The 50,945-nt window shown below is 44.1% G+C and carries 47 protein-coding genes and 1 tRNA gene; 15 read left to right on the top strand and 33 right to left on the bottom strand.

Features of this window, described 5'->3' with window-relative positions; all coding sequences use genetic code 11:
• Positions 1–112: 112 nt before the first annotated feature.
• Both ACVBIO_RS14735 and orn read right to left on the bottom strand, forming a co-directional pair.
• Positions 113–188 (bottom strand) — tRNA-Gly (locus ACVBIO_RS14735).
• Positions 189–384: 196 nt separating this feature from the next.
• Positions 385–930: an oligoribonuclease gene (orn, locus tag ACVBIO_RS14730; protein WP_447159582.1), complete on the bottom strand. Its 546-nt coding sequence runs from the start codon at positions 928–930 to the stop codon at positions 385–387.
• Positions 931–1,042: 112 nt separating this feature from the next.
• On the opposite strand from orn, the gene rsgA reads away from it, so the two are divergent.
• From rsgA to ACVBIO_RS14705, 5 genes are all read left to right on the top strand, one after another.
• The gene (rsgA, locus tag ACVBIO_RS14725) at positions 1,043–2,107 is read left to right on the top strand and encodes a small ribosomal subunit biogenesis GTPase RsgA (RefSeq protein WP_447159583.1); all 1,065 of its coding nucleotides are present in this window, start codon (positions 1,043–1,045) and stop codon (positions 2,105–2,107) included.
• A 159-nt stretch (positions 2,108–2,266) separates the two neighbouring features.
• Positions 2,267–3,130 (top strand): archaetidylserine decarboxylase, encoded by an 864-nt coding sequence (gene asd, locus ACVBIO_RS14720; protein ID WP_447159584.1) that lies wholly within the window; start codon positions 2,267–2,269, stop codon positions 3,128–3,130.
• A 14-nt stretch (positions 3,131–3,144) separates the two neighbouring features.
• Positions 3,145–4,023, top strand: coding sequence for a DMT family transporter (locus tag ACVBIO_RS14715; RefSeq protein ID WP_447159585.1), 879 nt, complete (start codon positions 3,145–3,147; stop codon positions 4,021–4,023).
• A 69-nt stretch (positions 4,024–4,092) separates the two neighbouring features.
• A complete protein-coding gene (locus tag ACVBIO_RS14710; protein ID WP_447164493.1) occupies positions 4,093–7,281 on the top strand; it encodes a mechanosensitive ion channel domain-containing protein in 3,189 nt (1,062 codons plus the stop codon).
• Positions 7,282–7,305: 24 nt separating this feature from the next.
• Positions 7,306–8,001: a glycerophosphodiester phosphodiesterase gene (locus tag ACVBIO_RS14705; RefSeq protein ID WP_447159587.1), complete on the top strand. Its 696-nt coding sequence runs from the start codon at positions 7,306–7,308 to the stop codon at positions 7,999–8,001.
• A gap of 71 nt (positions 8,002–8,072) precedes the next feature.
• On the opposite strand, the gene ACVBIO_RS14700 is transcribed toward ACVBIO_RS14705, so the two are convergent.
• On the bottom strand, positions 8,073–8,417 hold the full coding sequence (locus ACVBIO_RS14700; RefSeq protein WP_447164494.1) for a DUF3392 domain-containing protein: 345 nt from the start codon (positions 8,415–8,417) through the stop codon (positions 8,073–8,075).
• 49 nt (positions 8,418–8,466) lie between these two features.
• Here ACVBIO_RS14700 and ACVBIO_RS14695 point away from each other — a divergent pair, with 49 nt between their 5' ends.
• Positions 8,467–9,393, top strand: coding sequence for a D-2-hydroxyacid dehydrogenase (locus ACVBIO_RS14695; RefSeq protein WP_447159589.1), 927 nt, complete (start codon positions 8,467–8,469; stop codon positions 9,391–9,393).
• Between the two features lie 181 nt (positions 9,394–9,574).
• Positions 9,575–9,766: a bacterioferritin-associated ferredoxin gene (locus ACVBIO_RS14690; protein ID WP_447172900.1), complete on the top strand. Its 192-nt coding sequence runs from the start codon at positions 9,575–9,577 to the stop codon at positions 9,764–9,766.
• Between the two features lie 65 nt (positions 9,767–9,831).
• Here ACVBIO_RS14690 and parC read toward each other — a convergent pair whose 3' ends face one another.
• From parC to nudF, 7 genes are all read right to left on the bottom strand, one after another.
• Positions 9,832–12,099, bottom strand: a complete 2,268-nt coding sequence (gene parC / locus ACVBIO_RS14685; RefSeq protein ID WP_447159591.1) for a DNA topoisomerase IV subunit A — start codon at positions 12,097–12,099, stop codon at positions 9,832–9,834.
• Positions 12,099–13,202, bottom strand: coding sequence for a PQQ-dependent sugar dehydrogenase (locus ACVBIO_RS14680; RefSeq protein WP_447172902.1), 1,104 nt, complete (start codon positions 13,200–13,202; stop codon positions 12,099–12,101). The genes parC and ACVBIO_RS14680 overlap by 1 nt, the downstream gene beginning before the upstream one ends.
• 77 nt (positions 13,203–13,279) lie before the next feature.
• Positions 13,280–15,166, bottom strand: coding sequence for a DNA topoisomerase IV subunit B (parE, locus tag ACVBIO_RS14675; protein ID WP_447159592.1), 1,887 nt, complete (start codon positions 15,164–15,166; stop codon positions 13,280–13,282).
• Between the two features lie 55 nt (positions 15,167–15,221).
• Positions 15,222–15,794 (bottom strand): YqiA/YcfP family alpha/beta fold hydrolase, encoded by a 573-nt coding sequence (locus ACVBIO_RS14670; protein WP_447159593.1) that lies wholly within the window; start codon positions 15,792–15,794, stop codon positions 15,222–15,224.
• 27 nt (positions 15,795–15,821) lie between these two features.
• Positions 15,822–16,661: a 3',5'-cyclic-AMP phosphodiesterase gene (gene cpdA, locus ACVBIO_RS14665; protein WP_447159594.1), complete on the bottom strand. Its 840-nt coding sequence runs from the start codon at positions 16,659–16,661 to the stop codon at positions 15,822–15,824.
• Positions 16,662–16,682: 21 nt separating this feature from the next.
• The gene (locus tag ACVBIO_RS14660) at positions 16,683–17,117 is read right to left on the bottom strand and encodes a DUF1249 domain-containing protein (RefSeq protein WP_447159595.1); all 435 of its coding nucleotides are present in this window, start codon (positions 17,115–17,117) and stop codon (positions 16,683–16,685) included.
• Positions 17,118–17,189: 72 nt separating this feature from the next.
• Positions 17,190–17,792 carry an ADP-ribose diphosphatase gene (nudF, locus tag ACVBIO_RS14655; RefSeq protein ID WP_447159596.1) on the bottom strand — a complete coding sequence of 201 codons (603 nt, stop codon included), beginning with the start codon at positions 17,790–17,792 and terminating at the stop codon, positions 17,190–17,192.
• A 291-nt stretch (positions 17,793–18,083) separates the two neighbouring features.
• Between nudF and tolC the strand changes: the two genes are divergently transcribed.
• Positions 18,084–19,403: an outer membrane channel protein TolC gene (gene tolC, locus ACVBIO_RS14650; protein ID WP_447159597.1), complete on the top strand. Its 1,320-nt coding sequence runs from the start codon at positions 18,084–18,086 to the stop codon at positions 19,401–19,403.
• 104 nt (positions 19,404–19,507) lie between these two features.
• Here the strand turns inward: tolC and ACVBIO_RS14645 are convergent, their stop codons facing one another.
• Genes ACVBIO_RS14645 through ACVBIO_RS14635 form a run of 3 tightly spaced genes read right to left on the bottom strand, consistent with a single transcriptional unit; the run spans position 19,508 to position 21,723 of the window.
• On the bottom strand, positions 19,508–20,257 hold the full coding sequence (locus tag ACVBIO_RS14645) for a TIGR04219 family outer membrane beta-barrel protein (RefSeq protein ID WP_447169938.1): 750 nt from the start codon (positions 20,255–20,257) through the stop codon (positions 19,508–19,510).
• A gap of 2 nt (positions 20,258–20,259) precedes the next feature.
• Positions 20,260–21,231: a DUF2333 family protein gene (locus ACVBIO_RS14640; protein WP_447172899.1), complete on the bottom strand. Its 972-nt coding sequence runs from the start codon at positions 21,229–21,231 to the stop codon at positions 20,260–20,262.
• 12 nt (positions 21,232–21,243) lie between these two features.
• Positions 21,244–21,723, bottom strand: a complete 480-nt coding sequence (locus tag ACVBIO_RS14635; RefSeq protein ID WP_447164496.1) for a copper chaperone PCu(A)C — start codon at positions 21,721–21,723, stop codon at positions 21,244–21,246.
• A gap of 33 nt (positions 21,724–21,756) precedes the next feature.
• On the opposite strand from ACVBIO_RS14635, the gene ACVBIO_RS14630 reads away from it, so the two are divergent.
• On the top strand, positions 21,757–22,494 hold the full coding sequence (locus ACVBIO_RS14630) for an enoyl-CoA hydratase-related protein (RefSeq protein WP_447159601.1): 738 nt from the start codon (positions 21,757–21,759) through the stop codon (positions 22,492–22,494).
• 228 nt (positions 22,495–22,722) lie between these two features.
• On the opposite strand, the gene ACVBIO_RS14625 is transcribed toward ACVBIO_RS14630, so the two are convergent.
• The 5 genes from ACVBIO_RS14625 to ACVBIO_RS14605 all read right to left on the bottom strand — a co-directional run bounded on the left by ACVBIO_RS14625 (position 22,723) and on the right by ACVBIO_RS14605 (position 26,745).
• Positions 22,723–22,923 (bottom strand): PspC domain-containing protein, encoded by a 201-nt coding sequence (locus tag ACVBIO_RS14625; RefSeq protein ID WP_447159602.1) that lies wholly within the window; start codon positions 22,921–22,923, stop codon positions 22,723–22,725.
• Between the two features lie 128 nt (positions 22,924–23,051).
• Positions 23,052–23,360 (bottom strand): hypothetical protein, encoded by a 309-nt coding sequence (locus tag ACVBIO_RS14620; RefSeq protein ID WP_447164497.1) that lies wholly within the window; start codon positions 23,358–23,360, stop codon positions 23,052–23,054.
• Between the two features lie 260 nt (positions 23,361–23,620).
• Entirely contained in the window at positions 23,621–24,607 is a 987-nt protein-coding gene (gene dusA, locus ACVBIO_RS14615; RefSeq protein ID WP_447159604.1) for a tRNA dihydrouridine(20/20a) synthase DusA, read from the bottom strand.
• A 226-nt stretch (positions 24,608–24,833) separates the two neighbouring features.
• Positions 24,834–25,784 carry a LysR family transcriptional regulator gene (locus tag ACVBIO_RS14610; RefSeq protein WP_447164498.1) on the bottom strand — a complete coding sequence of 317 codons (951 nt, stop codon included), beginning with the start codon at positions 25,782–25,784 and terminating at the stop codon, positions 24,834–24,836.
• Entirely contained in the window at positions 25,768–26,745 is a 978-nt protein-coding gene (locus tag ACVBIO_RS14605; RefSeq protein ID WP_447169936.1) for a LysR substrate-binding domain-containing protein, read from the bottom strand. Before ACVBIO_RS14605 ends, ACVBIO_RS14610 begins: the two co-directional genes overlap by 17 nt.
• A gap of 426 nt (positions 26,746–27,171) precedes the next feature.
• Between ACVBIO_RS14605 and ACVBIO_RS14600 the strand changes: the two genes are divergently transcribed.
• Positions 27,172–29,352, top strand: coding sequence for an OmcA/MtrC family decaheme c-type cytochrome (locus ACVBIO_RS14600; RefSeq protein WP_447172898.1), 2,181 nt, complete (start codon positions 27,172–27,174; stop codon positions 29,350–29,352).
• Between the two features lie 148 nt (positions 29,353–29,500).
• Here the strand turns inward: ACVBIO_RS14600 and ACVBIO_RS14595 are convergent, their stop codons facing one another.
• From ACVBIO_RS14595 to dnaB, 3 genes are all read right to left on the bottom strand, one after another.
• Entirely contained in the window at positions 29,501–30,826 is a 1,326-nt protein-coding gene (locus tag ACVBIO_RS14595) for a hypothetical protein (protein WP_447172897.1), read from the bottom strand.
• A gap of 69 nt (positions 30,827–30,895) precedes the next feature.
• Positions 30,896–31,972, bottom strand: a complete 1,077-nt coding sequence (gene alr / locus ACVBIO_RS14590) for an alanine racemase (protein ID WP_447172901.1) — start codon at positions 31,970–31,972, stop codon at positions 30,896–30,898.
• Positions 31,973–32,065: 93 nt separating this feature from the next.
• On the bottom strand, positions 32,066–33,472 hold the full coding sequence (gene dnaB / locus ACVBIO_RS14585; protein ID WP_447159609.1) for a replicative DNA helicase: 1,407 nt from the start codon (positions 33,470–33,472) through the stop codon (positions 32,066–32,068).
• 123 nt (positions 33,473–33,595) lie between these two features.
• Here dnaB and ACVBIO_RS14580 point away from each other — a divergent pair, with 123 nt between their 5' ends.
• The gene (locus ACVBIO_RS14580) at positions 33,596–35,815 is read left to right on the top strand and encodes a S46 family peptidase (RefSeq protein WP_447172896.1); all 2,220 of its coding nucleotides are present in this window, start codon (positions 33,596–33,598) and stop codon (positions 35,813–35,815) included.
• Positions 35,816–36,034: 219 nt separating this feature from the next.
• Here the strand turns inward: ACVBIO_RS14580 and rplI are convergent, their stop codons facing one another.
• Genes rplI through rpsF form a run of 4 tightly spaced genes read right to left on the bottom strand, consistent with a single transcriptional unit; the run spans position 36,035 to position 37,479 of the window.
• Entirely contained in the window at positions 36,035–36,487 is a 453-nt protein-coding gene (gene rplI / locus ACVBIO_RS14575; RefSeq protein ID WP_012278732.1) for a 50S ribosomal protein L9, read from the bottom strand.
• A 27-nt stretch (positions 36,488–36,514) separates the two neighbouring features.
• A complete protein-coding gene (gene rpsR, locus ACVBIO_RS14570; protein WP_005497284.1) occupies positions 36,515–36,742 on the bottom strand; it encodes a 30S ribosomal protein S18 in 228 nt (75 codons plus the stop codon).
• Between the two features lie 11 nt (positions 36,743–36,753).
• Positions 36,754–37,059: a primosomal replication protein N gene (gene priB / locus ACVBIO_RS14565; protein WP_447159611.1), complete on the bottom strand. Its 306-nt coding sequence runs from the start codon at positions 37,057–37,059 to the stop codon at positions 36,754–36,756.
• Between the two features lie 6 nt (positions 37,060–37,065).
• Positions 37,066–37,479, bottom strand: coding sequence for a 30S ribosomal protein S6 (rpsF, locus tag ACVBIO_RS14560; protein ID WP_447159612.1), 414 nt, complete (start codon positions 37,477–37,479; stop codon positions 37,066–37,068).
• Between the two features lie 345 nt (positions 37,480–37,824).
• Between rpsF and ACVBIO_RS14555 the strand changes: the two genes are divergently transcribed.
• Complete coding sequence (locus ACVBIO_RS14555; RefSeq protein WP_447159613.1) at positions 37,825–38,568, top strand: DUF481 domain-containing protein; 744 nt, start codon at positions 37,825–37,827, stop codon at positions 38,566–38,568.
• Between the two features lie 237 nt (positions 38,569–38,805).
• Here ACVBIO_RS14555 and rlmB read toward each other — a convergent pair whose 3' ends face one another.
• From rlmB to zapE, 8 genes are all read right to left on the bottom strand, one after another.
• Positions 38,806–39,546: a 23S rRNA (guanosine(2251)-2'-O)-methyltransferase RlmB gene (gene rlmB / locus ACVBIO_RS14550; protein ID WP_447159614.1), complete on the bottom strand. Its 741-nt coding sequence runs from the start codon at positions 39,544–39,546 to the stop codon at positions 38,806–38,808.
• On the bottom strand, positions 39,547–42,030 hold the full coding sequence (gene rnr, locus ACVBIO_RS14545; protein WP_447172895.1) for a ribonuclease R: 2,484 nt from the start codon (positions 42,028–42,030) through the stop codon (positions 39,547–39,549).
• A gap of 41 nt (positions 42,031–42,071) precedes the next feature.
• Entirely contained in the window at positions 42,072–42,695 is a 624-nt protein-coding gene (locus ACVBIO_RS14540; protein ID WP_447164504.1) for a tetratricopeptide repeat protein, read from the bottom strand.
• A 169-nt stretch (positions 42,696–42,864) separates the two neighbouring features.
• Positions 42,865–44,160, bottom strand: a complete 1,296-nt coding sequence (locus ACVBIO_RS14535; RefSeq protein WP_447159617.1) for an adenylosuccinate synthase — start codon at positions 44,158–44,160, stop codon at positions 42,865–42,867.
• A 66-nt stretch (positions 44,161–44,226) separates the two neighbouring features.
• On the bottom strand, positions 44,227–44,415 hold the full coding sequence (locus ACVBIO_RS14530) for a DUF2065 domain-containing protein (RefSeq protein ID WP_447172894.1): 189 nt from the start codon (positions 44,413–44,415) through the stop codon (positions 44,227–44,229).
• A gap of 665 nt (positions 44,416–45,080) precedes the next feature.
• Positions 45,081–45,473, bottom strand: a complete 393-nt coding sequence (gene rpsI / locus ACVBIO_RS14525; RefSeq protein ID WP_249000655.1) for a 30S ribosomal protein S9 — start codon at positions 45,471–45,473, stop codon at positions 45,081–45,083.
• Between the two features lie 14 nt (positions 45,474–45,487).
• Positions 45,488–45,919, bottom strand: coding sequence for a 50S ribosomal protein L13 (rplM, locus tag ACVBIO_RS14520; RefSeq protein WP_012278742.1), 432 nt, complete (start codon positions 45,917–45,919; stop codon positions 45,488–45,490).
• A 357-nt stretch (positions 45,920–46,276) separates the two neighbouring features.
• Positions 46,277–47,386, bottom strand: a complete 1,110-nt coding sequence (gene zapE / locus ACVBIO_RS14515) for a cell division protein ZapE (protein ID WP_447164505.1) — start codon at positions 47,384–47,386, stop codon at positions 46,277–46,279.
• A 295-nt stretch (positions 47,387–47,681) separates the two neighbouring features.
• Here zapE and ACVBIO_RS14510 point away from each other — a divergent pair, with 295 nt between their 5' ends.
• The 3 genes from ACVBIO_RS14510 (at position 47,682) to degS (ending at position 50,793) form a co-directional block, all read left to right on the top strand.
• Positions 47,682–48,047 carry a ZapG family protein gene (locus ACVBIO_RS14510; RefSeq protein WP_442529498.1) on the top strand — a complete coding sequence of 122 codons (366 nt, stop codon included), beginning with the start codon at positions 47,682–47,684 and terminating at the stop codon, positions 48,045–48,047.
• A 165-nt stretch (positions 48,048–48,212) separates the two neighbouring features.
• Positions 48,213–49,568 carry a DegQ family serine endoprotease gene (locus ACVBIO_RS14505; RefSeq protein WP_447172893.1) on the top strand — a complete coding sequence of 452 codons (1,356 nt, stop codon included), beginning with the start codon at positions 48,213–48,215 and terminating at the stop codon, positions 49,566–49,568.
• Between the two features lie 142 nt (positions 49,569–49,710).
• Positions 49,711–50,793 (top strand): outer membrane-stress sensor serine endopeptidase DegS, encoded by a 1,083-nt coding sequence (degS, locus tag ACVBIO_RS14500; protein WP_447172892.1) that lies wholly within the window; start codon positions 49,711–49,713, stop codon positions 50,791–50,793.
• The last annotated feature ends 152 nt before the right edge of the window (positions 50,794–50,945 follow it).

Genomic DNA, 50,945 nt, shown 5'->3' with positions numbered 1-50,945 from the left:
TCGGGTTCGAACCGATGACCTATACCTTGGCAAGGTATCGCTCTACCAACTGAGCTAATGTCGCGTAAATCTTTTTTACTTACCGAATGTAATCATCCCATAAGTTTTAATTTGGAGCGACATATCGGGTTCGAACCGATGACCTATACCTTGGCAAGGTATCGCTCTACCAACTGAGCTAATGTCGCATAAATCTTAATTTTGCATCTTAGCTTGTAACCACTCACTAAAGGTATCGTTCTTTCCTCTAGCAATTGAGCTAATGTCGCATTTCAACTTTTATCAGTAATCACTAAGTTTGGTGCTTAGCGAAAAGTTGAGGCCGCATTATATGAAAATATCCCTACGGTGCAACCCCTTCTTGCAAATAAACTGACTGATTGGTCAAATTCTAAATACTTTCGCTCGATAAAACTGCAATTCGGCGATAGATTCTTCGATATCTTGTAATGCTTGGTGAGTATTCTTTTTACTGAAACCTTCCATCGCGGTTGGTTCCCAGCGACGAACTAGCTCTTTAATTGTACTCACATCGATATTGCGATAGTGAAAGTAATCTTCTAAAGCTGGCATATAACGATTTAGGAAGCGGCGATCTTGACCAATACTGTTACCGCACATAGGTGAAACACCTGCGGGTACATATTGCGATAAGAAGGCAATAGTCTCTGCAATAGCCTGCTCTTCATTAACAGTACTCGCTTTTACGCGGTCCACAAGGCCAGACTCACCATGATGTTTCTGGTTCCAGTCATCCATCAAAGCAAGCTGTTCATCTGACTGATGGATAGCAAAAACAGGCCCTTGCGCGATAATGTTGAGCTCTTTATCTGTCACTATTGTGGCAATTTCAATAATTCTGTCAACGTCAGGCTCTAGCCCTGTCATTTCCAAATCGACCCAAATCAGATTGTTTTCATCTATAGCCATAAAGCGACCTGTTATTCCTGTTAGCCTAAATTCAGGCTTTTTTGTTTTAGACCGTGTATCATACTGCTTTTTTAAGCAACACAAAATCACCTTTATCATTGAAGACTAATACGTGAGCAAAAAGAAACCGCTAAGCCATGGTCAATTACGCAGAATGCGGACCAACCAAAAAAAGAAATTACAGAGCCACGACGCAGGCGAAACGACTGACTTACAAGACAGTACGTTAGGCCCTGAGCAGCAAGGCACCATTATTTCCCGTTTCGGTCAGCACGCTGACGTTGAGACCGACGGAGGACATCTTGCTCGCTGTAATATTCGACGCAATATTAAAAGTCTGGTCACTGGTGATAAAGTTATCGTTCGTTTAGCCTTGACCAGTGAGTCGGGCGCTAGCCGTATCGAAGGCATTGTAGAGGCAGTTCATCCAAGACATTCGCTGTTATCACGCCCGGATCTTTATGATGGCGTGAAAATCATTGCATCAAATATCGATCAGATTTTGATTGTCACCTCTACACAGCCGGCGTTTACTACCCAAATCATCGACCGTTATTTAGTTGCAGCTGAAGACACAGGCATCCAACCTGTCATCATCTTAAATAAAGTTGACTTAATTACGCCTGAAGAAGCGCCTGAAATCGATGCTGCACTTGAACGCTACAAAGCCATTGGATACCAGATTTACCGCGTAAGCAGCATAACCGGTGAAGGTGTAGAGCAGCTACACGCGTTAATGGATGGCAAAGTCAGTGTCTTTGTGGGGCAATCGGGTGTCGGTAAATCTTCAATGATTAATGCCATGATGCCGGATGCAGAACTAATCACCGGAGATATTTCTCAAAACTCTGGCTTAGGTCAACACACAACCACCACAGCTAAACTCCTGCATATTGCAACTGGCGGAGATTTAATTGACTCACCAGGTGTGCGAGAATTCGCGCTCTGGCACTTACCTGCAGACAGAGTGGGCTGGTGCTTTATTGAATTTAGAGACTATTTAGGCACTTGCAAATTTAGAGACTGCAAACACTTAAATGATCCTGGTTGCTCAATTACCGAAGCTTTTAAAGCCGGTGAGATCACCGAAGACAGATACAATAACTACCACCGTATTATTGCTAGCTTAGACGAGCAAAGACATGCCCGTCATTTTAGAGCGGGTCCAGACGAATAATAACGACTCGATAACTGTCAAATCAAAATAGATAAAGCGGTACGATGGCAAACTTGAGTGACGCTGCACTTAACGCAGCCCACTTGTGAAAATGGCCCACCCGCTTTATTAAAAACAGATAGCACCTCAAAATAGGTGAAAGATTAAAGGATATTGAAATTGGATAAAGTTAAAATTGCCCTGCAGTACATGATGCCAAAGCATTTGCTTTCTCGCCTTGTAGGCAAACTTGCCGCTGCAGAAATGGGGTCAGTGACGACAGCCGCTATTAACTGGTTTATCAAGCAGTATAAAATTGATATGAGTGAAGCCGCGCAGCCAGAAGCCACTGCTTATGCAAGTTTTAATGACTTCTTTACTCGCGCATTAAAACCAGGGATTCGTCCATTATGTGATGACAATGATTATATCGTTCACCCTGTAGATGGCGCAGTTAGCCAACTCGGCCCGATTAAAGAAGGACGTATTTTTCAGGCCAAAGGACATGATTATTCTTCACTTGCATTGCTAGGTGATCAGGCTGATGATGCTAAGCGTTTTGAAGGCGGCGACTTTGCCACAATTTACCTTGCACCAAAAGACTATCATCGCATTCACATGCCAATTAAAGGCACCTTGTCTAAGATGACTTATGTTCCTGGTGAACTCTTCTCTGTTAATCCATTAACAGCTGAAAACGTGCCCGGTTTATTTGCACGTAACGAGCGTGTTGTCGCTATTTTCGAAACTGAAATCGGCCCTATGGCCATGGTATTAGTTGGCGCTACAATTGTGGCAAGCATTGAAACAGTTTGGGCAGGTACAGTCACACCACCAACAGGCAAAAAAGTATTCACTTGGGATTACCCAACTGAAGGCCCTAATGCATTGACGCTTGATAAAGGCGCTGAAATGGGCCGCTTTAAGCTAGGTAGCACTGTAGTGATGTTATTCGCTAAAGATGCCCTCGATGAATTTGCTACTGGAGTAGAACCAAAAAGCGTAACACGTATGGGTCAAGCTTTTGCAAAAATCGAAGACTAATCTCTAAGGTATGAATGGACAATAAAAAAACAGGGCTGTTAGAACTTCACTTCGCGGTGCTACTTTTCGGCGGCACCGCGCTGTTTTCAAAGCTTATCCCTCTTAGCGCACTCGATATCACCCTGCTACGCTGCGTTGTCGCTGCCACCGTATTAGCCTTAATCGTAAAGCTCAGTAAACAACGCCTGTCACTCAATGCTGGTAAAGACTACTTTATTGCCATAGGTCTAGGCATTCTTGTTAGTTTGCACTGGGTCACCTATTTTGCCTCTATGCAGCTATCATCGGTTGCCATAGGCATGATTGCCTTTTTTACTTATCCGGTTATGACCGTACTGGTTGAGCCTATCGTTACCAAAACAAAGCTTAAACTGGCTGATGTTGTCAGTGGCGTGGTGGTATTAATTGGTGTGTCTTTACTGATCCCGGAGGCGAGTCTAGGTAACGAGGTGACTTTAGGTATTGCTATCGGTATTTTATCTGCGGCACTATTTACAGCCCGCAATCTATTACATAAGCGATACTTTACCGCCTATAGCGGCCAGCAAGCCATGTTCTATCAGACCTCAGTTGCTGTATTCTTTCTGGCTCCATGGTTAAGTGTCGAGCTTAATACCATAGAGCAAAATGTATGGTGGTTAATTATTTTATTAGGCGTAGTGTTTACCGCTGCCCCTCATGCGCTATTTACTTCAGCATTAAGATTACTCAGCGCTAAAACGGTAGGATTAGTCTCATGCCTGCAACCTTTTTACGGCGCCATGCTGGCTTTATTCGTGCTTGGTGAAGACTTAGCAATGAAAACGATTATTGGTGGAATGCTAGTCGTCGCGACGGCCTTATTTGAAACCCAACAAAGTCACAGATCAAACCGAGCAAAAAAGAGTACATAGAGCGATTTATTTATCACGATAACTTGGCTACTATGAGCAAGTCCTTTTTGCCTTGTTCGTACTCTTATCATGCATCGTTTTTTATTACTCTTTCTGTGCTTATTCGCCTTATCCGCTAATGCGAACTCCCCACTCCAAATAGAGAAACGCCTTGGCCTGTCTCCCTCTAGTAGCGAGTCGACGCCACAAGAACAATTGAGCCTATTACAGGATAAAATTAACGATCTTGTCTTCACTGAAAATAGTGCCCGTGAACTACTGCAAAATTTTGATAAGCATAAACAAAACCTGCTCAATCAAATAAAAGATGCACAGAAGCCACTCACATCATCAAATCAAAAAGATATTAACCAACAAGCATCACTCGCATACCTACGCTTGTCGGAATTGAAAGAAGTAGAAATAAGCCTTAGTCAAAAAATCAATGCACTGATTAAATCCCATAATGAACTCCCAGATGCATTGGTAAAAGCTAGAGCTGCGCTGCAAAAGCACAAAAAAATCCGCATAGCTAAAGAACAAACGATTAATAACCAAATTTTGACGGCTCAGGGCGAACTGTACCAACAACATGTTAAGACCTTAGAAGCATTACTCGCAAGCAGCCAAAAAGAGATAGACCTTAATCAGTTACAGTTAAAGTTGGTACGTGAGCAACTCGCTCAGCAAGAACTTTTGATCGAACGCTTGAATCAACAAATCGTGCTACAGAGGCAAGCTCGCACTGAAGCGACCATTGCTGGCAGTCTTTTACCCAGTGGTAAAGACCACGACCCCGTAGCCCAAGAGCTCAGTGACAGTAACTTGCTTTATGGCGAAAGTTTAAAAAAACTGAATCACAAGATAAGCCTAGCACTGAGTCAACAAGAACAAGCCGAAGCCCTGTATCAAGCGCAAGCCATACAGCTAACCACTATTCAACAGCAGATTGGCTGGATTAAGCTCAACTCCGCCTTTGGTGAGCGTTTCTTACAGATGCTTCAAGCACTGCCTAAGCCGCCAAATCAGGATCCTGTACAGAACGAAATTGCCAATACTCGACTTGCTCGATATCAGGTAGAACAAGCGCAAACTCTTAATAGTCAGCAAGTGATAGATATTGGCGCCGATAACTCATTGCAAGCCAAACTGTTATCGTCTCAAGGCATGTTATTGCAGCAGTTGCTGCAAAGTTATGACCAATATTTAAGTGAACTGGCCGATCTTAGAGTTAGCTATGAGCAACTTAATCAGCAATATCTCACACTAAAAAGCACCTTAAATGAACATCTATTCTGGGTCCCCAATGCAAACAGTATTGGAGGTCTGTGGATCACCGACTTGCATCAAAGTATCCAATGGATGCTGCAACAAGCACCTTGGAATCAGATGCAAAGCTCTTTTAACGATCAAAGCTCGCTTTGGTCTTGGTGGCTGATCCTATTTGTCGTTAGCCTTGTCGCTCAGGATATCTTAACCCCTAAGTTTAAATCCGCCATGCGCCGCGAACTCGCTTTTGTGGGTAACGTTACCCAAGATAAGTTTATTTACACCTTCCATGTATTGGTTAACTCATTTTTCTATAGCCTATTAAAACCGCTACCAATAGTACTAGCAGGTGGCATTTTCCACCTTTCTAGCCATAATTTCGTCTCCGCAATTGGCATGGGGATCATGGCCCTTGGGATCTTGTATCAACTTTATCGATTTGTGTATCTACTAGCCCTAGACAGAGGCTTATTGATCAATCACTTTAAAGCCCCTAAAAGCATTGTAAGATCGGGACAAGAACGCTTCAGACAGTTCACCATTATGGCTACCCCATTTTTTGCCATCATGGCCTTTACTGAGATCATCGATACTTCATTGGTTCGAAACAGCCTAGGCCGTGGTGCATTTATCATTTTCTGTTTAATGCTGTTTTGGTTTTACAAAGATATGCTCAGCCTATCGAACAAACAAACCACTCCCGAACACAGCAAAAACAAAAAGCTCATTCAAAAACTCTTGTGGGCCATGTTAATCATTATGCCGCTTGCCTGTGCAGTTCTAGCATTTCAGGGCTATTACTACACTGCATTCCAGATGTTCCTGCAGTTGCAGCTATCATTAATTTTTGGCCTTGGTTTCCTACTGCTTTACCATCTCATTAAGCGTTGGATGTTAATTGAACGTCGTCGTATCGCCTTCGATCGCGCCAAAGCCAAACGTGCAGAAGTACTCGCGCAACGTGAAAAAGGTGATGTCGGTGTGAGTGAACAAGTCGATACCTATGAAGAACCGACGGTCGATCTGGAAACCATCTCTAGTCAGTCTTTAGGGCTAGTACGCTCATTGTTACTACTCGCGTTTCTTGCCAGTATTGTTGGTCTCTGGACCCAAACTCATACCGCACTGTTCTCACTACTTGATGGCGTCACCTTATGGTCTAGCAACACCACGATTAATGGTATTGAGCAACAGATCCCAATCACCCTTAAGTCCCTGCTGCTATCGCTAATAATCGTCGGTTTTTCGATGATGATAGCAACTAATCTACCTGGCCTTATTGAGCTAACCATTCTACAGAGGTTAGATCTCAGTCAGGGCACGGGTTTTGCTCTAACGACTGTAAGCCGTTATTTAGTCATATTATTTGGTGTACTCAGTGGCTTTTCAACCTTAGGGATGGAATGGTCGAAACTGCAATGGTTAGTGGCGGCACTGTCGGTTGGTTTAGGTTTTGGTCTGCAAGAGATCTTTGCAAACTTTATCTCAGGTTTGATTATTCTATTTGAAAAGCCTGTGCGAATAGGCGACACAGTCACCATTCGTGATTTAACCGGTACAGTGAGTAAAATTCAAATTCGAGCGACGACGATCGTCGATTGGGATCGCAAAGAGATCATCGTGCCCAACAAGGCCTTTATTACTGAACAATTGATTAATTGGTCTCTATCAGACCCGATTACACGCGTTATTGTTTATGTTTCTGTTGCACGAGACTCCGATCCTGCGCGTGTTGAAGCGGCACTTTATCAAGCGGTACAAGAATGTGATGATGCACTGCTTTCACCTGAACCTGAAGTTTGGTTTGCAGGATTTGGCCAACACACCCAAGACTTTGAAGTTCGAGCTTATGCTAAAGACATGGGTGCACGCTGGCCATTAAGACATAAACTCCACAAGCAGATTAGCAAGAAGTTACGAGAGAACGACCTAGAGCTTGCTTATCCGCAGCTTGAAGTACATCTGTCCCCTACCCAGAGTAAGGACGTACAAAGCTTGTTAAGAACCTAAACACAAGATTATTGAGAACTCGTTATGATGATATTTGCTCACCGCGGCGCCAGCGGTTATGTGGCTGAAAATAGTCTTGCAGCTTTTGCCAAAGCCGTTGAATTAGGTGCAAAGGCTGTAGAGCTTGATATCCACTTAGTCGAAGATGAGCTGTATGTATTTCATGATAGGCGCCTAGAGCCGAAAAGCTCAGGGACGGGTCTTATTGAACAATTCACTAAGGAGGCGTTAAGCTTAGTGACCATTGATGGTGAATCAATTCCAAGCTTAATCCAAGTGTTAAGCTTGCTTAACCCCCACAATACCTTAGTCAACATTGAACTAAAGGGACTAGCTTGCCTAGAAGCATTTATGGCTCTCTACCCAAAACTTCTTAGTGAACTTAAGTATGACGCTGACAAGCTATTGATCTCATCGTTTAATCATCCGTTTCTAGCGAGCTTTAAACAGCAATTTCCAGATGCGTTAGTTGCACCGTTAATCGAAGGTGTGCCACTCGAGCTCGCTCATATCGTCAGTCAACTCCATGCCTATTCAATCCATTTAGGGTTAAGTTTTACGACCCAAGAGATGGTTGATGATGCCCATAAGCGAGGTGCCAAGGTGTATGTTTATACTGTAGATAATCTTGACGATCTCGACATGCTAAAGCGAATGGGGGTCGATGGGATATTCACTAATTACCCAGACCGAGCACTGACTCATCTAGCGAAAAAATAGCGGCTCTGGCAAGCGAGACATTCGCTGATTTGCACAAAGTAAAAAAAATAAACTACACTAAAATTAACAACTTAAACTTGTCTATTGCGTTGTGCCCAGCTACCTATAGCGAAGAAAATGGTCACAAGCAAAACAAATAACCAGTGTAAGGGTATTTTGGCCATATATTGCGCTAACAATGGGCTTAAATTGATGATAATCAAACCATAGCCAAATGCATTCACAATCACAAAAATAAGTGTGCGTAGCAAAAACGAGCGCCCCGCAAAATATCGACGTAAAAAACGATTAATATCAGCGCCAAACACGACCAGACAGCAAGCGATAATTGCCGTTGAAACTTCAGCTAGCCAAGGGGTGATGAATCCGCCTAAATAGTTAAGAAATTCAATAGCATTAGATATTAGATTAGACATTGGCCAAGCAAGTTAAAACAAAGATAAATGTAGAATATAGGGAGTTAGTATGGGACACAAGCTACTATTGCTTACCAGAGAAAATGAGCGTTATCGCCAACTATTAAATTCGTGCCATCTTCCTAACACGCTCATTTTAGATGATGATCCTAAAAGTATTTTTAATGCCGATATCTGGTTAGCTGAACCACAATTGGCCGCTCCGCTGCTACCTCATGCTGCCAATTTAAAATGGATGCAATCGACTTTCGCGGGGGTCGACGCCCTGGTCAAACCTAGGCAAAGAAAAGACTATGAGCTCACCAATGTGAGAGGCATTTTCGGACCACTAATGAGTGAGTATCTGTTTGGTTACCTGCTGGCCTACCAAAGGCAGCATCGTAAGTATAAGACCCAACAGGAGCAGAAAATCTGGTTACCTGGCAGTTTTAAAACCCTACAAGGACAAACATTACTGTTACTAGGTACTGGCTCAATTGCCAAGCATATTGCTCAAACAGCCAAGCACTTTGGTATGCATGTTATTGGCATTAACCGTGGAGCTAAACCCACTAAAAGCTTTGATGAAGTTGATACTTTAGCCAACCTTAGCCGTTATTTACCCCAAGCCGATGCGGTTGCGAGTATCCTCCCCAGCACACCTGAAACACGAGGCGCACTAGACAAGCATACCCTGTCGCTCCTCAAAGAAGAGGTCGTGCTATTTAACCTAGGTCGCGGAGATGTACTGGATTTAGACGCGCTCTATCAACAGTTAATTTCGCACCCTGAGCAACAGGCGATTCTCGATGTATTTAATCAAGAGCCTCTGCCTGAAGAGCATCCAATTTGGTCCCTGGACAATGTTATCATTACACCGCATATTGCGGCGCCTAGCTTTCCTGAGCAGGTGGTAGAGATTTTTAGCAAAAACTTCCACAAGTGGATAAACGGCGAACAGCTTTCCCATAGAGTGCACTTTGAGCGTGGTTACTAATTAACGTCCAGTGGCGCACAAAATATGAGCAATACGGCAACCATAACAATAATGTGAGCTAAGCACGCTTTTTAATAACTGGCTTAGATGAAATGACCAATATCTATATCTAGTCGTTATTAGCATTGAGAATCATTTCCATTTATACTTCGGGCCATGTTCGATTTAGAGATGATATTCCATGTACGTTTGTCTTTGCCATGCAATCACTGATACCCAGATTAAAGAAGCTGTTAGCCAAGGTGATTCTTCTTTAGCTGACGTTAAAAGGCGTCTTGGTGTGGCTGATCAATGTGGGAAATGTACCAAGATGGCGACGCAGATCATCCAACGACAAGTTGATATCGAACCGAATTTCTACGAAGTCGCATAAACACGATTCATAAAAAATGCAGCCAATGGGCTGCATTTTTTGTTTAACGGCTAGATAAATAAACCCTAAATTACAGGCTCTCCGTCTCCTAGCTCTACGCTATCAACACGTTGCAAGCCACGCGGTAACTTAGCACCACGGCGGCCACGCTCACCACGATAATGCTCCAAGTCACTCGGCTTTAAGGTTAGCTTGCGCTTACCAGCCCACAGGGTAACCGCAGTATCTTCTGGGATCACATTCAAATGCAATAGCAGTTCTTCACGGCTCTTAGCTCGTTCGCCAGGGATGCCGATGATCTTATTGCCTTTACCTTTAGAAAGCTGAGGTAGCGCATCAAGTGAGAACAGTAACATACGGCCCTCATTGGTAATCGCTAATATCGACTGTGCCTTTGACTTATCCACCTTCTGTGGCAACAACACCTTAGCATTAGCTGGCAAGCTCAGCAGCGCCTTGCCCGCCTTATTACGCGACACCATGTCTTTGTTGGCACAGATAAAGCCGTAACCCGCATCAGACGCTAATAAGTAGCATTGCTCCTCATCAGACAGAAGCAAATGCTCCATGGTCGCTCCAGGGGCTAAATTAAACCTAGTTGTAATAGGTTCCCCCTGAGATCGTGCTGACGGCAAGGTATGGGTTTCGGTGGCAAATGCCCTACCAGATGTGTCAATAAACACGCTCGGTTGATTACTGCGCCCTTGAGCAGAGCGTAAGAAGCTATCGCCTGCTTTGTAAGATAAAGTCTGACCATCAACATCATGGCCTTTAGCACAGCGCACCCAACCTTTCTCAGACAGCACAACCGTAACAGATTCTACTGCGACCAACTCTTGCTGAGTTAGCGCTTTAGACTCTGTACGCTCAACGAGTGGCGAACGACGCTCATCACCGTAATCTTCACCGTCTCTGATAAGTTCTTTCTTGATCAACGTCTTCATTCGACGCTCAGAGCTTAACAATAATTGTAACTTGTCACGTTCCTCTTCAAGCTCGCTCTGCTCACCCTTAATCTTAAACTCTTCAAGCTTTGCTAAGTGACGCAATTTCAAATCTAAAATAGCATCGGCTTGCTTATCTGATAAATCAAATCGAGAGATCAATTCAGCTTTAGGATCATCGTTATAACGAATAATCTCAATCACTTCGTCGATATTCAAAAATGCAATCATCAAAGCATCTAGAATATGTAATCTCGCTAAAATTTTATCTAATCGATATTCTAAACGGCGTTTAACCGTCGTCATTCTAAATGTGAGCCATTCAGTTAATAGCTCTAGCAAGCCTTTAACTTGCGGACGACCATTTAGCCCTAGTACGTTAAGGTTAACTCTAAAGCTTTTCTGCAGATCGGTGGTGGCAAACAGATGTGCCATCATCTGATCGCAATCAACACGATTAGAACGTGGCACTATGATAAGACGAACAGGATTCTCATGATCAGATTCATCACGTAGATCCGTCACCATAGGTAGCTTTTTAGCCTGCATTTGCGCCGCTATTTGCTCTAAAATCTTGCCACTACCCGCTTGGTGAGGCAAGGCGGTAATAACGACTTCACCATTTTCTACCGTATAAACAGCGCGAGCCTTAATCGAGCCTCGACCCGTCTGGTAAATTTTAGCGATATCGGCAGCAGGCGTAATAATTTCAGCTTCGGTCGGATAATCAGGCCCTGGTACAAACTCCATCAAGCGCGCTAAATCGGCTTTGGGGTTATCTAGTAGCTCTACACACGCGCCCACCAACTCTTTGGCGTTATGCGGTGGAACGTCAGTTGCCATACCAACGGCAATACCAGTAATACCATTAAGTAAGATATGCGGTAAGCGTGCAGGCAAAACCAGTGGCTCTTTCATGGTGCCGTCAAAGTTAACGCCCCAATCAACCGTACCCTGTCCTAGCTCACTGAGTAATACTTCTGAAAACTTTGACAGTCTCGCTTCGGTATAACGCATCGCCGCAAATGACTTAGGATCATCGGGCGCCCCCCAGTTACCTTGACCATCAACCAACGGATAACGGTACGAGAAAGGCTGCGCCATCAATACCATCGCTTCATAACAAGCACTATCACCATGAGGGTGATATTTACCTAAAACGTCACCGACTGTACGAGCTGACTTCTTATGCTTAGATTGAGCCGATAAGCCAAGCTCACTCATTGCATAGATAATGCGTCTTTGAACGGGTTTAAGTCCATCGCCAATATGTGGCAATGCACGATCCATGATGACATACATGGAATAGTTCAGATATGCCTCTTCCGTGAAGCGGCGTAGAGGCATTTGCTCAACGCCATCAAGGCTTAAATCTATCGCATCACTCATTAATCATTATCCTGTGACTGATTTTTTGCTGAGTCTCTATAGAACAAACGGTAAATATTGCCCTTTAGATCATCAGAAATATACATAGCACCATCGGGTGCAGTGACCAATGAATATGGTCTAGCGACGGGAAACTCTCCGTCTAAAAAACTCACTACAGTGCTTCTTTTGCTAACTTGGCCATCGTTAATCTCTAACATAACCACTTGATAGCCCACTTTACTTGAACGGTTCCAAGAACCATTTTCGGCAACAAACATCTGATTATGAAAACGTTCAGGGAACTGTGTACCACGATAGAAATGCAGCCCCTTAGCGCCAACATGAGCGGGTAACTCGTAATTTGGCGCAACCACTTTTAAGTTTTTAGGCTTATCATATGCGGGCTCTATAATGTCGGTAGCATGAATATATGGGAAGCCAAAATGACTTCCTTTGCGTTCAACTTTATTAATCTCATCCGGTGGTAGGTTATCCCCCATCCAGTCACGACCATTATCAGCGAACCAAAGCTGCTTATCTTCAACAGACCAATCAAAGGCAAGTACCTTTCTAACACCCGTAACGATTTGCTCACTCGCACCAGTTTCAATATCTATCGCCATAATACTGCTGTAGGGCGCTTCTGATTCGCACACATTACAGGGGGCTCCAATAGCAATATATAACAGCCCATCTGGGCCAAATTGCATGGCACGGCGGCTTTTCTTACTATTGCCCGGCAAGCGGTCGTAAACTTCTTTCGGACGTCCCGGCCTTTTTAGTCGAGACTCGATTTGATTGAAGCGTAAAATACGTCTCTGTTCAGCGACATATAACGCACCGTTATGAAATGCGATCGCCTCAGGATAATCTAAGCCTTTCGCTATCGTATAACGTTTGTCTACACGCCCGTCGTTATCGGCATCAACCAAAGCGGTAATAGTACCGTCTCGATAAGAGCCGACAAACAAAGTGCCTTTGTCGCCTATCGCCAACTGCTTAGCATCACCAAAATTGGAGGCGTATAAGGTTAAACCAAAGCCTTTTGATACAGTGATCATCACTGGATCGGCCGCTAAGGCACTACAGCTAAAAATAAAGTGAGCGCAAAGCAGCGACATCCCAACAGCTATTTGATTTCGATAGTTTTCAAACGTCATTATTATTCTTTTGTCTGATTAAAATCACAAACTACCGATTAGAGCAGGGCAAGATCACCCTTAGTCTCTAACCAAGTCTTTCTGTCTCCAGAGCGTTTCTTGGCTAAAAGCATATCCATAAGTGCCATTGTGTCATCGGCATCATCTATGGTTAATTGCACTAATCGACGCGTATTTGGGTCCATAGTGGTTTCACGTAATTGCAGCGGATTCATCTCACCCAATCCCTTGAATCGTGTAACTTGGACTTTTCCTTTCCGTTTTTCTGCGGTAATTCTATCAAGAATACCGTTTTTTTCCGCCTCATCGAGGGCATAAAATACATCTTTGCCGATATCGACACGAAACAGTGGTGGCATAGCCACATAAATATGTCCCAGCTCCACCAACACTCGATAGTGCTTCATAAAGAGCGCGCACAACAGTGTGGCAATATGCAGACCATCCGAGTCCGCATCAGCAAGGATACAGATTTTACCATATCTCAACTCTGAGATATCCGCACTATCTGGGTCACAACCAATCGCCACCGAAATATCATGTACTTCTTGCGAGGCTAATACTTGTGAAGCATCGACTTCCCAGGTATTTAAGATCTTACCACGTAGCGGCATAATCGCTTGAAACTCACGATCACGGGCCTGTTTTGCACTACCGCCCGCAGAGTCACCTTCCACCAGGAACAGCTCGCCGCGCATTGGGTCTTGGCCACTACAGTCCGTTAACTTACCCGGCAAAGCTGGGCCTGAAGTAATACGCTTACGCGCCACCTTCTTTGCCGCTTTCAATCGCTTTTGTGCATTATTAATACACATGTCAGCCAAGGCTTCTGCTTGCTCTGTATTGGTGTTTAGCCAGAGGCTAAATGCATCGCGTACGATACCCGATACAAACGCCGCACACTGCCTGCTAGACAGTTTCTCTTTGGTTTGACCGGCAAACTGCGGATCTTGCATCTTAATTGATAAAATAAAGGTGCTTCGATCCCAAATATCTTCAGGAGTTAGCTTAATGCCACGCGGCATCAAGTTACGAAACTCACAAAACTCACGCATAGACTCAAGCAAACCTTGCCTAAAGCCGTTTACGTGCGTACCGCCAAGTGGGGTTGGAATAAGGTTTACGTAACTTTCATTTAGGTAGTCACCACCTTCAGGTAACCATGTAATCGCCCAATCTGCAGCCTCTAAATTACCAGCAAAGCTACCGACAAATGGCACTTCAGGCAGTGTAGGCACGCCATTGATAGACGATTTTAAGTAATCTTCTAAGCCGCTTTCATAAAACCACTCTTGGGTTTCATTAGTTTGCTTATTAACAAACTTAATCCGCAGTCCGGGACACAGTACCGCTTTGGCTTTAAGTAAATAAGTCAGCTTGGAAATCGAAAAATTGCCAGAGTCAAAGTAGCTAGGATCTGGCCAAAAATGAACACTGGTACCGGTATTACGACGACCACAGGTACCCGTTACATGTAAATCTTCAACTTTTTCACCGTGCTCAAATGCCATCTCATAGACTTCAGCATTACGTCTCACGGTTATTTCGACGCGACTTGAAAGCGCGTTTACCACTGAGATCCCCACACCGTGGAGACCCCCTGAAAACTGATAGTTTTTATTGGAGAACTTACCGCCCGCGTGCAGCTTAGTTAAAATCAGCTCAACGCCTGGGATCCCTTCTTCAGGATGAATATCAACAGGCATACCACGGCCGTCATCGGTGACTTCCAGGGAATTGTCGGCATGCAAAATAACGTCGATACGGCTGGCATGCCCAGCTAATGCCTCGTCGACACTATTATCTATGACTTCCTGTCCTAAATGGTTCGGGCGCGAAGTATCGGTATACATACCGGGGCGACGTTTTACAGGGTCGAGTCCATTTAGGACTTCAATAGCATCTGAGGTGTATTGGTTTGTCATGGCACACATATTTTTATGTTATTCAGGCCATGTTGCGGCCCTACGGGTCTATTTGTCAAGAAAACAGATATTCACAGATAGAAGCAAGCTGGGCCTCATAACCAATAAAGCTATGGTCCCCATCCGGTTCTATTAAGAGCTTACAGCAGTGATATTTCTGCACGGCCTGTTTATAGTCGAGCACTTCATCGCCTGTCTGTAACAGCACATAAAAGCGATCTGGATTTAATATTGCGGGCGTATTGTAACGCGCGACGTCTTGCTTATGTTCAGCAACGACTTGGTAGGTCTCATCCGTATAGGGATTGTACTGAGTGCCAATGAATTCATCAAACAGTTCGAACGGTTTTACCGCAGGATTAATTAAAACTGCGCGTCCACCGTAAGTTTCTGCCAAATAACTTGCGAAATATCCGCCTAACGAAGAGCCAATATAGGTTAGAGACTCTCCCTCAGCTTTGGCTTTTTCAATAATATCGATCAAAAGTGCCATCGCTTCTAGCGGTTCGCTGGGCAGTTGCGGCTGTTGAAAATTCAGCTTGGGGTGATGTTGCGCAATAAAACGCGCGGTAACCACACCTTTGTCAGAAAGGGGAGAACTATTAAATCCATGTATATATAGCAGCATACTTCCTCACACTGCGGTTTTTCTTATCTAATAACCGCCAGCATCTTTATCGGGTGAAAATGTTTCGCCAGGTACCCGGTAAACATTAGTCAGAATGCTACCATCGGATTTAAGCTCCAGCAAACGGTATCCCGGTTGCAGTGCATCAAGGGCAAAGTATGGAGACTTGGGCTTAAACTGGATGCAGGTCGATGGGGTTGCCATCAGTTTAACGGCACCATGAGGACCTTTATGCTCAGTATCGATAGTTTGATGAATGTGCCCCCACAACAAACCTTTTACTTGAGGATACTGGACAACTCTTTCAATGAAGTCGCTGCCATTATCCATACAGTGTTGGTCAAGCCAGGTGCAGCCAGCAAGAACCGGATTGTGATGCATAACAAGTAAAGTATGACGTTCAGGCTCAGCCGCTATCGCGCTATCAATCAAGCCTAACTCGGCAGTGGACATATGGCCACCAGGGCGCCCTCTTACCGTCGAGTCCAACATAAGGATCTGCCAATTTCCAGCCAAAATACGCTTTTGACCAAATACTTTAGGCCCTTGCATATGTAGATTCATGATCCGTGGATCATCATGATTACCGGGAAGATAATGGCAAGGGAGCCCTAAAGGAGAAATAGCATCGACAAAATTGTGATACGACTCATTGGAGTAATCTTGACTAATGTCACCGGTTGCCAGCATGAAGTCGGCAGGATAGTTTACAGCTGAGATAGTATTAAGTACTGCCCCAAGACTTTGAGCAGTATTAACGCCGAGTAGCTGAGCTTCGGGATCGGCAAACAGGTGAGGATCTGTGACTTGCACGATTCTCACACTCTTAGCTTCAGTAATTGAATAAGAGATAGCCGTCTTTAGCAAATTAGTTACCCAATAATTAGATCAACTGACAAATTTAGTTAAGTTATCAATCTTCAATAACTCTTCTAGAAAAGCATTGACTTGGTACTTTTCATCCCGATGATGCATATGCATATTTGGATAATCATACACTGGTCGCAATTGGTAAATCTGTTGACTAGTTAACACTTCTGCTAATTTAGCATCATGGTAAATGCGCACAGAAACTTTAGGCGTTGAGATCAGCTGATGGTTACCGATGCAGCGGGAGATCTGTACCAATTGAGTGTATTTGGTATTTTCTAGCAAGCAAACATCGAGCTGACCAAACTCGCCTTTTACCCGCCATTGCATGCCCTCTGACGGTTCAAGGGTTAGCCAGCGCTGAATGTGCATATAGTTACGCCCACAAAGCGCCAAAAACTGACTGACATTAGGCTGATATTTTTTATTTTTTGCAAAGACGATATTTGACACGACTACATTCCAACACTTTCTCGTTAATTGCTTTAATACGGCGGTTTATCGTTAATCGACTTGTTTAGTGGATTATTTGGTGATTGTTTGATAATTAAGTTGCAACCAGAGCAAACCTATTACCGTAGAGGCGTTATCTATTCGTCCCTCTACCACCATGTTATACGCTTGCTCGCGACTGACAACATGCACCCGAATATCTTCATGCTCTTCATCTAGACCGTGAAGCCCCGTCGCATCTGCGGCGCACACTTTAGCCCAATAAAAGTCAAAACGCTCGCTCGTTCCACCCGGACTTGAAAAGTATTCATTAACCTTGCTCATACTCTGAGCGGTTAATCCGGTTTCTTCTTTTAACTCTCGATGCGCTATATCCATTGATGTTTGACCGCTATCAATCATCCCGGCCACCAGCTCAAATAACCAAGGTGATTTAGCACATTCAAGTACCGGAATTCGGATCTGTTCGATTAATACCACTTGGTCGGTAATGGGGTCGTAAGGTAGCACCACTACCGCATGACCACGCTCAAACACTTCACGTGACACCTCAGCGCTCCAGCCCCCGGCAAACAAGCGGTGTTTAAAGCGATATTCATCCATTTTAAAGAAACCTTTATACAAGGTTTTCTTACTGAGAAGCTCTACGTCGTTGCGATTAAAGGTACTGTTCATTTTTCATCCTAAACATACTTGTTTATAAAGGTATTTATGCCACAATAAATTCAAACAAAAAAATTAATACTATGATGAAAGCAGTACTAATCATAACGATTAAAAACTGTTACACTTCTGAGTTGACTTAGAATTTGTAGGTTTTTACTATTTAACCACTAAGTTTAGATGTATTGGGAAGCGTCGGGAAGCGCAAACCGTCTTACTTTTAGTTTTATAGGTAAGGCAAAGCTAAACATAACAAGTTAAATTCGCTCCTCAATGGAGAATTTTGTCTAAAAAGGACAGCAAATGAAATTCAAGATCCGTTCTCTATGTGCCGCACTGACACTTGCAGCTACCGCACAAGCAGCTAATGCTGATGACCTTCTACAAATATATCAACAAGCATTGACCAGTGATCCAATTGTGCTACAAGCTCAAGCCCAACGTGATGCTTTGTATGAACAGATTGAAGAAAACCGTGCGCCACTACTACCAACCATCAGTGCAAATGTAGGTTACGACAAAGCATGGAATGACCCGAGTGCTGACTCAAGTGGTATTGTTGGCGGCATAACGCTTAATCAAGTGATTTACGATCACAGCGCATGGGTAGGCTTAAACCTAGCCGAAAAAGCCGCTTCTCAAGCAGATTCTGCTTACGCATCGTCGCTACAAAGCCTTATTATCCGTGTAACTAACGCTTACTTTGACGTGTTAACCGCTATGGATGACTATGAGTTTCAAGGCGCAGAAAAGCGTGCTATTGGACGTCAGCTAGAGCAGACTAAACAACGTTTTGCTGTAGGTTTGACCGCAATCACTGACGTACACGAAGCACAGGCTCAGTATGACTTAGCTAACGCGCAAGAAATCCTAAGCCAAAATACCCTTGCTAATAGCTACGAAGCACTACGTGAAATTACAGGTATTGATCATAAGAGCATCGATATCCTAGATATGAATCGCTTTTCAGCAACAGCGGTTGCACCAGCATCTTCAAATGATTGGATTAAGATCGCAGAAACCAACAGCATTGACTTGATGACAACGCGTATCGGAAAAGATATTGCAGAAGAAACCATCACGCTTTATAAAGCGGGTCACATGCCATCACTAAGCTTAAATGCCGGTTACAATAAAGGGATTGAACAAAAGCCTGCCATGAATGGTAGTGACCAGTTTGATAACGGCACAGTTGGTGTAACACTGAGCATTCCTATTTTTGAAGGTTTCAAAGTCTCTTCACAAGTTAATCAAGCACAGTACCAATACGTAGAAGCAAGCGCAAAACTTGAGCAGACGCACCGTCAAGTGGTTAAAAATGTACGCAATAACTTTAACAACGTCGGCGCTTCTATCAGCTCTATCCGTGCTTACGAGCAATCAGTGATCTCTTCACAGAGTGCACTACAGGCCACTGAAGCTGGTTTTGAAGTCGGTACACGTACCATTGTTGACGTATTGAACAGTACACGAAACCTATATGACTCAAAGCGTAAGCTATCTGACGCACGTTATGGCTACATCAACTCTATTCTAGCGCTTAAGCAAGCGGCTGGTACATTAAACGAAGATGATGTTGCTTCAATTAACAATGGCCTTACTGCTCCTGTAAAAACTCAGTAACTCGTCTTGTTAAACATAAAAAAACCGCCAAATGGCGGTTTTTTTATGTGCAATTCTTAATAGTGATTAGTATTAAGAATCGCTGGAATTAGAATGCTAAATGATTAGAATACGAGTTCAACACCAGCAAAGTAACCTTTAAACTGCATGTCAGCCGTTACGCCATCGAAACCATTAACGTCAAACTTAAAGTCACGGTAACCGGCGCGAATACGGTAATCTAATGCTGCACCATCAAAATTCCAGCCAAGGCCGACAGAGTAATCATAAACGCTAGACTCATCAACGCCCATCATTACATCAGCAAAACCATAAAGACCAAGACCTGGAACACCAACCTGCGCGTCGATATAACCCATTACAATGCCGCTATCGATATTTTTTTGAGAGTTTTCGCGGCCATTATTAGCACTGTTATTGACGCGGAACTTACCGTCCATCTTCTTATAAGCCGCACCTAAATCAAGCGCAACGATATCGTTATCTAAGATCTCGTAGTAAAGTACGAAATCGGTATTGCTTAAATCAGTGTCAGTAGTCACCACGCCAGTGTATATAGGGTCACCAAACTTAAAATTCGTGACATCCGCACTGCCATCAGCGCTCAGGCTATTTTGTCTAATCTTCACATTTGGCACTAGCGGAATTGGATGCTCAACAGCAACCCAGATGCTTCCTTGCGAAGAGTCTTTATAATTAAACTCTTGCTGCGGTTGACCCTTCTCAGCAAAAGTTCCATTAGTATCAGCCTTCCAGTAGTCGCCACCGACTTTAAAACCTAAAACAGTAGCAGCCTGAGCTGAAGTGCCCACAAATGAACCTAATAGGGCACATACCAATAACGTCTTTTTCATAGTTAACCTTGAGTCAATAAGTTAGTTAGATCGATAACCGCAGCATTTGCGCGGGAGATGTAGTTTGCCATCACTAAAGAGTGATTAGCGACAACCCCAAATCCAGAACCATTAAGGATCATTGGGCTCCAAACAGGTTGTTGTGTTTCTTCTAGCTCACGAATAATCTGACGCAGACTAACTTGAGCATTTTTCTTTTCTAGTACATCGGCAAAATCGACTTCGATAGCCTTCATGAAATTCAGTAACGCCCAGGTGGCACCACGAGTCTCATAAAAAACGTCATCAATTTCCCACCAGCTGGTTTTGATCTCTTGCGCATCATAGCCAGGTGTAGATTGTCTGGCAGAACTATCGCCTGATAGATCGGTATTTAATCGTTCCTGCCCTACGCTTGCAGACAACCTTTGCGACATACTGCCTAAACGCTTTTGCACCTCTTTAAGCCACTCATTGAGGTTATCGGCGCGAGCATAAAACTGCGCATCAGGATTTTCAGCAGCCGTCATGCGAGCACGATAAAGCTTGAGTAACTTTACAGCGTCACGGTACTCACTCTCAGCACTAGGGACTAACCAACTTGTGTGCTCAATATTCAGTTTTGAATGCGCCGCTAGTAGATCTTTGTCAGCCGTTGATTGTGACTGTGAACGACTAAACTCTTTGCGCATGATCAACGCAAGATCTCGCGTTTGCTCAATGGCTCCAAATTCAAATGCAGGCATGTTATCCATAAAAATAGCAGGAGGAGTCACATCATTTGACAGCCAACCACCAGGCTTATCCAACAAAGCTTCAATAGTCAAAATCAATGCGCTCGTTGTTGCATAACCAATAACATTGTCAACACTCTGCTGGTTATATGCGTTTTGCTCAATCGGTTCAGGCTCAACACTCCACCAGGCACTAATCAGATAACCAATCAAAAAAACAACAATAACGGCTGCTAAGACTTTCTTCCATGTCACTTGCATTTGACTTGCTCCTTAGTGGTGATGATGCTGATGAGCACTATCGCTTGGTTTGGCTTGTTTCTTAACGGGTAAGCTAATCTTCTGCTTTGTTCCATCTGCAAATTTAAGCGTCATATCAACGCTAGAATCGATAACTAACGGCGCAACTAATCCCATTAGCATAATATGATTTCCTGATTCAGACAGTTCGAGGCGTCCATGAGAGTCTATGTCAAAGCCATCAACTTGACGCATTTTTATCATGCCATCTTCTTCTATTAGCGTGTGTAATTGCGCTTCTTTAGCAAAGGGAGCATCGACAGCGACTAAGCGAGTCGCATCACCATGATTCTCAATAGTGATATATGCTGCGCTGTTCGGTACGGTTGCAGGCATAGCGCGTACATAGCCATCAACGAGTACCACTTGCGCATAAGTTGTAAACGACAAACAGCTCAAAAGAACAAGGTTAAACAGTTGTTTGAATATTAGCTTCAATGTCTTAAACTCCATGTAAACCCAATTCGTAAAATGAGGACATAACGAATGAGCACGATTCAGGTTAGGGACGATAATGGGGTACGTATTATTACGTTTAATCGTCCGGATAAGCGTAATGCGCTTAACCTACAAATGTATACACAGCTAACAGAATACCTTATCCAAGGTGAGTCGGACAATGAAATTCGAGCCTTTATGTTTCGCGGTCAAGCAGATTGTTTTACTTCCGGTAATGATGTTGCTGACTTTTTACAAAATAGTGGTTTAGGTGCTGAACACCCAGCTTTTCGTTTCCTATTTTGCCTGTTAGAACTTAAAAAACCTGTCGTTGCCGCCGTAACCGGTGCAGCCGTTGGTATAGGAACGACCATGCTACTGCATTGCGATTTAGTTTATGCCGATAACAGCGCTAAATTTCAGCTGCCTTTTGTGCAACTGGCTCTCGTCCCTGAAGCGGGTGCGAGCATGTTACTCCCCCAAGTGGTAGGGCAAGCAAAAGCAAGCGAGCTGTTGATGCTAGGAGAAAGCTTTAATGCCGAACAAGCACTGTCTTATGGATTAATTAACGACATCATCGACAATGAAAGCATTTTTGATTTTGCTTTTAATCGTGCCCAGAAATTAGCGGCCTTGCCGCCTATATCGCTGCAAACAACAAAAAAATTGGTACGCTATAACAAGGATGCTGTACGAATACAGATGGAAAAAGAGCTTATAGAGTTTGAGGCGAGACTTGCAAGTGATGAGGCTAAAGCTCGATTTGCTGCATTTTTAAATCGTTAATCGGTTAGGGTTTAAGATTTATTGCGCTTAGCTTTAATATGTTCAGCTTTAATGCGCTTGCTTCATCCAGTAGATACGGATGCTAATTATCAATGTTAGCATCCGTGTTTCATGGGTATTGTCACCGGATAATGACAATGCAGCTGATAACAAATTATGGTGATGCCTTTCGAGGGGGTCAGCACTCTCATTCAATTTTCCTCTTGCTCACTATTTTATACACTGGCATCAACATGGCTTTTCCCATTTTGGTAGCACTAAAGCTAATACAAAATAAGTAAGCAACCCCATAGCTGGATTACAAAATATAGCTACAGCACAGACCACTCGGGTCCACATGCAAGACCAATCAAACTTATCAGCCATTGCCGCTGCCACACCACATACTAATGAACGTGGATCTTTTAATCGATCAACAATATCACCCATAACAAACTCCCTTTTCTACTAATCTTCTAATTTGTGCCACTCTAGTGAACACACTAAACAAGCAAACATAACTAAACTAATCACTGGCAGTAGTAGCAATGCTATAAACTGAGCAAAGAACCACATGATTAATCCTTAATGACAGCACTTGTTACTAACGGCTTATCATTGTTTGTTGCAGTTAACTGCTCATTCACTAATTCATGCTCACTGCCTAAATCGAACATTATTTCAGACATTTGAGATTGGATAGACAGACTTAATTCAGTTTGCGCTTTACTCATCATCTCTTGCATCTGCGAAGAAATATTCTTTTCGATGTTGTTAGCCACATCGGTAATGATTGAGTTTTCAGCCTGAGCAGTGGTGCTTGCCGCTAGAAGTACAGCTGTGAATAGAGAAGCTTTAACAGTTTTCAATACAGTAGAATTAAACATAATGGATTCCTTTTCGAGTTTCACCTAGTTGTATGGTTCTTAATTACGTAAGAGCTAATTACATCGTAACTAATTACATAATAGTTAATTACATAGTAACTAATACAAGCTGTGTGCCAACTTTACAAAAATCAAATAACAATATGTTTTTAAAGGGGAATAACCGTAAAAGGCAGTTTTGTGTGGATGAGTAAAATTCAAACAATAAAAGATATTAGTGAAACTCACCAAGCGCTGGTGAATTTCACTAAATTGAATAATTACAAGCTAACGATGTCGTCCATAGCGGCTCGAGCTTGAGTGATAACCTCAATCCCAGCCCCTTGTTTGTGAGCATTTTCGCTTATATAACGGCGCCATATGCGTGAGCCCACCTCACCTTGGTAAAGACCAATAATATGGCGAGAAATATGGTTAAGGCGACCACCTTGCTTAAGGTGAGCTTCAATATAAGGCAGCAATCTTTCTAACACGTCATCACGGCTAAGTATCGGAGAGTCGATGCCACATAGCTTTTGATCGACTTCAGCTAGCATATATGGGTTTTGGTAAGCTTCACGGCCAACCATAACACCATCGAGATGCTGCAGATGTGTCTGACACTCTTCTAGGGTTTTAACACCACCATTGATACTGAGATTTAACTCAGGATAATCGCGCTTAAGTTGATACACGCGCTCATAATCTAAAGGCGGAATTTCGCGGTTCTCTTTTGGACTCAACCCCTGAAGCCACGCCTTACGAGCGTGAATAATAAATTCTTCACAGCCAGCAGCTTTTACTGTATCGATAAACTGCGTTAAAAACTCATAGCTATCTTGCTCATCAATACCAATACGTGTCTTAACAGTGACTGGAATATCTACCACCTGCTTCATTGCCGACACGCACTCGGCGACAAGTTCTGGCTCAGCCATTAAGCAAGCACCAAAGCGACCATTTTGCACTCTATCCGATGGGCACCCAACGTTAAGGTTAATCTCATCGTAACCACGCTCGGCAGCAAGCTTGGCACAAGCCGCTAGATCTACCGCATTTGAGCCACCCAATTGCAACGCCAACGGATGCTCTTCTTCGTTATAAGCGAGGTAATCGCCTCGTCCATGTAAGATTGCACCAGTCGTTACCATCTCGGTATATAGCAGGGTCTGAGAAGACATCAAACGCGCAAAATAACGATAATGCCTATCTGTCCAATCCAGCATTGGAGCGATTGAAAAGGTACGATTGATTGGTCTAACTGACATAAACTATTTATCCAACTCTATATAATGACTTATCTCACCGGAATCTAAGGGAGTGTCTATTTAGTAAAATACTCGCTCCCTAAACCCGCCGTGATAGATACCAGATTGAACAAGGTTATCAAGCAAGAAAAAGCAGCTGAAATGCAACAATGGCGCATTATAGCACTACATCGCGAGTTATAATAAAGCCCAGCAGCTAATGATTAGTGACTCATGGTTCTAAGCGCTATTTATGCGACGTCACAATATAGGACTCTAGTGTCTGTTGCAGCCACAAGGGAGCAACCACCCTTTTATCAATAGAACGTTTAAGCCATAAATAAACGGTGGGATGAGAAAAGCCTTCCAGTAGATACTTATCCTGGCTGAAATCGATTTTACTCGCATGTAAGCCTTTAATATTTGATAAAAAATCTACAGCCCCCTGCACGCCAATAATCATAAATGCATCGGAATTTAGCAGACTGCTTGCCGCACTGCCTAAGTCTGGCGCGGTAGCATATACCTGCATTGGCTTTCCTTTCGCCTTAGCATAAACCCCTATCGGGGACTTATTGGCAGGAAATGGCATTGTCACCAGCTTAACCATGGGGTAGTCAATCATCTTGTCGATAGTCGGTGCATCCCAAATAGGATGCTCAGCACGCGCAATGAGATGGCCACCCCGATGCTGAATAATCGACTTTGATAATAGCTCTTTTCTCGTTGATGGCTTAAAGCAAATTGCCGCATCGACTTCACCATCTACAAGCTGTTGCTCCGTATTTTCTGACCAAGCAACCGTCGAAATAGTAAAGTTAGGGTTGATACTATGCAGAGCGGCTTCTCTAATCACCTGCTGGGCTAACCCTATTTCTAATTGAGGCACCGTACTAATCACCACGGGGGGCTCTGCCACTGTAATACGACTAATCGCAGCGGTTTCTACCGAGATCGTGCATGAGATCATTTCAGAAAAGCAGGGGTATAAGCTATGAGTCAGCTCTGTAGGCACCAGTTTATTATTCTTGCGGATAAATAATGGATCATCAAATACCTCTCTTAATGCATTTAATGCGCGGCTGACTTTAGGCTGCGATAACCCCAGCGCATTAGCGACATCCTTGGTGCTATTTTTAAGGTAAAGCTGACATAAAATTTCAAGTGCACCAATATTGATACTAGATAACTTTTTCATTATAACCTCCACTTTCTGAGGCCATATTGGTTTGTATATACGCTTGGATCTCGTGGCCAATCCAATCTGGATAAGTCGTATTTTTTCGCATTTGCGTTAAGTAGTAGTGATAGCGACCGCTTCTTTGGTTAATCAACTCGCTAAGGCCGGAGCCGAGTTTCAACCCACCAATATTGCCCCGTTGACATAAAAATTCAATGGAATCTCGATGACATAAAAGTGCTACCGCATTGCTTTGCTCCAGTTGCAGCATTAGATCGGCCAGCAAACAAACCTTTCCCACCACGTCTAAATCCCTTGCACTATCTAAGGCATAACTCTCTAGAGGGTCAATCGCATCATAGTGCTCGTCGCCAGAAAAACTCATATATGGATAATCAAATATGTCCTCCACTTGCAGGAGCTGACCAGAATTCAGTAATGGGTGTTCCCGCCTAGCAACCAGCATATAAGCGTCTGACTTCGCGATTAAACTAGAGGTCAATTGCTCTGTATTATAAGCGCTATAGGTCACAGCGATATCCACATATTGCTGCTTGATAAGTTCAGCAACATTGCTAGTACAAGGCTTAATATGAAACAGATAGCTTTGCCGTTCTTGAGTCGCCCTTTGTTGCAGGTGCCGCAAAAGGTTGAGAGATAATGTGGGCGGACAAGCAATAACCACCTCACGCGTTCTCGTGTCATTACTGCTAACATCTATACTCTCGCACATTTTCGCTAATTCAATCACGCGCTTCATTTTAGGATAGATTTCGTTAGCTAAATCGCTTCTCTCAAACCCTTGCTGCTTACGTATAAATAAGGGCGAATGCAGTGAATGCCTTAATGACTTTAAACTTCGACTGACTTTGGAGCTAGGAACACCTAAGGTTTGGCTAACCGTCGTGGCATTGAGTGATTCATACAATAGTACAAACACTTGAATATCAAATAAGTTATTAGCGTTTAGCTTGTTCATTTACCCTCAAATCAATCTCTTAGATTTACGTCCTAGATCCATTATTAATTAATCTAAACCAATCATTAACGCTTAGGTATACACTCCATCCATATTCGCGACACCAATATTAGTTAATACTCAATTTTGTGACCTAAGTTTAAAATTTCACACCCCGTGTAAGCCTCAAATTCTAGATTTGCAATATGTGAATTTTACACTTTCACATTTCAACATTCAGAGTAAACAACCAATTAACAACCCAAGAGCAAAATCAAACACCAAAAACCAAACAACAAGGTAGTGGTAAAACCCAACTCAAAACCATCAAGCAGACTTAAAGACCAACACCACCCAAGCTAACTAAGTGATCAACTTCATATCAAATTACCACCCATAGCAATAACATTTTAGCAACCAAGAGTGGTTACCTTTAAGGAACGTATGATGATGATAACGAAAAGAAAAGCATCGTTAGCTCTATTGATTAGCTCTGCATTGCTAATCTCTGGCTGTTCAGATGGTGAAGACGGTAAGAATGGTGAAGATGGGGCACCTGGTGGCGGCGGAGAGCCGGGCACGTCAGGGCTGCATATCGACATGGCTGCAGATGCCATCGCCACAATCAATAACGCAAATTATTCCGACGGTATTATTAGCGTCGATTTTGAACTTGAAAACCAGCAAGGTGTTGGCCTTTACGGCCTCAGTGCTGATAATCAATTTCATGATTTCCGCTTCTCTCTTGCCCAGCTTAAAACCAATGATGGCTCTGATCTTAAACAGTGGATCTCACTGTTAAATGAGACCACAAATGATGCTGGCACCACCTTTGAACAAGGCTTCGAAAAATTAAAGGATTGCGCTGAGTGCTTAGTCGACCATAAAGATGGTACCTATAGCTACACTTTCAATACCAACCTCACAACCGTAACCGATCCAGCAGGCGTAGTATTCGACCCCGCTTTGACTCAACGTATAGCGATTGAAATGCAGTTTGAGTATGACTCAGGCCATGAATTAGCAGAAAATGCCCACTATGACTGGCTGCCAGCCACAAATAGTACTGAGGGTGTTGAGACTCGTGAACTGGTCACACTAGAAACGTGTTATACCTGCCATCAGCCAGACAGTTTAAAAGCTCATGGTGGACGCCGTTTAGATATGGAAAACTGTCAGTCATGTCATAACGGCATAGTGTCAGACCCAAATGATGTGTCTGTTGAGCTTGGCCATATGGTGCACGCTATCCATATGGGACCAAATCGTGAAGGCAAAGACGCCGAAGGCAATGTCATCCCTATGCCTTACACCATTGCAGGTTACGGTGGCGATCACGCCTTTGACTACCCTGCATTCCCAACTAAGCCCTTTATGGACTGTGCGACTTGTCACGTGGAAGATGACACGCTTGCAGATAAAGACTTATGGTTAGCCAACGCCAACACCAACGCGTGTACGGGCTGCCACACCGACTCACCTGCACAACATAAATCAGATAAAAACCCAGAGCTTGTCTGTACAGACTGCCACAGCGCCACTGTACATACCGATCATAAGAAACCTTATGAGGCGGCTGAAAACTACAGTGTTGAAGTCAGTAATGTCAGCATTAGCCCTGCAAACTTGATTGAATTTGACGTGAAAATAATGGATACAGCTGGTGCACTCGTCACTGAAGATGAAGTCTACAAGCAAGGTTATAGCAAGCCTTATATGGTTGTAAGCTGGGATGTAGAGAAAGACTATCCAGATTACAATCAATCTCCATACAGCGAGCGCCGTATCGACTTAAAAGATGATACTAAAGCCACTTGGAATACCGACAACACAGTCAGTGTTGCGGTAACCATGAACTTCCCAAGCGATATTGCTTCTCGCTCTTTAGAGGTTCTACCGGTCCTAAAAGTATGCTTCGAAGAAGGTAGTGAGACCCGCACAGATTGCAGTGCAGATAACGCCTATCCTGCTTATGTACAAACCGATGCTTACCGAGCGGTATTAAGCGATCCTGATGCGGTTGTCGCAGATAGACGATCTATCGTAGACACTGCGACGTGCTTTGGCTGTCACAGCAAAGAGTTCTACCATGATTCAAATGGCGTGAACTGTATTGCTTGTCATACCAATGATAAAAGCCTCAAAGGGAATGGCGAAGCTAGCAATGGCGTCGCACTACTGAAATCAACCAACTTCATGTACAAGGCGCACAAAGCTGAAGGCCATGATAATGGTCACGGTGGAAGTGGCACAATCCTTAAGACAGATTGTACGACTTGTCACTCAGCTGTTGAGGGTTGGGGTGGTCTAGCTTATGGCTTTGAATTAGGCCGTAATGCCGGTCAAGCCCACACAGTTCCTAGCACTCAAAGCCCAGCAGCCGATGAAACGGTTGAGACTTGGTACGCCTCTTCTGATGCCGCTGCATGTATGAGCTGTCACCAGAAATACCTGTCTGATGCTGCCATGTCACATATTAGAAGCAATGGTGGTTACTTCGGTGCCAATAAAGATGCTGACCACATTGTTGATGTGAATGATGCGGGTAATGCTAAGGATGCTAAAGAAGCTTGTGCAACCTGTCATAGCCCACAGAAAGTCATGGAGCATCATGGATTTAGCTTATAGCTTTATCGTGTAAATTCTTATGTAAAAAACTGAGGTGCTAATTAGTCCCTAGCACCTCAATAAGCTCCATCCCTGCAAAAGTCAAAGGCACCTCAAGGTGCCTTTTTTGCATGTTTTGCATATACAGCCAACAAACCTTGCGGCTCGCTTAAAAAGGCTGGTTGACCATGATCCAGAATTGATTCGATTCAGCGCTAAAAGCAAGCTCAGCACGCACCACTATACTTTCAACTTCAAACCGAGCACCAAAGCCTGCAGACCACTTTAAGTCATCATGCAGTGCACTGGCGCTAAAGTCATCACTCACCTGCCCCGCTTCGGCAAATGCCACCCACTGCCACCAAGGCACATCATATAAGTTAAATACAGGCCATTCTTGCAGCGGCTGCCATCTAGGTTGGACGCGATATTCGGCGCTGTAAAGCACAGCTGAACGGCCTGTATAACGCTTACTCGTGTAACCACGCAGACGCTCAAAGCCGCCTAAACTAATACCGGCAAAACTTGGTGGACGATGATAATCACCTTGCGGTTCTGAAGTCCAAGTCGGGGTATCGGCTAAATAAAAGTTAAACGCTAAAATTTGTTGTCCAAACCATTCATTAGAGTCGATTGAAACAAACGCGCTTTGATCTAACTCCCAGGTGGTCCAGCTATTGCGCGAGCCACTACCAAAGTCACGGGTCACCTTAAAGCTGGTTTGCCCCCCCTGGGTGCTGTTTTTCCCGTTATCACGGTTATCCCAATCAAGCTCAACTGCCAGCCCCTTGGCTTCATCAGGCAAAAACTCATAGCCTTCGAGTTCACGGCTATGGGTAAAAGGGCTGAACTTAATACTGGTGACACCGGATTCCAACGGGTTCCAACTCGTTTCACCTCTGGCACGACCTAGACTGCGCACAGCACCTTGACTACCTCGACCAATAGGCAATATATATCTGGCATGAAATTTAGTGAATGCCTCATCACCAAGCGTGATTACCCGCTCAGTATCGCCATAAGGCGCGGCTTGCTCTGGCACGTAATAGACGCCCTCTTTAAAGCGAGCCTGATACGTTTCTAACGAGAATAACCATTGGTCAACAGAGGGGAGCTGAAAGTCATTAAAACGCAGGTAGCTGACCCAGCTGTTGTTAGTGCTATATACACCAATGCCCAATATCGAAGACTGGATCTGCCCAGCGTGTTTGAGGACTCCTGCACCACCAAAAGCGGTACTTAAGCTTTCACTCGAAAACACGAAAGGCACGGCAGCAAACTCAGCATTATAATCAGCTATTGTTTGAGGGCTCTCTTGCTGTGATGAGCCAGGCTTATTCTGCTGTTGGCGTTTTGCCTTTGGTGTAACAGCTTCAATAATTACTGTTTCTTCACCGGATTGGCGTGCACTGCTTTGTTCTGCTGTAGAGGCTGCGATGGCCCAAGGCGACATAAAGCCTAGAGCTGCAATTGTACAGAGTTGATTCGTTTTCAATTTAAGACATCTTCTACTGCAACGGGCATCCAGCCTCAAATTGCAGCATCACATAAGTTGATTATTTGCTCAGTCTAGGCAAACTGCGACTCTTGGAGTCAATTTTGTTACAAGCTCGTAGGCGATAGTCCCTATATGCTCTGCCACCTCCTCTACTGGAAGGTCTTTCCCCCAAAGCACTGCGTTATCACCGACACAATCTTTAGCATCAGCGCCAAGATCCACCGTCAACATATCCATCGAAACACGACCAACAATAGGCGCTAATCGGCCATTAATTAATACTGGCGTACCGACAGGCGCGTTTCGTGGATAGCCATCTCCATAACCGATAGCAACCACGCCTAGCTTAGTATCTTTATCAGCAGTCCAATAACTGCCATAGCCAACTGGCTGCCCGGCTTTATGCTCACGTATGGCTATCAGTTGTGACACCAACTCCATCGCAGGAATAAGCCCATGCTTGGTACCCAGGTCGCCCACAACCGGTGACACACCATACAGTGCAATTCCAGGGCGGATCCAATTGGCCTGGCTTTGTTGCCAAAACAATGCCCCTGCAGAGTTAGCTAGGGTGCGATCGCCAGGTAAGTCTTTGGTTAGTGTATCAAAAGTGGCTAATTGTGCTGCGGTGTAAGGATTATCAGGCTCATCAGCGCAAGCAAAGTGGGTCATCAAGTTAATTGGCTTAGCGATGTTGTCACAGGCTAATAAACGCTGATAAACCTGATGGAACTCGTCAGGTACAAAACCTAAGCGATGCATACCAGAGTCGACTTTCATCCACACTGTGACAGGTTTGCTTAATGTTGCCTGTTCAAGCATTTCGATTTGTGATTCGTGATGAACCACAGTCTCAATATCATGCTCAACTAAGGTGGCTAAATCGGTTGCGCGAAAAAAGCCTTCCAATAATAAAAGCTTAGCTTTAACACCGCCAGCACGAAGCGCTAGGGCTTCTTCAAGACGCGCCAATCCAAAACCATCGGCATTATCTAAACATTGAGCCACGTTAAGTAAGCCATGGCCATAGCCATTAGCCTTAACAACTGCCATCACTTTACTTGACGGGGCAAGTGTATGTAGCCGGGCCAGATTATTCTTTAATGCGTGGCGGCTAATTTCTGCTCGTGGGAATGGTTTCAAAAGTAACCTTGTTCTATCTAATCTAAACATAAGAGCCTCATTGAGGCTCTATTGTAGGCAATCATGGTCGTAAAAGACCTTTATTGACGATAATTAATCTTCTTCGAATTGCGGACCGGCGTAATTATCAAAACGTGAGAATTGACCTTGGAAGGTTAAACGCACACGCCCAATGGGGCCGTTACGTTGCTTACCAATAATGATCTCAGCAGTGCCTTTATCTTCAGAGTCATTGTTATACACTTCATCTCGATAAATAAACATGATCAAATCCGCATCCTGCTCAATCGCGCCCGATTCACGCAAATCCGAGTTAACTGGGCGTTTATCGGCACGTTGCTCCAATGAACGGTTAAGCTGTGACAATGCAACCACTGGAATTTCTAGCTCTTTTGCCAAAGCTTTAAGTGAGCGAGAAATCTCTGAAATCTCTAACGTACGGTTATCTTTAAGCGCCGGAACCTGCATCAACTGCAGGTAATCGATCATGATCATCGACAAGCCGCCATATTCACGTGCGATTCGTCTAGCACGACTTCGAACGTCGGTCGGGGTTAAACCTGAGCCATCATCGATGTACATTTTACCTTGCTCAAGCATGATCCCCATCGTTGAAGACACGCGCGCCCAATCGTCATCATCTAGCTGACCAGTACGGATTTTAGTTTGGTCAACGCGGCCCAGTGACGCCAACATACGCATCATGATCTGTTCTGAAGGCATCTCCAAGCTGAAAATAAGCACGGGTTTGTCTTCGTGCAGTGCAGCTTGCTCACACAAGTTCATCGCGAAAGTGGTTTTACCCATTGATGGACGCGCGGCGACAATAATCAAATCGCCTGACTGAAAGCCAGCCGTCATTTTATCTAAGTCGCCAAAGCCACTCGAAACACCGGTTACACCATTACTTGGGTTATTGTAGAGCTCTTCGATTTTATCAACGGTCTTCTCAAGAATAGCTTTAATGCCTTCAGGACCTTCATTGGCATTGGCGCGCTGCTCAGCAATTTTAAATACTTTGGTTTCAGCTAAATCGAGCAGCTCGCTCGAGTTACGCCCTTCAGGGTTAAACCCCGCATCTGCAATCTCGTTAGCAACTTTGATCATATCGCGAACAACAGCACGCTCACGCACAATGCTGGCGTAAGAAAGAATGTTACCCGCACTTGGGGTATTCTTCGCAATTTCACCTATATAGGCAAAACCACCTACATCTTCGAGTTGGTCTTCAAGTTCTAGCTGCTCAGATACCGTGATCAAATCGATGGGTTGACCCGCGCTGACTAACGATTCCATCGCAGTAAAAATCGTACCATGAGCACGAGAATAGAAATCTTCCTTTACAACAGCTTCAGCCACTCGGTCCCAAGCATCAGAGTCCAACATCAACCCACCGAGAACCGATTGCTCAGCTTCAATTGAATGCGGTGGCATCTTCAGCGCGTCCATCTGAAGATCTCTTGGCTTCTCTTTGCCCTTAAAGGTGCGTTGTTGTGACATTAAATCTCCAAAATTCCAACGTTTAAGCAAAATGTGGTATAAAACTGGGGTCAGGCAAAGCAGGCATTTAACATCTAACGACCTGCAACTAAAAAAACACTATAACAATATTAAGGAAAGCACATGCGCAATGCATTGATTGCCGCCATCGCTCTATCGTCAGGGATGCTGCCATCAGCCGTAGCATTGGCCGATGAAGGACAATGGCAACCCTATCAAATGCCGTCTATCGCCGATAAGCTCAGCGAACGTGGCATCGATATTCCAGCTAAACAGTTAGCGGACTTAACTAGCTACCCAATGAACGCGGTAGTCGGACTGGGCTATTGTACCGCCAGTTTTGTTTCGCCCCAAGGCTTAGTTGTGACAAACCATCATTGCGCCTACAGAGCTATTCAATATAACAGCAAAAAAGAGCATAACTACCTTGCTGATGGCTTTTTAGCGACCAGTAAAGACAAAGAACCAACTGCTGGCCCAAATGAGCGCCTTTATATCACTGAAGCAGTTACCGATGTATCAGCGCGAGTAAAAAAAGATATTGGTGAAGACCCACTTAAGCGCTATGAAAACATCCAAGCTAATCGCAAAGCGTTAATTAAAGAGTGTGAAAGCAATGATAATTATCGCTGCTCAGTGCGAAGTTTCCACAACGGTTTAGAATACTACCTCATTAAACAGCTTATTATTCGTGACGTACGCCTAGTATACGCACCACCAGAAAGCGCTGGGGCATTTGGCGGTGATATCGACAACTACGAGTATCCTCGCCACTCAGCTGATTTTACCTTTTTACGTGCATACGTAGGAAAAGATGGTAAGCCAGCAGCCTTTGCTGAAGACAACGTACCTTATGTGCCAAAAAGCTATTTAAAGGTTAATGCTGACGGCGTTAAAGCGGGTGACGGTGTATTTGTTGCCGGCTACCCAGGCTCAACCAGCCGCTACCGTTTAACTAGCGAACTTAAGTTCGCTAGTGACTGGCTATATCCAACGCTTGCGACTCGCTATCAGCTGCGTATCGATACTATCGAAGCCATGAGCGCTAATGATAAAGACGTTAAAATCAAATATGCAGGCACGCTTGCAGGCATGGCAAACCGCATGAAGAAGTACAACGGTTTGTTAGATGGCTTTAAAGCGACTGACATTGCAGGTATTAAGCAAGGCCGTGAAGATGATTTCAGTGCGTGGCTTGCAAAAGATCCCGAGTATCAATCATTCCAAGCTCAGTTTGATGAGCTCGAAACCTTGTTAGTTGAGCAGCGCTTGCTGCGCCAAGGCCGTTATTACTTTGAAAACGCCCAAAGCAGCACACTGTTGTCGACGGCAAATAAACTATATCGTTTAGCTAAAGAAAAGCAAAAAAGCGATGCCGAGCGTGAAGAAGGTTATCAAGAGCGCGACATGAAGATGTTTAAGGCTCGCCTTAAGCGCTTAGACTCAAGCTTTGCGGTAAGTGTTGATAAGACACTTTGGATGCAAGACTTAAAGGCTTATTTAGCTCAAGACAACCGTGTCGCTCAGCTCGATGCCATGCTGAATGAAGGCGATAGCGATGTCAGCCTAAGTGAAAAACTTGATGCACTCTATGCGCTGAGCTCGCTAACCGATAAAGATAAGCGTATTGCCTGGATGGATGCCGACGCAACAGAGTTTGAAACCAGTGCCGACCCGTTTATTCGTCTCGCAGTCGCCCTGTACGCTCAAAACATGCAGGCCGAGAAAGATGCTAAAACATTGGCAGGTAAACTATCAAAAGCTCGCCCTGACTACATGAAGGCTATTATTGCTTATAACAAAGCTAATGGCTGGCCAGTATACCCTGACGCCAACGGTACGCTACGTATCACATACGGTATGGTTGATGGTTACCAATCAACCGATGCGCTTTATAAGCAGCCATTTACACGCTTAGAGGGTATTGTTGCCAAGCATACAGGTGAAGAGCCATTTAATGCGCCAACTAAGCTATTAGAAGCTATTGAAGCAAAGCGTTACGGCACACATGCAGTCGAAACTGTATATCAAAATCCCGCGTCTTGGTTATGCCGCCTATTCTCCTGCTTAGATAAGCCTGAGAGTTTTGGTTCTGTGCCCGTTAACTTCTTATCGAGTGTTGACACCACTGGTGGTAATTCTGGCTCACCGGTATTTAACGGTAAAGGCGAGCTAGTCGGCCTGAACTTTGACTCAACTTATGAAGCGATTACTAAAGACTGGTTCTTTAACCCAACTATCACTCGCGCAGTACATGTCGATATTCGTTATATCCTATGGATGATGGATGAGGTCGATAACGCACAAAACCTGATTGAAGAGTTAGATTTAGTGAACAACTAATCCGGTGCCATTGCACACTTAAAAGGCATATGAGCTACGCTTATATGCCTTTTTTATTTGCACTGCGACTCATGCTCTACCTTCTGCTTTCCTGCTTTCCTGCTTTCCTGCTTTCCTGCTTTCCTGCTTTCCTGCTATGCCATTTTCCAGACATAAAAAAACACCGCACTAATAAATTAGTGCGGTGTTTCAATTAAAGCATTTGCTTAGCGCAAATTATTAAGCTTCTGCAACTACAGAAAGTTTAACGATTGCTTTAACTTCAGTGTGAACTTGAACTTCAACTTCGAATTCACCAGTAGTGCGGATAGCACCTAGTGGAAGACGAACTTCGCTCTTAGCTAGTTCAACACCAGCAGCTGTAACTGCATCAGCGATATCACGGTTGCCAATAGAACCGAATAGCTTGCCTTCGTCACCAGCTTTAGAAGCGATAACAACAGACTCAAGTGCAGAGATTTTCTCAGCGCGTTGAGTAGCAGCAGCTAGGTCAGCAGCTAACTTAGCTTCTAGATCAGCACGACGTGCTTCAAAAACTTCAGTGTTAGCAGCGTTAGCAACAACAGCTTTACCTTGTGGTAAAAGGAAGTTACGTGCGTAACCCGCTTTTACTGAAACTTGGTCACCCAAGTTGCCTAGGTTAGCGATTTTATCAAGTAAAATAACGTTCATTTTATATTCCTCTAAATTAATGCAGTATTACTGATGTAAATCAGTGTACGGCAGTAGAGAAAGATAACGAGCACGCTTGATAGCGCGAGCTAGTTGACGTTGATATTTAGCATTTGTACCAGTGATACGACTAGGAACAATTTTACCACTTTCAGTGATATAGTTCTTCAAAGTAACGATATCTTTGTAATCGATCTCGGTAACGCCTTCTGCAGTGAAACGGCAGAACTTGCGACGACGGAAATAACGTGCCATGTGACAGTCTCCTAAGTTTTCAATTCGACATTTTCAGCGTGTAAAACCAAGCGATTTTGACCATTTCTGCTCTGTTGCAGATTAATGAAGCCTTCTACTTGTATTTCAACGCCGGCTGTTAGGTTTTTTGAAACGCTATTAAAGCGTTCTCCACTTAATACAACTTGGATTTGGCAATAAACGTTGCGGAGCATTTCTGCTTCATAACGCTGCGATTTGTGTTCTAACATCACTACCGTGTGGGCAATGCCTGCTGGACTATCAAACTGCCTGGAACGCGTAATGGTTCCTGCTAATACCAAATTGTTCGTGGTCAAAAAAACTTACTCAGCAGTGTTTTCAGCGCTTTCTTCTACTTCTTCAGTAGCTTCTGCACGAGGTGCACGCTCTTCAGATGAACGACGTGTGTCGCGCTCGTCTTTAGCTTTAGCCATTGGAGATGCTTCAGTGATGGCAGCTTTAGTACGCATAACCATGCTACGCAAAACAGCGTCGTTGAAACGGAAAGCTGTTTCAAGTTCTTCAACCGCTTCTGCAGTAGTCTCTACGTTCAAAAGAACATAGTGAGCTTTATGCAATTCGATGATTGGGTAAGCCAATTGACGACGGCCCCAATCTTCTAAACGGTGGATTTGACCGCCAGCTTGGGTAAGAATACCCGTGTAACGTTCGATCATACCTGGCACTTGTTCACTCTGATCAGGGTGAACTAAAAATACGATTTCATAATGACGCATTTTTTGCTCCTTACGGTTATCTAGCCTCGTTGTTGGCTCAGTCAGACCTAATAGAGGCAAGGAACTAATTAAAGTGACTGAATTAAGCCGCGGAATAGTACATAAACTCAAGCCAGAATTCAAGTAATAACTTAGCCTAGGCGTTAGCTATTTACACCCAATGATTAAATACACCAACAAAGCGCATAAGTAGCGGCTAACTCTTAGCTGTTACCGGGCTATCTCAGCTTGTGTTGTAGGATGAAAAGTGTAAGCAATCTAGTTTGCGTGCAGGCTGATTCTAGGTATTATGTCGCTACGACAAAGTAATGATCTCCAATTAGAAACACACCAAGAATAAGAATAATGCTAAAAACTCTCATTGTTGTAATTGCGCTAATGTTCTCGCAGGCGGCCTTCGCCCTCGTGCCACCAGACTACCAAGAGCCTCCTAGCGATCTGACGGCGGAAATTGAAGCGGGCTTCCAGCTCAATACCGGTAACACCGAATCCAGTAGCTTTAACGGCAGAACCAAATTGGTTTACGATACTAAGCAAACTCGGCAAGAGGGAACAGTTAAAGCTTACTTTGCTGCAGACGACGAGAAAACAACCGCAGAGAAATATGATCTTCAGTTGCAGTCTAACTATAAAGTTAATGGTGGTTACTTTTTTGGACGTGGTGACTTCACCTGGGATCAATTTGGTAGTTACACCCGCATAGCAACGGTTTCGGGTGGTTATGGTTTCGACACGATTAGCACGTCTAAAACTAAACTAAGTTTAGAAATCGGTCCTGGTTATCGTTATAATTTACCGATAGCAACTGATGACGCCCCTAATCCAGAAGCCTCGAAAGACATCATTTTGCGTACAGCGGCCAAATTTGAGATGAAACTACAAGAATACACCAGTTTAAATGCCGATCTAATCGCAGAGACAGGTGAAGACAATAATACTCTCACCCTAGATTTAGGCTACAAGAATACCCTATTTCAAGACTGGGCATTTAAAATCGGCGTTAATGTAAAATATACTCAAGTGGTGCCTGAAGGGTCAAAGCAAACTGATACGATCACCGTGTTTAATCTACTCTATACCTTCCAATAGAGGCTTGCAGCACTCGGTTATAACGTTTCTAAACTCACATCAGTTTACATTACTCTTAATTGATGAGCTGAGTGAACTCGATATCAATCCGTATCTACCCGCTCCGTTCACTATCAATCTGTAGATACAAAAATGCCGATAAGAGTTTACTCTCATCGGCATTTTTAAACTGATGCTAACTTCAAAACTCAAGTTCCAAGCTCAAACCTGAAACTCAAAGTTCATCACGCCCAAGCATTACGCAAGACGCTGGCGTACCGCTTCAAATAAGCAAACACCTGTCGCCACTGAAACGTTTAAGCTCGACACGCTACCCGCCATAGGGATCGATACCAAGGTATCACAGCTTTCACGTGATAAACGACGAAGACCTTTGCCTTCGGCGCCCATAGCGATTGCTAGAGGGCCTGTCAGACTTGCTTGGTAAAGCTCACAGTCCGCTTCACCGGCTGCGCCGATGATCCAAATGCCTTTCTCTTGCAGGCTACGCATAGTGCGCGCAAGGTTAGTCACTTGATATAACGGCACCACTTCTGCTGCGCCACAAGCCACTTTACTGACAACTGGCGTTAAGCCCACTGAGTTGTCTTTTGGCACAATAACGCCATGTACTCCTGCAGCATCAGCATTACGTAGACATGCGCCTAAGTTATGCGGATCGGTAACACCATCTAGAATCAACAAAAATGGTACTTCAGTTTTTTCTAGCATCGCTGACAAATCATTGTCACTCAGAATTTTTGCCGGCTTAACCTTGGCAACAACGCCTTGATGTTGGCCACCGTCAGACTTCTCGTCTAATGCTTTGCGAGAAGCGTACTGTACTGACACGCCCCACTCTGCAGCCATTTCAAGAATAGGAGTCAATCTCGCGTCATCACGACCTTGAAGCACCCACATTTCAATTACACGCTCAGGGCTGTTTTTAAGTACCGCTTCAACTGCGTGTAGTCCAAAGGTCATATCTTGCTTTTTCATCTATTTCTTACTCGCTTTACGCTTGGCTGACTTAGCTTTATTTGCTGAAGATTTTTTTGCCGAAGCTTTTGTCTTTGTCTTGTTAGCAGCGCTGCTGCCGCTCTTATATTTACCGCTGCTAGACTTAGCGCCTGAGCGGCTCGGCTTGCGTTTCGCACCAGACTTAGATTCAGAGTCTGAACCACCGTCCGCGCCTTTGCCACTTGAAGACTCACGCTTAGAGCCAAGCTTTGCACCTTCGCGATTAACTCGCTCACGGGCCGTTAATGGCTTAGTTGGTCTACGACGTTTACCACCTGCTGAGTCACCTTCCATCATCAAGTCAATTTGACGGTCATCAAGATTAACCCCGGCAACTTTAACCGTTACCATATCGCCAATTTGATAAACCTGACCAGAGGCTTCGCCCACTAAACGTTGGCGCATATTATCGTATTGGTAATAATCACTGCCTAGACTTGAGATATGCACTAAGCCGTCAATAAACAGGTCATTAAGACGTACGAACATGCCAAAATGCGTTACAGAAGCAATAACCGCTTCAAATGTGTCACCGACATGGTCTTGCATAAACTCGCATTTAAGCCAGTCATTGACATCACGAGTGGCCTCATCGGCACGACGCTCTGTGGTTGAACACTCTTCACCAAGCTTATCAAGCTCTTCAATCTTATAATGATAACCACCATCAGCAGTCCACTGATCAGTTAAATTACCTTCTTGCTTAGCAAGTAGATAACGGATCACTCGGTGCAGTATCAAGTCAGGATAACGACGAATTGGTGAAGTGAAGTGTGAATACTCCTCTAATGCCAAACCGAAATGCCCTTCATTATCCGGGGTGTAAGTCGCTTGACGCATAGAGCGCAGCAACATCACCTGAATAAGCTCGGCATCGGGTCTGTCTGCAATTTGCTCCATCACCGCTTGGTAGTCTTTCGGCTCAGGCTCTAGGCCACCAGCCATTGTTAAGCCACGCTCTTTAAGGAAGTCCTTAAAGTTCGTTAGCTTTTGCTCTGAAGGTGCCTCATGCACACGGTATAACACTTCACCTTTGTGCTTTTTAACAAACTTAGCTGACGCAACGTTGGCTAAAATCATACATTCTTCAATGATCTTATGCGCTTGGTTACGGTTACGCGGTACGATCTTGTCGATCTTACGTTGCTCATTAAAAATAAATTGCGTTTCTGTGGTTTCAAATGCAATGGCACCACGCTCTACGCGAGTTTTTTCTAATGTCAGGTATAGCGACTGTAATGTCTGTAGGTGCGGGAATATCGGCTTGAGCTTATCGCTCACCTCTCCACCTTCAAGCATATCGGCAACCTGGGTGTAGGTTAAACGCGCATGTGAATGCATCACTGCTGGATAAAACTTGTAGCCTGATAGCTTACCTAACGCCGAGATGGTCATCTCTGCAACCATACAAAGACGGTCGACTTCTGGCATCAAAGAACACAGACCATTAGAGATCTTCTCTGGCAACATAGGGATAACTTGCGATGGGAAATACACCGAGTTACCACGAGCGCGGGCTTCTTTATCGAGTGCCGATTCAGTGCGAACATAATGGCTCACATCTGCAATAGCCACCCATAAACGCCAGCCACCAGACTTTTTCTTCTCAGCGTAAACAGCATCATCAAAGTCACGTGCATCTTCGCCATCAATCGTAACTAGCGGTAAATGACGCAGGTCGACGCGGCCCTCTTTGTCAGCCTCGGTCACTTCATCAGGTATTTTACGTAGTTTTTTCTCAATCAAGCTAGACCAGGTGTGAGGTAGGTCGTAATTGCGTAGCGCAATCTCAATCTCCATCCCCGGCGCCATCTCTTTGCCTAGCACTTCAGTCACTTTACCTGCGGCTTTGACATAACGACCAGGTCTGCGTGTAAGCTCAAGTACCACGATATCGCCTTGACGCGCGCCTAAACGATCTTCTTCAGGGACTAGAATCTCTTGCGTAATGCGGCGGTCATCGGCAATCACAAAGCCCATGCCAGCGTCCAAGTGGAAACGGCCAACTAAAGCAGCGCTGCGCTCTTCCACTAAACGTACAATACGCGCTTCACGGCGACCTTTACGGTCGACACCCGCTTTTTGTGCAAGAACTCGATCACCGTGGAAATACATCAGCATGTCACGGTTATTAATATAAAGGTCGTCACCGCCTTCTTCTAGCTTCAAGAAGCCAAAGCCGTCACGGTGGCCAATAACGGTACCGGTTAGCAAGTCCATTCGTTCAGGTAAGCCATATGCTTTGCCGCGGGTAAAAACAAGCTCACCATCACGCTCCATCGCTCTTAGGCGACGACGAATAGCTTCTAGCTGTTCTTCACCTTCAATTTTTAAGGCTGTGGCAATGTGTTCACGGGTTAACGGGGACGTTTGCGAGCGCAAGTATTCCAAAATATACTCGCGGCTTGGGATAGGGTTTTCGTACTTCTCTTGCTCACGCTTAATATGCGGATCTTGTATCATTCATTTTCCAAATTATTGACATGACCTCTACTGGGGCATGCTTATTGTGGCGTTCTAAGGTGCTCTTTCTTTGCCCTAGCAACTGCGCTGGGCGGCATCTTTGCCTCTAACACCTTTAACAAATTAATTGCTTCGGCTTGCGTGGTTTCATCGCTAAACACTTCATTGTAAAGCCAATGAAAACCCACTTCGTAATCACGAGGACTACCATAGCCCTCACCAAATAACCGAACCAACATCATGCGAGCAGGCAGATCACCTGTCGCGGCAGCTGGCAATGTATATTGCACAGCGCGTTGTTTATCTTCGATGACAAATTTACCATCGTGATAATACTCAGCCATTCTAACCATGGCTTCAGCACTCCCCTGCTCAGCAGAGGTTTTTAACATAGCGATCCCACGCGGCGGGTTGGCCTTTACGCAGATCCCATAGTTGAGCATTTCCGCCCAAAGATACTGATACAAAGGCTGCTTTAGCACCTCAGCCCTTGCTTCAATATCCTGCACTATCTGGCAGTCATCACCTTTAACTTGCGTTAAATAACGTTTGCTCCGAATTAACTCAACCAGCTGCTCCTGAGTATAAACATCAACCGCCTTAGGAGTCGCAAAACTTGGTAAAGATAATATAGACAAAATTATAATCAATGCATAACGCAGCATAAGGATTCTCAATGACAATAGGGTTAATCTAATAACGTGTTATCAAGTGACCAATATTAAAGGATTACTCGAATATACTCTATTTAATGTCATCGGCAGTATAACGTATTTCTTGAGTACCGCTTTAGAGGAGTCAATAAAAAGGCCGCTAATTTGCGGCCTCTTGTTATTAACTAAACGGATTCACTAGAATCATGGTCTCGTTTCTATCCGGACCCGTTGAGATAATATCGATTGGCGTTTCTAACAACTCTTCTAGACGCTTAATGTAGTTCAATGCTGCTTGTGGCAGTTGCTCTACAGAAGTCGCACCAAAAGTTGATTCGCTCCAACCAGGCATAGTTTCTAGAACTGGAGTAACCAGCTCATAACCTTCAGCCGCTAGCGGTGTTGTCGTAGCAACAGTTCCATCTGGATACTGGTAGCCAACACAAATCTTAACTTCTTCTAGTCCGTCTAGAACGTCTAGTTTAGTTAAGCAGAAACCGCTTACGCTGTTGATTTGAACTGCGCGCTTCATCGCAACGATGTCTAACCAACCTGGACGACGTTTGCGACCAGTAGTTGCGCCAAACTCGTGACCCTTAGTACCTAAGTAGTCGCCGATTTCGTTTTTCAATTCTGTAGGGAAAGGACCAGCACCAACACGTGTGGTGTAAGCCTTCATGATACCCAGAACGTAATCTAGATGACGAGGACCAAATCCAGAACCTGTTGCAACACCACCGGCAGTAGTATTAGAAGAGGTTACGAAAGGATAAGTACCATGGTCAATATCTAGTAACGTGCCTTGAGCACCTTCAAATAGAATTGGTTCGCCAGCTTTACGTGCCTGATCAAGTAGCTCAGATACGTCAGTGCACATGCTCTTCAAGTAATCAGCAATCGCGAGAGCATCTTTCAATGTCTCTTCGTAATCAACTGCGTCGCACTTGTAATATTCAGTCAGCATGAAGTTATGGTAAGCCATCACTTCTTTTAGCTTAGTTGCAAACAATTCTGCATCAAACAGATCGCCTACGCGTAAACCACGACGAGAAACTTTATCTTCGTATGCTGGACCGATACCACGACCCGTTGTGCCAATTGCATTATTGCCGCGCGCTTTTTCGCGAGCAATATCAAGAGCACAATGGAATGGTAAGATCAGAGGACATGCTTCAGAAATTAATAAACGTTCCTCTACAGGTACGCCACGCTCTTTAAGCATGTTAATTTCTGTCATCAGAGCGTCAGGTGCTAGCACCACGCCGTTACCAATAATGCACTTAACATTATCGCGTAAGATCCCTGATGGAATAAGATGAAGAACGGTTTTATCGCCATCAATTACTAAAGTGTGACCCGCATTGTGGCCACCTTGGTAACGAACGACATATTTAGCCTGTTCGGTAAGAAGATCGACTATCTTACCCTTTCCTTCGTCACCCCATTGGGTGCCGAGAACTACAACGTTTTTGCCCATTATTTGCTGCACGGTAGTGGTTAAAACGGGATTTTAGCAGATCTATAGGGGCGGTAGGCAAGTAATTTATGAAAAAATAATCAATAACACCACACCAACAGTGACTAAAGAACCACCTAACCTTCGCAAAAGTTGCTGATTTTGATTGGAAATTTCTTTTAAGTAGGCCTGCCAACGATTTGGAAACAAAAGTGGCCCAATTCCTTCAATAATTAACACAAAACCCAATGACATCATGATTAACTCAAAAGACATAACAATGTGTTCCTTAGGGTGAACAATCTAGCGGATAAAACCGCAATAAAGTACTTAAACTAATCAAAAGCACTTCGGAGCCAAGCTATCAAACGAATACCTATTCTGTATCAAGATCTACTCGCTCTGCGAGAATTTAACGCTGCAGAGGCTGTGTTATTAGTTGCGTCTCGGTAATAGCTCCTGCGTTACTCTACTCCCTATATCCATATAGTCGTGCATTTATGGCATTCGCAGCGCCTGACCATCCAGATAGGGAGGAAATCTCTTATGTATGTAGACAACATACAAGACCATGCTATTCGCAACAAGTGAAGAGACCTTTAAGCCTGTTAACACAACATCGTAAGCAGTAAAACTCGCCATTTAGAATGTGTTTTAGCTACTCATACCAATTGCACTAAGTATCTGTTCATTCAGTGGGAGGAAGCAAGCATTCTACCCGCCATTGGCCTTGAATTCGTTCGCCAACAAACACTCTTAAGTAGCTGACATTATTATACGGATTGGTATAAGCCCTAAAGCACTCGTGACAAGCTAGCACTTAACGCTTTTCAAGCTAACTGTTATAGCAAAATAAAGAGACACCATCAGCGATGATGGTAAATGTTAGGCAATAAAAAGCCCAGCATATAGCTGGGCTTTTTGAATTCTGAAAGCGAAAATTAACGCTTAGAGAACTGTGGCTTACGACGTGCTTTACGTAGACCAACTTTCTTACGCTCAACTTTACGAGCATCACGGGTAACGAAACCAGCAGCACGTAGAGAAGGACGTAGAGACTCGTCAAGTTCCATCAACGCACGGGTAATACCGTGACGGATTGCACCTGCTTGGCCAGTGTTACCACCACCCTTTACAGTTACCATGATGTCTAACTTCTCAGTCATTTCAACTAGCTCTAGAGGCTGACGAACAACCATACGAGAAGTTTCACGACCGAAGTATTCGTCTAGAGGTAGCTTGTTAACGATAATGTTACCAGTACCTGCTTTAGCGAATACGCGAGCAGTAGATGTTTTGCGACGGCCAGTGCCGTAGTATTGAGTTGCAGCCATTGCTATAATCCCGTTTAGATATCAAGTACTTGAGGTTGTTGTGCAGCGTGGTTATGCTCTGTACCAGCGTAAACTTTAAGCTTACGGAACATGGCACGGCCCAATGGACCTTTAGGTAGCATACCCTTAACAGCCTTTTCGATAATCATTTCAGGCTTATGAGCTTGTAGCTTCTCAAAAGTGATCTGCTTAATGCCACCGATGAAACCTGAGTGTGAATAGTAAACTTTGCCTTTAGCTTTGTTACCAGTCACAGCAACTTTATCAGCGTTAATAACGATGATGTAGTCACCAGTATCTACATGAGGCGTATACTCTGGCTTGTGCTTACCACGTAGGCGAGAAGCGATTTCAGTAGAGATACGACCCAAAGTTTTACCTTCGGCGTCAACGACGAACCAATCACGAGTGACTGTTTCTGGTGTAGCAGTAAAAGTAGTCTTCATTTACAAAAACCCAATGTTAAAATTCTGTCTCACATGCTTATGCCATTATTGGCAAAAACACAAAAAATGCCATTCCCCGCCCCTTCGAGCAAAGAATTAGGCTTTACAACTTCCACCTAAATGGTGGATAACGAGGGCAGGTTGCGGATTATAGACAAAGCTGAGTTAAAAATCACCTGTTTTTTTAGTTTAATTCTTATCAGTTTTAAATCATTGTTGGCCAACGCTTGCTCTATTTCAAAAAACGTTAACCTACTGTTTGCCGCATATCAAGGGCACTCGGTCCAAAAACGTGCCACATTGTCTGTCTCTACTCGGTTATTTTTAAAGAGTTTACGCTATTTAGCTGATTTACCTTTAGGGGATATGCTCTAAAGCAAGATAATCATGGGATTGCATCTCTGTTAGCCTTGACCGACAACGCCTAAATTCAAAGCTAAGTAAACCTTCTGTATAAATGTCTTCTAGTGATACCGCCGATGAGATAATCAACTTAACATTACGCTCATAAAACTCATCCACCATGGCTAAGAAACGACGAGCAATATCATCTCCAGTCAAATGCTCACCCATCTGCTCAACATTACTGAGTAATACCGTGTGGTAAAGTCTGGCGACTTCCATATAGTCGCGTTGACTTCTTGGGCCATCACATAACGCTCTAAAGTCGATAAGCAAGACGCCCTGAGCTTGCTGACGTATATCGATCACTCTGCCGTCAATTTCTAATCCTTGGGTCGAGACCTCTGACTCTGGCGCTAACTTTTCAAAGTACTCATGCAAATTCTGCTCAGCTTTCGCATCAAGCGGTGAATGGAATATTTCAGCTTGCTCTAACGTTCTTAAACGGTAATCAACACCAGAATCGACATTTAATATATCGCAGTGCTTATTAATAGCCGCAATAGCGGGTAGGAAACGCGCGCGCTGCAATCCATTACGATACAGCTCATCAGGTATAATGTTAGAGGTCGCAACCAATGCTACCCCTTCTGCAAATAGTGATTCACATAAGGTGCCGAGCAACATGGCGTCTGTGATGTCTGAGACAAAAAACTCATCGAAGCAAATCACTTGGTATTGTGCCGCCATCTTTTTAGCGATGATAATCAGCGGGTCTCTTTGACCCTGTAGCTCGGCAAGATCAATATGTAATTGGTGCATAAAGCGATGAAAGTGTGCCCGTAACTTTTTATCGCCCGGCAAAGCATCAAAAAACGTATCCATAAGATAGGTTTTTCCGCGCCCTACTCCGCCCCACAAATATAAGCCTTGAACTGCAGGCTTGTGTTTTTTACTAAAAAATGAAAACAGACCGCCACTCTTTAGTGGGTGAGAATTTAAAGCAAGCAGATCATCATAGACCCGTTGTAACTGTTTTACGGCTTGTTCTTGTGCAGCGTCATGTGAAAAGTCATCTCGGGTTAAGTCTTGTTGATAATGCTGCCAGGGGGTTAATTGCGACACGTAAATCATTCTCTATATTGTAGGGGTTACACACAAATCAACTCAATGTGAGCCGTTTGACGTCTTTTTATGCGTAATATACTAGCACGCAACAAAGCCGCAATGCATATCTGCCCTATACACGTAAATCGCCCAATATTTATAGGAGATTGATACAAATCAGCTCTACTCTGCTAAGCATTGATCCGTATGACGATTTATTTTTAGTGGATTCTTCAGTAAACAGTACCACGCTAGAAAGCTGCGATGTATATTTGGCAGCATCAACATCATATCAGTATATTTAGGAGTCTATATGGAGTGGGCATTAACCCTTGCCGCGTTTGTGATTGGTGGCGTATTCGGCTATCTAGGCCATACTTTATTAGCCAAAAATAATCGACATAAAAACAATAATGAACAGTTAGAGCAAACACAGCTTGAACTAAGCCAGTATAAACAAGAAGTATCAGATCATTTCGATGACCACTATAAACAGCTTGCAGAGCTGAGCGCACAACTAAACCGAGTTAACCAGCAGTGGAATGCATCAGCTAAGCTGTTTACATCTCCGGCCACAGACAAACAACTACCAGAATTAAAGCTACTGTCTGCTGACAAAGGAAAAGATATCGATAATCAAGCAGAGCTGCTTGAAGAACCACAGCCTACCCTTGCCTGAGATTGTGGGGATAAATTAACCTTTATTAATAATTGATGAACTTTTTGATACTCACTTGAGTCCGAAACAATATGAATGAAAAGCTCTTTACGTATCAGTGTCTAGCGCAGCAGTTATATTGAAGAGCCATTCAATTTAGTTTTGAAAAATTGGAGTAATATTTAAATGAAGACAAAATTATCCTTACTTTCAGCAGCGATATTAGGCGCAGCACTGACATTGGCCCCAGTGGTTTCCCAAGCCGCTATTCCCTTGGCCGTTAATGGGCAAGAGTTGCCTAGCTTAGCCCCAATGCTACAAAAAACAACACCTGCAGTTGTTGCTGTGGCAGTGTCAGGCACCCATGTTTCTAAGCGAAAAGTACCTGATGCTTTTCGCTATTTCTTTGGCCCTAATGCGCCACGCGAGCAAGTGCAGGAGCGCCCATTTAAAGGCTTGGGATCAGGGGTGATCATTGACGCAGACGAAGGCTATATCGTTACCAACAACCATGTAATTGAAGGTGCAGATGAGATCCTTATAGGCCTGCACGATGGCCGTGAAATAGAAGCAAAACTGATTGGCGCCGATGCCGAATCTGACATTGCCCTGCTGCAGATCAAAGCTAAAAACCTTACAGCGTTAAAGCGTGCTGATTCAGACGAGCTGCAGGTTGGCGATTTTGCCGTAGCCATTGGTAATCCATTTGGCCTTGGGCAAACCGTCACCTCAGGCATTGTCAGTGCCATGGGTCGAAGCGGCCTCGGTATCGAAATGCTAGAAAACTTTATTCAAACCGATGCTGCAATCAATAGTGGTAACTCAGGTGGCGCCTTAGTTAACCTTAACGGTGATCTTATCGGTATTAATACCGCTATCGTCGCTCCCGGCGGCGGCAACGTGGGAATAGGCTTTGCCATCCCCGCCAACATGGTGAACAACTTAGTCGAACAAATTATTGAACACGGTGAAGTACGCCGCGGCGTTCTCGGTGTTATGGGCCAAGATTTAACCAGTGAGCTAGCGAAAGGTTTTGGTATTGAAACTCAGCATGGCGGCTTTATTAATGAAGTTATGCCTGACAGTGCTGCCGATAAAGCCGGTATAAAAGTCGGCGATATTATCGTTAGCGTTAACGGGCGCAGCATTAAAAGCTTCCAGGAGTTACGAGCGAAAGTGGCGACTATGGGCGCGGGTTCAAAAGTTGAGTTTGGCCTTATTCGTGACGGAGACGAAGAAACCGTTACTGCGATTCTTGGTGAATCAACTCAATCTGCTGAGGCAGCAGCTGGAGCCGTACACCCAATGCTACAAGGGGCTAAACTTGAAACAAGCAACTCCTCTGGTGTTGAAATTACCGATGTTGCTCAGGGGTCACCCGCAGCTGCAAGTGGCTTAATAAAGGGCGATGTGATTGTTGGCGTCAACCGTACTAAAGTGAAAAATCTAAAGGGGCTTAAATCGGCACTCGAAGATCAAAAAGGGTCTGTCGCGTTAAAAATTAAGCGCGATAACACAAGTCTTTATTTGATCCTTAGATAGTCATCACTATGTCTGTAACAAACAGCCGAGCGTAATGCTCGGCTATCTTTTTAGCATTTAAAACGCATTATCATTGGGTACTAAGTACAAGCTAGTACAAACATGTTAATATAATTCATCTTTTCAGCATTTACTCTCAGACATGATCATCAAAGACGCTCTTATATATGTCGGTAAAGCCATTATTTTTGGCCTTATCATGGCTGCAGTTATTATTTTTGTTTTACCACTGATTACCGGCCAGAGCTTAACCAACGGCATTACCAGCCGAGTCTCCACAAGTAGCAACGAACTGTCTTTCTCTAAGGCGGTGCGCAGAGCAGCACCTGCTGTCGTCAATATTTATAGTCTGAGCATAGATCAATCTAAGCCGTTAAATCCTGGATCCCTTCAAGGATTAGGTTCTGGCGTGATCATGAGCTCTGAAGGCTACATATTAACGAACTACCATGTCATCAAAAGAGCCGATGAAATCGTTGTGGCTTTGCAAGATGGCAGAAAATTCACCTCTGAAGTGGTTGGTTCCGATCCTGAAACCGATTTAGCGGTACTTAAAGTTGAAGGTGATAACCTTCCTGTTGTACCTGTGAGCCTAGATATCCCGGCTCGTGTTGGTGATGTCGTACTGGCTATTGGTAACCCATACAACCTAGGACAAACCATTACCCAAGGGATCATCAGCGCAACGGGTCGTAACGGTTTGAGCTCTGGGTATTTAGACTTCTTGCAAACCGATGCAGCCATTAATGCCGGCAACTCAGGTGGTGCACTCATTGATACCGCTGGCCAACTTATTGGTATTAACACCGCAGCCTTCCAGATTGGTGGCGAAGGTGGTGGACACGGTATTAACTTTGCCATCCCAATTAAACTAGCCCACAGCATTATGGGTAAGCTGATTAAAAATGGCCGCGTTATACGTGGCGCACTTGGCATTAGTGGTGAAGCCGTCGGTCCGGTTATGGCGCAAATATTAAATATCCCCGATATAACGGGTGTCGTGATTACCGAAATTGACCCTAATGGTCCTGCTGCAAAAGCTAAATTACAGCCTCGCGATGTGATAACCAAATATGAAGGCGAGTCTATTCCCGGCGTAGAGATGCTGATGGATAGAATTGCTGAAACCACACCGGGTAAACAAGTGATGATGACCGTTATTCGAGAGGGGAAATCCTACGAGGTCCCTGTCGTGATAGGCGAAAAGCCAGTTCACTATAATTAGGTTCTAGGTCTGAGAATTAGCAGGTTCTAGGTTCTAGGTTCTAGGTTCTAGGTTCTAACAAAAAATAAAACGCGAAAAGAGACTGTAACTAACTTTGTGTAACTGCTTATCAAACTGTACTCTAAAAAGAGTCAAGGATAGGCGTATAATCA

The sequence above is a fragment of the Shewanella sp. 0m-8 genome (genome assembly GCF_052977265.1).
The sequence above is the reverse complement of the archived record's forward strand: the minus strand, read 5'-3'. Positions and strand labels throughout refer to the sequence as shown.

Bases quoted from the DNA above. Each gene is read 5' to 3' on its own strand.
- ACVBIO_RS14695 (WP_447159589.1), top strand. From the start codon at position 8,467: ATGGGACACAAGCTACTATTGCTTACCAGAGAAAATGAGCGTTATCGC.
- nudF (WP_447159596.1), bottom strand. From the start codon at position 17,792: ATGAACAGTACCTTTAATCGCAACGACGTAGAGCTTCTCAGTAAGAAA.
- ACVBIO_RS14645 (WP_447169938.1), bottom strand. From the start codon at position 20,257: ATGAAAAAGACGTTATTGGTATGTGCCCTATTAGGTTCATTTGTGGGC.
- orn (WP_447159582.1), bottom strand. From the start codon at position 930: ATGGCTATAGATGAAAACAATCTGATTTGGGTCGATTTGGAAATGACA.
- degS (WP_447172892.1), top strand. From the start codon at position 49,711: ATGATCATCAAAGACGCTCTTATATATGTCGGTAAAGCCATTATTTTT.
- ACVBIO_RS14705 (WP_447159587.1), top strand. From the start codon at position 7,306: ATGATGATATTTGCTCACCGCGGCGCCAGCGGTTATGTGGCTGAAAAT.
- parE (WP_447159592.1), bottom strand. From the start codon at position 15,166: ATGACAAACCAATACACCTCAGATGCTATTGAAGTCCTAAATGGACTC.
- ACVBIO_RS14620 (WP_447164497.1), bottom strand. From the start codon at position 23,360: ATGTTTAATTCTACTGTATTGAAAACTGTTAAAGCTTCTCTATTCACA.
- rpsR (WP_005497284.1), bottom strand. From the start codon at position 36,742: ATGGCACGTTATTTCCGTCGTCGCAAGTTCTGCCGTTTCACTGCAGAA.
- ACVBIO_RS14680 (WP_447172902.1), bottom strand. From the start codon at position 13,202: ATGTCGCTGCTTTGCGCTCACTTTATTTTTAGCTGTAGTGCCTTAGCG.
- ACVBIO_RS14580 (WP_447172896.1), top strand. From the start codon at position 33,596: ATGCGCAATGCATTGATTGCCGCCATCGCTCTATCGTCAGGGATGCTG.
- dusA (WP_447159604.1), bottom strand. From the start codon at position 24,607: ATGTCAGTTAGACCAATCAATCGTACCTTTTCAATCGCTCCAATGCTG.
- ACVBIO_RS14610 (WP_447164498.1), bottom strand. From the start codon at position 25,784: ATGAAAAAGTTATCTAGTATCAATATTGGTGCACTTGAAATTTTATGT.
- ACVBIO_RS14715 (WP_447159585.1), top strand. From the start codon at position 3,145: ATGGACAATAAAAAAACAGGGCTGTTAGAACTTCACTTCGCGGTGCTA.
- tolC (WP_447159597.1), top strand. From the start codon at position 18,084: ATGAAATTCAAGATCCGTTCTCTATGTGCCGCACTGACACTTGCAGCT.
- ACVBIO_RS14510 (WP_442529498.1), top strand. From the start codon at position 47,682: ATGGAGTGGGCATTAACCCTTGCCGCGTTTGTGATTGGTGGCGTATTC.
- ACVBIO_RS14625 (WP_447159602.1), bottom strand. From the start codon at position 22,923: ATGGGTGATATTGTTGATCGATTAAAAGATCCACGTTCATTAGTATGT.
- parC (WP_447159591.1), bottom strand. From the start codon at position 12,099: ATGAGTGATGCGATAGATTTAAGCCTTGATGGCGTTGAGCAAATGCCT.
- ACVBIO_RS14670 (WP_447159593.1), bottom strand. From the start codon at position 15,794: ATGCTGCTATATATACATGGATTTAATAGTTCTCCCCTTTCTGACAAA.
- rpsI (WP_249000655.1), bottom strand. From the start codon at position 45,473: ATGGCTGCAACTCAATACTACGGCACTGGCCGTCGCAAAACATCTACT.
- ACVBIO_RS14530 (WP_447172894.1), bottom strand. From the start codon at position 44,415: ATGTCTTTTGAGTTAATCATGATGTCATTGGGTTTTGTGTTAATTATT.
- rplI (WP_012278732.1), bottom strand. From the start codon at position 36,487: ATGAACGTTATTTTACTTGATAAAATCGCTAACCTAGGCAACTTGGGT.
- ACVBIO_RS14540 (WP_447164504.1), bottom strand. From the start codon at position 42,695: ATGCTGCGTTATGCATTGATTATAATTTTGTCTATATTATCTTTACCA.
- ACVBIO_RS14640 (WP_447172899.1), bottom strand. From the start codon at position 21,231: ATGCAAGTGACATGGAAGAAAGTCTTAGCAGCCGTTATTGTTGTTTTT.
- ACVBIO_RS14690 (WP_447172900.1), top strand. From the start codon at position 9,575: ATGTACGTTTGTCTTTGCCATGCAATCACTGATACCCAGATTAAAGAA.
- ACVBIO_RS14710 (WP_447164493.1), top strand. From the start codon at position 4,093: ATGCATCGTTTTTTATTACTCTTTCTGTGCTTATTCGCCTTATCCGCT.
- ACVBIO_RS14555 (WP_447159613.1), top strand. From the start codon at position 37,825: ATGCTAAAAACTCTCATTGTTGTAATTGCGCTAATGTTCTCGCAGGCG.
- ACVBIO_RS14505 (WP_447172893.1), top strand. From the start codon at position 48,213: ATGAAGACAAAATTATCCTTACTTTCAGCAGCGATATTAGGCGCAGCA.
- rlmB (WP_447159614.1), bottom strand. From the start codon at position 39,546: ATGAAAAAGCAAGATATGACCTTTGGACTACACGCAGTTGAAGCGGTA.
- ACVBIO_RS14605 (WP_447169936.1), bottom strand. From the start codon at position 26,745: ATGAACAAGCTAAACGCTAATAACTTATTTGATATTCAAGTGTTTGTA.
- ACVBIO_RS14635 (WP_447164496.1), bottom strand. From the start codon at position 21,723: ATGGAGTTTAAGACATTGAAGCTAATATTCAAACAACTGTTTAACCTT.
- rpsF (WP_447159612.1), bottom strand. From the start codon at position 37,479: ATGCGTCATTATGAAATCGTATTTTTAGTTCACCCTGATCAGAGTGAA.
- dnaB (WP_447159609.1), bottom strand. From the start codon at position 33,472: ATGTCACAACAACGCACCTTTAAGGGCAAAGAGAAGCCAAGAGATCTT.
- ACVBIO_RS14600 (WP_447172898.1), top strand. From the start codon at position 27,172: ATGATGATAACGAAAAGAAAAGCATCGTTAGCTCTATTGATTAGCTCT.
- ACVBIO_RS14630 (WP_447159601.1), top strand. From the start codon at position 21,757: ATGAGCACGATTCAGGTTAGGGACGATAATGGGGTACGTATTATTACG.
- rnr (WP_447172895.1), bottom strand. From the start codon at position 42,030: ATGATACAAGATCCGCATATTAAGCGTGAGCAAGAGAAGTACGAAAAC.
- ACVBIO_RS14535 (WP_447159617.1), bottom strand. From the start codon at position 44,160: ATGGGCAAAAACGTTGTAGTTCTCGGCACCCAATGGGGTGACGAAGGA.
- ACVBIO_RS14700 (WP_447164494.1), bottom strand. From the start codon at position 8,417: ATGTCTAATCTAATATCTAATGCTATTGAATTTCTTAACTATTTAGGC.
- rplM (WP_012278742.1), bottom strand. From the start codon at position 45,919: ATGAAGACTACTTTTACTGCTACACCAGAAACAGTCACTCGTGATTGG.